This window comes from Hydrangea phyllody phytoplasma (genome assembly GCF_036985185.1).
Lineage (GTDB): Bacteria > Bacillota_I > Bacilli_A > Acholeplasmatales > Acholeplasmataceae > Phytoplasma > Phytoplasma asteris.
The window spans coordinates 1-57,671 of the sequence record NZ_BSDA01000004.1 but is presented as its reverse complement, the minus strand read 5'-3'; the positions used below and the strand labels follow the sequence as shown (position 1 = coordinate 57,671).

Annotated in this window: 56 protein-coding genes and 1 pseudogene (1 of these 57 running past the window's edge); 19 read left to right on the top strand and 38 right to left on the bottom strand. The window is 27.0% G+C overall.

Translation table 11 applies throughout. The features are described 5' to 3' along the window. Positions 1-1,838, top strand: partial view of a cation-translocating P-type ATPase gene (locus AACP42_RS02310; protein ID WP_212775590.1) — the 3' portion only. The gene continues 910 nt to the left of window position 1, outside the view; the window shows 1,838 of its 2,748 coding nt (coding positions 911-2,748); the start codon falls outside the window, past its left edge; its stop codon occupies positions 1,836-1,838. Between the two features lie 225 nt (positions 1,839-2,063). After that, a complete protein-coding gene (locus AACP42_RS02305; RefSeq protein ID WP_212775591.1) occupies positions 2,064-2,381 on the top strand; it encodes a hypothetical protein in 318 nt (105 codons plus the stop codon). 268 nt (positions 2,382-2,649) lie between these two features. On the opposite strand, the gene AACP42_RS02300 is transcribed toward AACP42_RS02305, so the two are convergent. Then, a complete protein-coding gene (locus AACP42_RS02300; RefSeq protein ID WP_212775592.1) occupies positions 2,650-3,063 on the bottom strand; it encodes an Hsp20/alpha crystallin family protein in 414 nt (137 codons plus the stop codon). A 477-nt stretch (positions 3,064-3,540) separates the two neighbouring features. Here AACP42_RS02300 and AACP42_RS02295 point away from each other — a divergent pair, with 477 nt between their 5' ends. Continuing rightward, a complete protein-coding gene (locus tag AACP42_RS02295; RefSeq protein WP_249402829.1) occupies positions 3,541-6,531 on the top strand; it encodes a S1 family peptidase in 2,991 nt (996 codons plus the stop codon). A gap of 91 nt (positions 6,532-6,622) precedes the next feature. Here AACP42_RS02295 and AACP42_RS02290 read toward each other — a convergent pair whose 3' ends face one another. The 26 genes and pseudogenes from AACP42_RS02290 to AACP42_RS02165 form a co-directional block, all read right to left on the bottom strand. Further along, positions 6,623-6,967 carry an ATP-binding cassette domain-containing protein gene (locus AACP42_RS02290; RefSeq protein ID WP_249402830.1) on the bottom strand — a complete coding sequence of 115 codons (345 nt, stop codon included), beginning with the start codon at positions 6,965-6,967 and terminating at the stop codon, positions 6,623-6,625. Positions 6,968-6,976: 9 nt separating this feature from the next. Further along, on the bottom strand, positions 6,977-7,123 hold the full coding sequence (locus AACP42_RS02285; protein WP_249402831.1) for a hypothetical protein: 147 nt from the start codon (positions 7,121-7,123) through the stop codon (positions 6,977-6,979). A 916-nt stretch (positions 7,124-8,039) separates the two neighbouring features. Then, positions 8,040-8,465 carry a hypothetical protein gene (locus tag AACP42_RS02280; RefSeq protein WP_212775576.1) on the bottom strand — a complete coding sequence of 142 codons (426 nt, stop codon included), beginning with the start codon at positions 8,463-8,465 and terminating at the stop codon, positions 8,040-8,042. Next, positions 8,458-9,006: a DNA methyltransferase gene (locus AACP42_RS02275; RefSeq protein WP_212775577.1), complete on the bottom strand. Its 549-nt coding sequence runs from the start codon at positions 9,004-9,006 to the stop codon at positions 8,458-8,460. The genes AACP42_RS02280 and AACP42_RS02275 overlap by 8 nt, the downstream gene beginning before the upstream one ends. Next, positions 8,889-9,566 (bottom strand): DNA methyltransferase, encoded by a 678-nt coding sequence (locus AACP42_RS02270; protein ID WP_212775578.1) that lies wholly within the window; start codon positions 9,564-9,566, stop codon positions 8,889-8,891. The genes AACP42_RS02275 and AACP42_RS02270 overlap by 118 nt, the downstream gene beginning before the upstream one ends. Before the next feature lie 994 nt (positions 9,567-10,560). Then, positions 10,561-11,235, bottom strand: a complete 675-nt coding sequence (locus tag AACP42_RS02265) for a hypothetical protein (RefSeq protein WP_212775579.1) — start codon at positions 11,233-11,235, stop codon at positions 10,561-10,563. After that, positions 11,216-12,280: a hypothetical protein gene (locus AACP42_RS02260; protein ID WP_212775580.1), complete on the bottom strand. Its 1,065-nt coding sequence runs from the start codon at positions 12,278-12,280 to the stop codon at positions 11,216-11,218. Before AACP42_RS02260 ends, AACP42_RS02265 begins: the two co-directional genes overlap by 20 nt. A gap of 409 nt (positions 12,281-12,689) precedes the next feature. Beyond that, positions 12,690-12,965 carry a hypothetical protein gene (locus AACP42_RS02255; protein ID WP_212775581.1) on the bottom strand — a complete coding sequence of 92 codons (276 nt, stop codon included), beginning with the start codon at positions 12,963-12,965 and terminating at the stop codon, positions 12,690-12,692. A gap of 460 nt (positions 12,966-13,425) precedes the next feature. After that, positions 13,426-14,982 (bottom strand): HsdM family class I SAM-dependent methyltransferase, encoded by a 1,557-nt coding sequence (locus tag AACP42_RS02250; RefSeq protein ID WP_212775582.1) that lies wholly within the window; start codon positions 14,980-14,982, stop codon positions 13,426-13,428. Between the two features lie 328 nt (positions 14,983-15,310). Next, positions 15,311-16,456: a hypothetical protein gene (locus tag AACP42_RS02245; RefSeq protein WP_339332568.1), complete on the bottom strand. Its 1,146-nt coding sequence runs from the start codon at positions 16,454-16,456 to the stop codon at positions 15,311-15,313. 273 nt (positions 16,457-16,729) lie between these two features. Continuing rightward, on the bottom strand, positions 16,730-17,005 hold the full coding sequence (locus AACP42_RS02240; protein ID WP_249402823.1) for a hypothetical protein: 276 nt from the start codon (positions 17,003-17,005) through the stop codon (positions 16,730-16,732). Position 17,006: 1 nt separating this feature from the next. Further along, a complete protein-coding gene (locus AACP42_RS02235; protein ID WP_249402824.1) occupies positions 17,007-17,489 on the bottom strand; it encodes a Panacea domain-containing protein in 483 nt (160 codons plus the stop codon). Between the two features lie 287 nt (positions 17,490-17,776). Next, complete coding sequence (locus AACP42_RS02230; RefSeq protein ID WP_121463809.1) at positions 17,777-18,145, bottom strand: SVM family protein; 369 nt, start codon at positions 18,143-18,145, stop codon at positions 17,777-17,779. Between the two features lie 70 nt (positions 18,146-18,215). Continuing rightward, entirely contained in the window at positions 18,216-18,701 is a 486-nt protein-coding gene (locus AACP42_RS02225) for an SVM family protein (RefSeq protein ID WP_339332290.1), read from the bottom strand. A gap of 280 nt (positions 18,702-18,981) precedes the next feature. Beyond that, positions 18,982-19,254 carry an SVM family protein gene (locus AACP42_RS02220; protein WP_339332567.1) on the bottom strand — a complete coding sequence of 91 codons (273 nt, stop codon included), beginning with the start codon at positions 19,252-19,254 and terminating at the stop codon, positions 18,982-18,984. A 25-nt stretch (positions 19,255-19,279) separates the two neighbouring features. Then, positions 19,280-20,089, bottom strand: a complete 810-nt coding sequence (locus tag AACP42_RS02215) for a hypothetical protein (protein ID WP_339332566.1) — start codon at positions 20,087-20,089, stop codon at positions 19,280-19,282. A gap of 121 nt (positions 20,090-20,210) precedes the next feature. Next, the gene (locus AACP42_RS02210) at positions 20,211-20,732 is read right to left on the bottom strand and encodes a hypothetical protein (protein ID WP_339332287.1); all 522 of its coding nucleotides are present in this window, start codon (positions 20,730-20,732) and stop codon (positions 20,211-20,213) included. A 59-nt stretch (positions 20,733-20,791) separates the two neighbouring features. After that, a complete protein-coding gene (locus tag AACP42_RS02205) occupies positions 20,792-21,829 on the bottom strand; it encodes a DNA double-strand break repair rad50 ATPase (protein WP_339332286.1) in 1,038 nt (345 codons plus the stop codon). Positions 21,830-21,831: 2 nt separating this feature from the next. Continuing rightward, positions 21,832-23,028, bottom strand: coding sequence for an AAA family ATPase (locus tag AACP42_RS02200; RefSeq protein WP_249402835.1), 1,197 nt, complete (start codon positions 23,026-23,028; stop codon positions 21,832-21,834). A 54-nt stretch (positions 23,029-23,082) separates the two neighbouring features. Then, positions 23,083-23,703, bottom strand: a complete 621-nt coding sequence (locus AACP42_RS02195) for a hypothetical protein (protein ID WP_339332284.1) — start codon at positions 23,701-23,703, stop codon at positions 23,083-23,085. 2 nt (positions 23,704-23,705) lie between these two features. Continuing rightward, positions 23,706-24,026, bottom strand: a complete 321-nt coding sequence (locus AACP42_RS02190) for a hypothetical protein (protein ID WP_212775623.1) — start codon at positions 24,024-24,026, stop codon at positions 23,706-23,708. 17 nt (positions 24,027-24,043) lie between these two features. Next, positions 24,044-24,277: a hypothetical protein gene (locus AACP42_RS02185; protein WP_339332283.1), complete on the bottom strand. Its 234-nt coding sequence runs from the start codon at positions 24,275-24,277 to the stop codon at positions 24,044-24,046. Continuing rightward, positions 24,270-24,710 (bottom strand): hypothetical protein, encoded by a 441-nt coding sequence (locus AACP42_RS02180; RefSeq protein ID WP_339332282.1) that lies wholly within the window; start codon positions 24,708-24,710, stop codon positions 24,270-24,272. The genes AACP42_RS02185 and AACP42_RS02180 overlap by 8 nt, the downstream gene beginning before the upstream one ends. 15 nt (positions 24,711-24,725) lie before the next feature. Next, complete coding sequence (locus AACP42_RS02175; RefSeq protein ID WP_212775640.1) at positions 24,726-24,917, bottom strand: hypothetical protein; 192 nt, start codon at positions 24,915-24,917, stop codon at positions 24,726-24,728. Positions 24,918-24,932: 15 nt separating this feature from the next. Beyond that, positions 24,933-25,223, bottom strand: a complete 291-nt coding sequence (locus AACP42_RS02170; RefSeq protein ID WP_212775639.1) for an HU family DNA-binding protein — start codon at positions 25,221-25,223, stop codon at positions 24,933-24,935. A gap of 19 nt (positions 25,224-25,242) precedes the next feature. Further along, a pseudogene (locus tag AACP42_RS02165) lies at positions 25,243-25,506 on the bottom strand (dTMP kinase); the annotation flags it as partial. On the opposite strand from AACP42_RS02165, the gene AACP42_RS02160 reads away from it, so the two are divergent. Next, positions 25,507-25,647, top strand: a complete 141-nt coding sequence (locus AACP42_RS02160) for a hypothetical protein (RefSeq protein WP_339332565.1) — start codon at positions 25,507-25,509, stop codon at positions 25,645-25,647. A gap of 653 nt (positions 25,648-26,300) precedes the next feature. Here AACP42_RS02160 and AACP42_RS02155 read toward each other — a convergent pair. The 3 genes from AACP42_RS02155 to AACP42_RS02145 all read right to left on the bottom strand — a co-directional run bounded on the left by AACP42_RS02155 (position 26,301) and on the right by AACP42_RS02145 (position 28,158). Beyond that, complete coding sequence (locus AACP42_RS02155; RefSeq protein WP_339332564.1) at positions 26,301-27,077, bottom strand: replicative DNA helicase; 777 nt, start codon at positions 27,075-27,077, stop codon at positions 26,301-26,303. Between the two features lie 71 nt (positions 27,078-27,148). Next, positions 27,149-27,523: a DUF2963 domain-containing protein gene (locus AACP42_RS02150; RefSeq protein WP_212775634.1), complete on the bottom strand. Its 375-nt coding sequence runs from the start codon at positions 27,521-27,523 to the stop codon at positions 27,149-27,151. Between the two features lie 5 nt (positions 27,524-27,528). Beyond that, a complete protein-coding gene (locus AACP42_RS02145) occupies positions 27,529-28,158 on the bottom strand; it encodes a sigma-70 family RNA polymerase sigma factor (protein WP_339332563.1) in 630 nt (209 codons plus the stop codon). Positions 28,159-28,367: 209 nt separating this feature from the next. Between AACP42_RS02145 and AACP42_RS02140 the strand changes: the two genes are divergently transcribed. From AACP42_RS02140 to AACP42_RS02125, 4 genes are all read left to right on the top strand, one after another. Beyond that, positions 28,368-29,420, top strand: coding sequence for a DpnII family type II restriction endonuclease (locus AACP42_RS02140; RefSeq protein ID WP_339332327.1), 1,053 nt, complete (start codon positions 28,368-28,370; stop codon positions 29,418-29,420). A 219-nt stretch (positions 29,421-29,639) separates the two neighbouring features. Next, positions 29,640-30,110 carry a Panacea domain-containing protein gene (locus tag AACP42_RS02135; RefSeq protein WP_212775626.1) on the top strand — a complete coding sequence of 157 codons (471 nt, stop codon included), beginning with the start codon at positions 29,640-29,642 and terminating at the stop codon, positions 30,108-30,110. A gap of 169 nt (positions 30,111-30,279) precedes the next feature. Further along, positions 30,280-30,732 (top strand): hypothetical protein, encoded by a 453-nt coding sequence (locus tag AACP42_RS02130; protein WP_212775627.1) that lies wholly within the window; start codon positions 30,280-30,282, stop codon positions 30,730-30,732. A 1,176-nt stretch (positions 30,733-31,908) separates the two neighbouring features. After that, a complete protein-coding gene (locus tag AACP42_RS02125) occupies positions 31,909-32,850 on the top strand; it encodes an IS3 family transposase (RefSeq protein WP_425342245.1) in 942 nt (313 codons plus the stop codon). A 309-nt stretch (positions 32,851-33,159) separates the two neighbouring features. Here AACP42_RS02125 and AACP42_RS02120 read toward each other — a convergent pair whose 3' ends face one another. Next, positions 33,160-33,330, bottom strand: a complete 171-nt coding sequence (locus tag AACP42_RS02120) for a hypothetical protein (RefSeq protein ID WP_339332275.1) — start codon at positions 33,328-33,330, stop codon at positions 33,160-33,162. Between the two features lie 12 nt (positions 33,331-33,342). Next, positions 33,343-33,513 carry a hypothetical protein gene (locus tag AACP42_RS02115; protein ID WP_212775571.1) on the bottom strand — a complete coding sequence of 57 codons (171 nt, stop codon included), beginning with the start codon at positions 33,511-33,513 and terminating at the stop codon, positions 33,343-33,345. Positions 33,514-33,874: 361 nt separating this feature from the next. Between AACP42_RS02115 and nrdE the strand changes: the two genes are divergently transcribed. Next, entirely contained in the window at positions 33,875-36,418 is a 2,544-nt protein-coding gene (gene nrdE / locus AACP42_RS02110) for a class 1b ribonucleoside-diphosphate reductase subunit alpha (protein ID WP_212775572.1), read from the top strand. 164 nt (positions 36,419-36,582) lie between these two features. Here nrdE and AACP42_RS02105 read toward each other — a convergent pair whose 3' ends face one another. Then, positions 36,583-36,711 carry a hypothetical protein gene (locus AACP42_RS02105; protein ID WP_283241828.1) on the bottom strand — a complete coding sequence of 43 codons (129 nt, stop codon included), beginning with the start codon at positions 36,709-36,711 and terminating at the stop codon, positions 36,583-36,585. A 92-nt stretch (positions 36,712-36,803) separates the two neighbouring features. Here AACP42_RS02105 and nrdF point away from each other — a divergent pair, with 92 nt between their 5' ends. From nrdF to AACP42_RS02065, 8 genes are all read left to right on the top strand, one after another. Then, a complete protein-coding gene (gene nrdF, locus AACP42_RS02100) occupies positions 36,804-37,856 on the top strand; it encodes a class 1b ribonucleoside-diphosphate reductase subunit beta (RefSeq protein ID WP_212509255.1) in 1,053 nt (350 codons plus the stop codon). A 531-nt stretch (positions 37,857-38,387) separates the two neighbouring features. Beyond that, positions 38,388-38,531, top strand: a complete 144-nt coding sequence (locus AACP42_RS02095) for a hypothetical protein (RefSeq protein WP_156956343.1) — start codon at positions 38,388-38,390, stop codon at positions 38,529-38,531. A 1,291-nt stretch (positions 38,532-39,822) separates the two neighbouring features. Further along, positions 39,823-39,966, top strand: a complete 144-nt coding sequence (locus AACP42_RS02090; protein WP_172642355.1) for a hypothetical protein — start codon at positions 39,823-39,825, stop codon at positions 39,964-39,966. Between the two features lie 540 nt (positions 39,967-40,506). After that, complete coding sequence (gene mscL / locus AACP42_RS02085; protein ID WP_212775573.1) at positions 40,507-40,944, top strand: large conductance mechanosensitive channel protein MscL; 438 nt, start codon at positions 40,507-40,509, stop codon at positions 40,942-40,944. A 205-nt stretch (positions 40,945-41,149) separates the two neighbouring features. Continuing rightward, complete coding sequence (locus AACP42_RS02080) at positions 41,150-42,874, top strand: ABC transporter ATP-binding protein (protein WP_212775574.1); 1,725 nt, start codon at positions 41,150-41,152, stop codon at positions 42,872-42,874. Further along, positions 42,871-44,664 carry an ABC transporter ATP-binding protein gene (locus AACP42_RS02075; protein ID WP_212775575.1) on the top strand — a complete coding sequence of 598 codons (1,794 nt, stop codon included), beginning with the start codon at positions 42,871-42,873 and terminating at the stop codon, positions 44,662-44,664. The genes AACP42_RS02080 and AACP42_RS02075 overlap by 4 nt, the downstream gene beginning before the upstream one ends. Positions 44,665-45,329: 665 nt before the next feature. Beyond that, the gene (locus AACP42_RS02070) at positions 45,330-45,932 is read left to right on the top strand and encodes a hypothetical protein (protein WP_339332561.1); all 603 of its coding nucleotides are present in this window, start codon (positions 45,330-45,332) and stop codon (positions 45,930-45,932) included. A gap of 358 nt (positions 45,933-46,290) precedes the next feature. After that, on the top strand, positions 46,291-46,515 hold the full coding sequence (locus tag AACP42_RS02065) for a hypothetical protein (RefSeq protein ID WP_339332560.1): 225 nt from the start codon (positions 46,291-46,293) through the stop codon (positions 46,513-46,515). 115 nt (positions 46,516-46,630) lie between these two features. Here the strand turns inward: AACP42_RS02065 and ltrA are convergent, their stop codons facing one another. Next, positions 46,631-48,262 (bottom strand): group II intron reverse transcriptase/maturase, encoded by a 1,632-nt coding sequence (ltrA, locus tag AACP42_RS02060; RefSeq protein ID WP_339332557.1) that lies wholly within the window; start codon positions 48,260-48,262, stop codon positions 46,631-46,633. A gap of 1,283 nt (positions 48,263-49,545) precedes the next feature. Here ltrA and AACP42_RS02055 point away from each other — a divergent pair. Beyond that, the gene (locus AACP42_RS02055; protein WP_339332319.1) at positions 49,546-49,854 is read left to right on the top strand and encodes a hypothetical protein; all 309 of its coding nucleotides are present in this window, start codon (positions 49,546-49,548) and stop codon (positions 49,852-49,854) included. Positions 49,855-50,480: 626 nt separating this feature from the next. After that, on the top strand, positions 50,481-52,139 hold the full coding sequence (locus AACP42_RS02050; protein ID WP_212775607.1) for a DEAD/DEAH box helicase: 1,659 nt from the start codon (positions 50,481-50,483) through the stop codon (positions 52,137-52,139). A 131-nt stretch (positions 52,140-52,270) separates the two neighbouring features. Here the strand turns inward: AACP42_RS02050 and recA are convergent, their stop codons facing one another. From recA to AACP42_RS02030, 4 genes are all read right to left on the bottom strand, one after another. After that, complete coding sequence (gene recA, locus AACP42_RS02045; RefSeq protein ID WP_212775606.1) at positions 52,271-53,266, bottom strand: recombinase RecA; 996 nt, start codon at positions 53,264-53,266, stop codon at positions 52,271-52,273. A 258-nt stretch (positions 53,267-53,524) separates the two neighbouring features. Next, a complete protein-coding gene (pgsA, locus tag AACP42_RS02040) occupies positions 53,525-54,184 on the bottom strand; it encodes a CDP-diacylglycerol--glycerol-3-phosphate 3-phosphatidyltransferase (protein WP_212775605.1) in 660 nt (219 codons plus the stop codon). Between the two features lie 617 nt (positions 54,185-54,801). Continuing rightward, positions 54,802-56,337 carry a 2-hydroxycarboxylate transporter family protein gene (locus AACP42_RS02035; protein WP_212775604.1) on the bottom strand — a complete coding sequence of 512 codons (1,536 nt, stop codon included), beginning with the start codon at positions 56,335-56,337 and terminating at the stop codon, positions 54,802-54,804. Next, positions 56,334-57,506, bottom strand: coding sequence for an NAD(P)-dependent malic enzyme (locus AACP42_RS02030; protein WP_212775603.1), 1,173 nt, complete (start codon positions 57,504-57,506; stop codon positions 56,334-56,336). Before AACP42_RS02030 ends, AACP42_RS02035 begins: the two co-directional genes overlap by 4 nt. Positions 57,507-57,671 lie beyond the last annotated feature (165 nt).

Sequence of the window (57,671 nt, the reverse complement as noted above, 5' to 3'; positions counted from 1 at the left end):
ATCTAAGTTTAGCAGTTGGTTCTCAAAGAATGGCTAAACAAAACGCTTTAGTTAAAAAAATCTCTTCCCTAGAAACCCTCAGTTCTACTACTGTTATTTGTACTGATAAAACAGGAACTCTAACTCAAAACCAACTTACAGTAAGAAAAATTGTAACTCCTGATGGCACTATCAAATTAAAAGGTTCTGGCTATAACGACGAACAAACATTTAGTGTTTGCCCAAACAATACTGCCTCCAAAAAGGGAATTGAAAAATTCTTAATTGCATCAGTTCTATGCTCTGAGGCTAAATTAATTCCTACGCCAACTAAACCCCACCAATTTGAATTAATCGGTAATCCTACTGAAGGAGCTTTATTAATTGCGGCTAAAAAATACGGTTACAACATTGAAGAAGTAAAAAACAACTTAGAAATCATCCAATTAAACCCATTTACTTCCGAACGTAAAAAAATGAGTGTCTTAGTTAAAAACAACCAAGAACCTGCATATGACACAAATTCACAATATCTCTTTATTAAAGGAGCTCCTAATATTGTCCTTGAACAATGTCAAATGCAATACAAAGGTTCTCAAGTAAGTCCTTTTAGCCCTCATGAAAAAGAATCTTTCCTTAAACAAAACGACCAATTTGCAAGCCAAGGATACCGCGTTCTTGCTCTTGCTTACAAAAAAATTGAACAAAATCCTCCCCTAGAAGAAGATATGGTTTTCTTAGGTTTTGCAGTTAATTACGACCCACCAAGAGAAGAAGTTAAAGAAGCAGTTAAAAACTTAACTCAAGCAGGACTAAAAATTACTATTATTACAGGAGATTACAGTCTTACTGCTGCTGCCATTGGTAAACAAGTAGGAATCATCCAAGACAAGTTCGTTGGTTTAGACGGCTGTGACCTTGACAAAATGTCTTTAGAACAATTACAAGAAGTCCTCAAAAGCCCTCATCCAGTTGTCTTTTCACGCACTACTCCCAAACATAAATTAAAAATTGTTCAAGCATACCGCAACAATGGAGAAGTAGTAGGAGTTACTGGCGACGGAGTTAATGACATTTTAGCCCTTAAAGCAGCTCACATAGGAATTGCTATGGGAAAAGCAGGCACTGATGTTGCTCGTAATGCTGCTGATATGATTTTATTAGATGATAATTTTGCAACTATTTCCAAAGCTGTTTTAGAAGGACGTTGTATTTATGAAAACATCAAAAAATTCATGACTTATGTCTTTGCTTCTAATATCCCTCAAATCTTTCCTTTCATCGCTATTGCTTTTTTAGGAGTTACAGAACCTTACTTATATGTTTTACAAATTTTAGCAATTGATCTTTTAACTGACTTAATTCCTGCTATTGCTCTAGGAGCTGAAGAAACTGACCCAAGTTTATTAGTCCAAAAACCACGTACTAAAAACGACCATCTAATGGACACTAAAGTATTAAAACGTAGTTATGGCTTTTTAGGAATAGTTGAAGGTTTAATGTCTTTAGCATTTTTTTGTGCAGTTTACAATTTTAATACAAAAGACAACTTCTTCCTAGCTTCTACTATGGCATTTGGAGCTGTTATCTTTGCTCAAGTAGGAAACGCATTTGCTTGTCGTTCTAACAAACTTTACTTTTGGCAAACTATCAAAAAACCTAATAAAATATTGTACTATGGTATTATAATTGAAGTATTATTCTTTGTATTAATTACTAAATTTAGTTCTTTAAGTGATATATTCCATACTAAGGATATTAATATATCTCATTATTTATGTTTATTATTATGTCCTTTAGTTATGTTATTATTTGATACTATCTGGAAAAAAGTATTTGCATTTAAGAATCAAAAATAATCAAAAATAAACTAATACTTACAATTAAATAATTTATAAAAGACCTCTTTTTTAGAGGTCTTTTTTTGTTTATTAATATAATTATTAAGTCTCCTAAACTCATAAAACTACTTTTTTAACTATTATTGAGCGTTCTTTACGCAAAAAAAAGAGTAAAATAAAAGTAAGGGAAATGTTTTTTGTTCCCTATAAAACTAAAAGGAAATGATAAAGGAGACAAAAAATATGCAACAACCACAAAAAGACAATAAAAATTTTATTGTACTTACAATATCATTTACAGTATTAATGTTAGGATTAATTTTATGTGTTTGTTGGGTTTTAAAATCTAAACAAGAACCAACAAAAGAAGAAACATTTAAGCCGCCCACACAAACTTACAAACCTAATTATAGTAATAACGAAGGAACTTATACAGGAAGTCAAGTCAATCAAAATCCTTACTTGCCTTCTCAAACATTTATAACCACATCACAACCACATCACAACCACAAACAACAAACTCTCAACCAACTCAAACCCAAACTCCACAAGGAAAACTAATCAAAAAACAAGAATATAAATCCAATGGCACAAAAACTGATTATTGTACCTACGAATACAACTCCAAAGGACAATCAACCAAAAAAAATTATGATTTTGATGGCACAAAAGATAATTACATCACCTACGAATACAACTACCAATGATTATTTTCATAATTGAAGCATTTCACAATAACCTCTTATAAATAAGAGGTTATTTCTTTTAATAATATTAATCATATATATAATAAAAACAAGTTAATTACTTAACTTGTTTTTATTATATCTTAATTTAATTTTATATAATGTTTTTCTTTGGGTTTAACTTCTTTTTTAGGAACACTTAATTTTAATAAACCTTGTTCCAAAGAACCTTTAATATCTTCTAAAAGAAAATCATCACCTAAATAAAAACTACGTCTCAAAAATCCTTGAAATCTTTCTTTACGTATAAAATTAGCTTCTTTAATTTCATTTTTTTTAGAATTTTTAGCCTCAACTACTAAATAACCTTCTTCCAAAGCAACTTTAACATCTTCTTTTTTAAAACCTGGTAATTCAATAGTAATAAGGTATTGATTATCTTGTTCTTGAATATCAGTTTTCATAATATTGTTGTTGTTAGTTAAAGAATTTGTTTTAAAATCTTCAAATAAATTTTCTAATAAATCTTGATTTTGATTAATTAAACTAAATAGCATTTTTATCACTCCTTTTTTCTTCTTTCTAACTTAAAAAATGAAAAAACGATTTTCTATAATTTGTTCATTTGAACTTAAAGCGATTTTAGATGAAAATATAAATCTTTACTGTCTTTTTTGATAATCTCTTATGTTTATTTTATTTTTTATAATATGTATAAAACATTTAATCCTTTAAGCTCAATTTTATTTTAACAAAAATTTTTGGCACTGTCAATACATTATTGCTATTTTTTTTACAAACTAATAAATAAATTTTAGGGTAAAATAATAATGAAGGGTGTTTTACATTTTAAATAAATCCCAAAAGAAAAAAAATACTTTTATTTATATTTTATTTAACATAGCTCATAATTAGAAAAAAGTTTTATGAAAAGAATTAATTTTTATCGTAAATTTATCTTATTTTTTAACATATCTATTCTCTTTTGGCTAAGTTTTATTCAATTACAAAATTACTCTTATACTAGTCAATTTATGAATAATTCCTTATATTTTGATAAACTACATGAAAATAACCAAACTAAAACTATTAAACAAACTATTAAAGCTTTGGAACAAGAAAAAGACATTTTAAAAGAAAACATTAAAAAAGATATTAAGGAAGAACAAATTAAAAATACTAATCAAATACAAACCAACAAAGACCAAATTTGGCAAATACATACAAATGATAAAACTGCTTTGGGAATTATTTTTTATAGTTTCAAAATTACAAACAATAGTGACCATGAAAATGAAAAAACACCATCAATTAACAATTCAGAACAAAAAATATATTTTGCTCTTACTCCTAAAAATATCATACAACCAAACAACATTATAAAATTATCAAATCCCCAAGGAGAAGAACGGGGCACTATTCAAAATCAAGTATTAACTAAATATAATATTTTTACTCCCTTATTAAAAGATTTTGATATTATCACTTTTAAATCTCATAAACAATATATAATTACTCCTTTACAAAGACAAAACAAATATCACCAAGGACAACCAATTCATTCTTTTTCTACAACTATACCACAAGCAATTGCCTTTCAACAAAGTCATATAAGTGAAGATATTGAAGTTAACAATGAATTAGATGAAATATTTATTGCTATTTCTAGTCGTTGTAATTCCAACAATAAACAAACTATGTTTTGGACTGAAAAAGGCAATTTAATTGGTTTTTTAATAACTCCTGAAATAAAAAAAGAAAAAGGAATTAAATATATTAAAGCGATTCCTTCCATAAATTTTAATAAAACTATAATAAATGACGAACCTTCAATAATAAAACTTATCAATGCAATTATCAACCCCAATAATATAAATAATATAGTAGATAAAGATACAGAAACAAAGACAAAGACAAAGGAAAAAGAACCGCCCAACAACCAAATACTAAAAGACATCAATTTAATTACTTTATTTATCAATACTGGTTATAGCCTAGGAACAGGAATAATTGTTTACAAAGAACAAATAAATAACCACACCATATATTATGCACTAACCAATCGTCATGTAATTGAAAGTTTTTATCATACATCAAATCACCAAAAACAAATAACAATCAAAAACAATCAAGGATTAAACAAGCAAGCAAAACTATATGCTTTTATTAATAACAATCGTGAATACGACGATATAGCTATCATAACTTTTACTATTCCTAACTCCGATACTACTAAAAAATTAGATGAAGTTCTTGCCAAATACATTAATTTTGATAAAGATATACAAATACCTATCCATCAAGGAGAACAAGTTTGGGTATTAGGTTGCCAAAAAGGCTTACAAACTAACCAATTCCAAAAACCAACAAAACTAAAATGGAAACAATGGTATTTTAACCTAATGCCTCACCAAAGACCTCAATTTAGACAAAATTTATTTAAAACAGGAGTTATTTCTTTTCTCAATGAAAAAGAAATTAACTCTGATATGACCCTAGATTCAGGCAATAGCGGAGGACCTCTTTTTAATGCTGAAGGAAAATTAATAGGCATAAATAGGAGTTATCATAAAATTTTGCGCATTTCTCAATCAATTAACATTAACTACATCAAACAACAATTCTATACTTTACTCAAATCCAAAAAAGAAAACATAGCAAATAACAAACCAAATAATATTGCATTCCAAACGACTAACACTAATACAAATCATATTGCAAACGAACTTAACATCTTACAAAATGAAAAACTAAACGAACAAAAGCCCCACATCCAAACCAACATCTTTTTAGAAGACCTCCATACTTATATAAAAGAACAGCCCGAACAAAAAATAATTTTTCAAAATAAAGACAACCAAGAAACTCTACTTACAATAAATTGTCATGGTTTAGAAACAATACAATTAGTTAATTTTGATACTCACAAATACAAGCAATTAGAAATTAGTTTAGCAAATACTAATCAATTTAGTATCTCTTTACAAATTCAAATTTTTGATTATAACAATAAAAAAAGTTATGAAGAAACAATTCAAATCCCTAAAATTGACATAGATAAAATGTTTTTATCATTTACTAAACAAACTTTTTCTTATAACAACATTTTAGAAAACCAAAAAAAGATTTTAGAAACTAATATCAAATTGGCAAAAACCACCTTCCAAAGCCCCACAAAACCAAATACTTTTTATAATCTTTTTGATAACAAAGAACAAATAATTAAAGAAGATATGTTAAAAACTATAGTTTTATGCCAAGATTATTACAATTCCCAAAATATTAACTTAGGAGTTATTATTGACAAAAAAACTGTAAATAATTCCGATAATACTTTTATATATACTGTCATTTTACAAAAAAATAGAACAAACCTAGACACTTCTTATCTCTTAGATGCTTTCCAAAATATTTGTAATGAAAACGTTAAAATAACTATCCAAACACCTTTTGGCTTACAAGATGAAAAAGGAAAATACAAAACCATAGCCACCCATAATAATCCTTTTAGCTACATAACTTTTGAATCTAGAACAAATTATCCTGTTTGTACCTTTGTTCCTGATAAAAAACTTTTATTAGGAGAAAAAATATATTTAATTAGTAATCATAATAACATCTCTGATAAAGCCTTAGCGCCTCATATTTTTCAAAGCCATTTAGCATTACTAGATAACCCAAACAGCCAAGTAATTACAATAGATAGTACTTTTTTAGAAAATTATTTTAACTTAGAAGAAAGCCTTTATTATAATAATTGGTTTGCCTTTGATTCTCAAGGAAATCTAATTAATATTTGCTCTCAACAAGATATTTATCATCTACACAAAAGTCAATTTCCTTTTATTACATTTCCCAAAAATAATATTTTTCCAAATAAAATACTAAACATTACTAATGCCAAAATAGCAATATTTTTAATATGGACTTTTATTTGCATTATAGTTTTTGTAATAATAGATATCAAAAGTTTTAAAGATAAATACAGTATTGTATATAAATTACAATATTTTTTGTCTTTTTAGAACTAAATAAACAAAAAAAGAGACTTAAAAAGTCTCTTTTTATCTTAATATCTTGTTTTTAGTATATTGATTTATTTTCCCACACTTCAACTTAACTTAAATTAGCATCTTTCAATAAAGTTTTAGTATATTGATGTTGAGGAAAGACAAAAATATCTTTAACATTTGCTATTTCTACTACATTACCATGATACATTACAGCACATCTACCACAAAAATACTTAACTATGGATAAATCATGAGAAATAAAGACAATAGTAAGTTTTAATTTTTCTTTCAATTCATTTAAAAGATTAAGAATTTGTGCCTGAATGGAAACATCCAAAGCAGAAACAGGTTCATCAGCAATAATTAAAGTAGGTTTTACAATTAAGGCTCTAGCAATTACAATTCTTTGTTTTTGTCCTCCTGAAAATTCATGAGTATAACGCGCCAAATCACTTTCTTACAATCCTACTAATTTAATCATTTCCAAAACTTGTACTTTTCTTTGATTTTTATCTTTAATTCCTTGATAAATCAAACCTTCTTCTACTAAATCTCTTACAATCATTCTTGGATTAAGAGATTGATCAGGATCTTGAAATATCATTTGAATCTCTTTTAATTTTTGTTTATCTTTAAGATTTTGGGGATTTTTTAAAACCTTGTTGAACTAAATATGTTTTTTTATCCACGCTACCACTGAATTGTTCCATTTTTTTAGACATTTTTTTATTTCAAAATTACTCTTTAAGACTTAAAATTAAATAGATAATTTCATATCTTTTCAAACTAACAAATAATTTCATTAAACTTAAAAAGTGTCTAATGTTTTTTCATAATTTGCTAGTTTCAAAAGATATTTTTTTTAAATATTTTATCCCTACACTATATATATAGGCCGAAAAAACGAAAAACTCACCTATAAAACGACATGGATTAAATTTTTTACGAGATTATGCGGAGTTTTTGATTTTAGGTCGGTTATGCCAGATAATAACAGGGTTAAAGGGCAAATTGCTTACCATAAACACTAGCGAATTTGATGGGAAGAGACAAAAAAACCAAAAAAAGTAGTCAAAAAAAATAGTCCTAAAAGTAAAAAAATGACCCCTCAAATGAGGGGGTCTAAATTAGTTTAAAAAATGATTCTTTTAAATTTATGCCAAAATTGTAAAAAAATTTTTGATTGTTTATTTAAGAAGATATCACATTTCATTTAAATTAATTAAAAAGACCAACTTAAAAGTTGGTCTTAATATTATTTTATCCTATTGCTCTTTATTTTGATGATTCTTCATCATTTTTAGTATTAAATTTATTCGTATAAAGGGCAATGTATTGTTTGACTGGATTGATAAAGATTAAACTTTTAAAATTTCAATTTTTTCTTGAATTAATTTTAAAGGAATAGTCCACCATATTTGCCAACTCATACTAGGTGCAATTTTAAATTCTACTCCTTTATTGTTAATTAAAAAATAATCTTTTTTTCTTTTTTCCCAAATATTTAGTTTGCTTATTTTTCAAATGTCTTTCGGTAAATAGCAAATCTGATAAATATGCCTTTTATCTGTTTGTTCTTCGTTTTTATGATATGGAATAGTAATTGTAAAAGAATTATTTTGGTTAATAAACTTTGTGATTTGTTCTAAATTCTCTTTAAATCTTCCCAATCGATAACCAGAAAGAATTAAATTTATTCCTGATTTATCTATTTTACCTGATTTAATTTGTAGCTGTATTTTATTATTAATTAAAATATCACAATCTATTTTATGATTATTACCACTCCATTTAACAACATCAGTATTTGAAAGATCTTTTTTAATACTTTTAACAATTAATTCTTCTAACTGCCAACTACTGCATCTACCACAATCAAAAAGTTCATGATATTTTTCTAAATATTTTTTAAAATGATTTACCATAGTTTGGTTTAATTTATACACTTTTTAATACTTCCTTAATTAACATCACATAATCAGGGTTTATTTCAATACCAATATAATTTAGATTTTTCTTTTTAGCAACTAAACATTCTGAACCTGAACCAGCAAAAGGAATTAAAACATTACCTTTTTGATTTTTCATAATCACTGAATCAATTAATTTAGTAGTTAACATTTGGGGTTTTTGAGTAGGATGAATAATAGTTTGATGAGGTTTTTGATGATTTTTTAGTTCTTTAGAATTAAAAATTTTACAATCACAAGTTTTACATAAAAAGAACCGTTCTTTTAATCCTGCACCACCTGCTAAAGCGGGAACTTTAATGATATCACGTGGGAGAGCTCCTTTTTCGTTTACGCGATACAAAGTTTCAGAATTACCAAAACGTCCTAAAGTACCAATTCTTTTTTTTCCATCACACTTCAAAAAATTGGAGGTATAAGGTTCTCTAATTTGATCGATATTAATTTCAGGTTTTTTGTTATTCCAAAGACATAAAATTGATTCATAAGAACGTTGCCAAAAATTACAAGAAGGCATGTTTTATTAGTATAATGCCAAGCTAAAATTCTTTGTTTTTCGTAAGGAAATTGAGCCGCAACCCGAGCTAAAATTTCGGGATAACCATACATATAAAAAATACCATCTGGAGTCAATAATTTAAGGCATTGTTGAATCCAATCCAAAGACCATTTTAAATACCCATCTATTTCTAACAAATCGCGGTTATTACCAAAATTTTTACCAATATTATAAGGTGGGTCAGCGATAACAATATTGAATTTAATATTTTGAAGTTGTGGTAAAAACTCACAAACATCGCCTAAAATAATATGAGAAAAAGAATCAATTTTATCAATAAAATTCGTTTTATTTGTTAAAATATTATTTTGAAATTTTACTATATCGATATGTGGATATTCAATTTCAAGTTGAGTAATTATTTTTTTTAAGTCTGTATCATAATTTTTAGGAACAGATTTTTGTTTTTCCCAACGTTTGATAGTACCTTTATGAACTTGGAAATAATTTAACATAAAATCTATTCCTTTGATTTTTTTGATACTGAAAAATGCATCAAAAGAAGTCATATTTTTCATTTTTTTACCCTTCTTTCTTCTTAAATGTTGTATCATAGTTTGTTTCTATTTCTGATTTGAATTATATTAGTTTAAAAAATGATTCGTTTAAATTTATATCAAAATTGTTAAAAAAAATTTTGATTGTTTATTTAAGAAAATATCACATTTCATTTAAATTAATTAAAAAGACCAACTTAAAAGTCGGTCTTAATATTATTTTATTCTATTGCTCTTTATTTTGATGATTCTTCATCATTTTTAGTATTAAATTTCTTCGTATAAAGGGTAATGTATTGTTTGACTGGATTGATAAAGATTAAACTTTTAAAATTTCACTTTTTTCTTGAATTAATTTTAAAGGAATAGTCCACCATATTTGCCAACTCATACTAGGTGCAATTTTAAATTCTACTCCTTTATTGTTAATTAAAAAATAATCTTTTTTCTTTTTTTTCCAAATATTTAGTTTGCTTATTTTAAAAATGTCTTTCGGTAAATAGCAAATCTGATAAATATGTCTTTTATTTGTTTGTTCTTCGTTTTTATGATATGGAATAGTAATTATAAAAGAATTATTTTGGTTAATAAACTTTGTGATTTGTTATTTTAACTCCTTAATAAATTTTATTATTATTGTTCATAAACAAAAGAAAAACTGAAAGCATAAGGGTTCATTTGAATATAAAAAAAAGACCTTCAATTTTGAAGGTCTTATAATATAAAAATAAAATTTAAAATTATAGAATTATTTACAATTTTTTTCTAAAACTATATTTATTTTTTATTTCTAATTCTTTTTTATCTTTAAAAGAATATTTTTTATTAAATTGTTATTTCTTTTTTTAATTAAAATTTGAATATAAAAAAACCTTCAAATTAAAGGCATTAATTATATTTATTTTATCATAATTATTTTTTTGACAATTAAATTAAATTTAGCAAATAATATTAATAAAAACCAAATTCAATTAAATTAGTTTAACATTTTTGTTTTTTTATTTCAAACTTATTTTTAATTTAAAAAGTTTTTGTTTTTTATTTGTGAATAAAATTGATCCAAAAAAAATTGTAGTTCGTTGGAACTCAGAACTTTAAGATTTTGTTGATTTGCTACTTTTTTTAATTCTTTCATTTTATATTCACTATAATAATCGCCATCACAAATGAATAAAATCATTATATTTTTATTATATTTTTGGGTGTCAGTTTTGGCTTTTTCAATAGATATTTTTACATCATTTTTTTGATTATCTTGCGAGCCGCCAGATTCTTTGGTATATTTGTGAAAAACATAAAAAATAATTTCTAAATCTTTATATTTAAAAGAAAAATCAATTGACTTACCTTTTGATGAGATATACTGATTTATTTCTTTTTTTTGAACTATTTCTTGTTTTTTTATAAAAATACTTTTAGGTTTACACACTTCGGATATATTATTTATATCATTTTTTAAAAATTCAGCAAATACTTTTTCATAAAAGTTTTGTTTTAAAGGTTCTAAAATAAACCAAGCTTTTAAAAAATTATTATGTTTAATTGATGTTTCTACTTCTTCTTGAATAAAATTAAATTTTTCACAAAATTTTTTAATTTTATTTAAAGTTTTTTTATCTTTAATATTGAAATTTTCCAAATTTTGTTTTAATTGTTCTTTATATTTTGTTTTATAATTTATCTTTTTCATAAATACTATCCTCATTTATATTATTACAACAATCAATAAAAGCCTTTGTTAAAATATTTCTAGCTAAATGAAAATCTAACCTACGTCTACGTTGATTATCTTTGTTATTTCCTTTGAATGGAGACAACAAAACATCCTTAGTTTGTGTTCTAAATGTATTTAAAATTTGATTTGCGTTAATAATTATTTTTTCAATTTTTGAATCATCTAAATATTTAAATTCTTCACTGTTAACTATAGTAATCGCACGAGACGAAGTTTTTATATTTGAAATATTATATTTTAATTTATTTTTATGAATGAATTTAATTTTTTTTTCAGGATTTGTGGAATCTACACCCAACAACGCAATAAATCCATTAACATCGTTAAATCGTAATTTTTTTAAAAACTCACTTTTTTCTTTAACAAAAATTTTTAATTTTTTTAATTCTTGTAAAGAACCAATTTTATCGTCATTTTTATAAATAATTTGTTTTTCTAATTTGGTGCCATTAAAACAAACAATACAAATAGGTACGGTAGTATCTTCAAAAGGATTGGGTTCAATGATAATAATTCTGTTAACATTGGTTTTATCAAATTTTGAATTAATAAAAGTTTCTGGGACAATTGCAAAACCTGGTTGATTTGTGGATATCATCTTACTTAAAGCTAATAAATAAAGATCAGCAAAATTAGATGTTTTAAAATAGTCTTTATAAGTTTGTGTATATTTTTTACGATAACAACTATTCTTTGCTAAATACGGAGGATTTGTTGATATAAAATATTTATGTTTTTTTTCATAAGGTATATTTTTTAAAGAATCATTCATTTTATATTTAACAAATTTCTTATCAATGTCATACCCTATAAAATTTAAATTATTAATTTTATTTTTAAAATAATATTTTAAAAAATTTAAAATATCCCCTTCGCCAGCGAAGGGATCTAAGATAATATGATTTTCTTTTAAATTATCAAAAATAAATTCTTCTAATGGTTTTGTGAACCAATTTTGTTTTTTAGTAAAAAATTGACCGAATTGAATTTTATTTGTCATTTGAAAAACCTATCTTTCTTTTTTTAATTGTTTTTTTCCAATAAAAATAACTAACAATAACACAAGAAGAATTTTTTTTTAATTCATTATTATAAGTATAATAATTTAAGTATTGTATTTTATTGTGATTTAGTTCATATTTACATATTTATTTTATTTCTATTCTTTTTCATTATATATTTTAACACATTTTTTATGATTATTATTTTTTTAGAGTTGATTTAGTGTTATTTTATAATTTGTTTGGAATTATTTTTCATTTATTTTAACTCCTAGTTTTTTTGATTAATAATAAGTTTCTGTTTTATTAACATAACTTTATTTTTTTAAGCCTTGATTGTTAAAAAAACTGTTTTATCGGGTTTTATTAAAAAAACAACAATAAATTCTTTTTAAGAAGGTTTATTGTTTAAAGTTCATTCACAATCTTTTCTAATTCTTTTTTAAAGACGTTTACTTGTTTCTCTAAAGGTTTTATTTTTTGGGATATTTTTTTATATTTTTCGTTAAGAGCTTTTAATGTTAGTGTTGAATAAGGAATTTTAGTTGCTAAAAATTTTTCTAATTTGATAGATCGACGATTAGTTGTCCCTAAACTTTGTCCTTCAAAATAAGATTTCATTTGAGAAGAAGTAAGGATAGCTGTTAAAAAATCTAAGTCTAAATTTTTAAACTGATCTTTCAATTTAAAACAACAAAAAGTATTTGAATAAATAGCTCCTTTTAAATGAGAAGGAATTTTGCCAAAAGCACCATTACGAGCATCAATTTGAGAATAACAAAATTGTTCGTCTGTAATGATATTGCGGTTAGATTTTATATTTTTTCCTTTGATAAAGATATTTCCTTGGGATTTTTTTTGCCATCTCGGAATAATTCCTTGACCGTTGCTTTGAACTGTTATTTGGAAATATTTTTTTTCAGGATCTAAATTAATTTTAGTTCTCGAAAAAGTAAAAAGATCACTTAATAAAAGACCTTCTTTTTGAATTATTTGGGGTTTAAATGAAAAATCATTGGTAGCTATTTCATCATAATTAAACTTTTTATAATTGGGATGATGAGGATTTTTTAAATAATCAGATAAATCATTTTTTTCTATGGGTGTTTTGTTTTTATCTAAAGTAAAACCAACATTTTGAATATCAATAAATTCTAAATTCCCTTTTTTGACCTTTATATTCTAAATAAAGAATACATGTTTTAACATTTGTATATGGTTCAAATACTCCTTGGGGCAAAGAAAAGATTTTAACATCATATTGTTCAATAATATATTTTCTGGTTTCTTTGAAAGATTTATGAAAAATAAATTGTTCAGGAACAATAATACATGCTCGCGGAGAGGAATTTTTCTTTAATGAGTCTAGACAATGTTGAACACAAATAGCATTACCATTCTCACTAAAAACATCATATAAAGCATGAACATTGTTTTTGTAGCGATTAATGGAAAGATTAAAAGGAATATTAGTCATGACAATATCATAATGGGCTGTTCTTTTATTAATTAATGAACCATCTTGTTGTTGGGTAATATTGGCATGTCCGTCGCCTACTAAAATCATATTCATCTTCGCTACATAAGCAATATTATTAATATCAGTTCCGTAAATAGAATCTTTTTTCAGTATTTTTAATTGTTCATCATCTTGAGGATCAATTTGTTTTTTGATATATTCAAAAGCATTAATTAAAATGCCGCCTGAACCACAAAAAGGGTCATATATTTTTTCTCCTGGTTTGGGTTCAGTTAAATCACACATAAAACGAATAATATTACGAGGAGTAAAATATTGTGCTAAATCATCACTAGTACCGCGATATCCTAAAAAAAATTCAAAGGCATTTCCTTTAACATCTAAAGAAGTATTTTTAAAATCAATTTGATTCAATCTAGTAATAATTTCACTGACTACATGATAATGATATTCAGGGTTTAATTTTAAAGCTTCTCCGTATTTACCCATTTTATATTTTTGATTTAAATCTTTTAAATGGCCATTTATGATGTGAATTTTTTGTTTATCATCATGACTGTTGACAATAGAATTCCAACTAGTATGAGGTTCTTTTTCTTCAATTAATCGTAGAAATAAAATTTTACAAAATTCGGTAAATCTTTCATCGCCTTTTCTTAAACCTGTAGTCCAAAGTAAATCTTCTATATTCTTTAGTTCTTTAATAAAACTATTTTCTGAATGGATTTTTTTACCAAAATTAAAATCAATTTTATAATTATTAATAAATTCCTTTAAAGTTTTTTTATTAACAAAATCTTTTAAAGGAGTATTACCATATTTCAATTCTTGGTTATAAGTGAGGTGTTTAGAAAATAAACGGTATCCATCAAAAGTAAAAATAATTTTAACATTTAAATTTTTAGCATAAGCTTCTGCTTGTTTTTCTGCTAATTTTAAATTTGAGTTTGGTTTTTTAGTTTCAATAATAGCGATAGGAGTGTTGTTATCATAAATAATAAAATCTGGTTTGTGATTTTTTAATTTTTTAAATTCTTCATGAGATTTGGGTTTTTGGGTAAAAACATCTTGATTAGGATTATTCATTTCTGTAATATATCCTAATAATTCTAATTTTTTGAAAACTTTATTTTCTATAGCGCGTTCAGTAATATTTGAATAAAAAGATAACATTTTTTTACCCTTCTTTCTTCTTAAAAATTGCATCATAGTTTGGTTCAATTTTAACTTATAACTCCTTATTTTTATTTATCCCTCAGTTGGTGTGATTTCATAGAGGGAGTTTAGTTTAGAAATAATTTAATTTTTGCATCATTAACACCAATTATCTTAATATTTTTTTGATTTTAACAAAAAACCCCCAAAATGAAAAAAGACCTTCATTATAAGGTCTTAATACCAATTAATATTTATTCCTTGAGGTTTTTTGGGTGGTGGTGTAGTATCTAAAAAATGGTAATATGTGCGAGCGCATTCATTGCCGTCAATATACCAATTATCAAAGAAAAATCCCTCAACATATTGATAATAATGGGTGTTACCATTTTCATCATAAATGGTTTGGCAAAAAACGTCCAAATTTATCTCGGACTTCGTCGCCTGTATAATAACTGCCAGGTTTAATGTAACATTGCCTTAACCAATTAATATATTCAGAACTATAATTATTGAAAATACGCAATTTTACTTTTTCATCTTTACAAGAAATAATAAATTTTTCCTTTTCGGTTTCAAAAATATTTTTAAGTTGGAGAAGTTCACACGATATAGTCTCTTTTCTATTTGTAAATGCTGACAATACCACTTTCATGCTATCAGTTTGGCGTATAAATTCACCTTCATAATCAAATAAATTATTATCTCTTTTCCATGTTCGAATGGCTTGGTAAGGATCAATAGCATCAGGTAATTCGATGCTTTTAATTCTTTTTTGGGTGCTAAAAGTGAAAAGATAAACATTTTTAGCACCATTTGATAATTTCAGCAAATCTTCAATGGTATAAGTTAGTTGGGGGAGGAGGCGGATTCCATCATCGAAATAAATAGCCTCAAATTCAAAACTTAGAAATCCACCTAAAGGGAAAGGAACAACCAAACCAGTGTTAGGAGTGGGGTTATAAAAACCTAATTTAATTAGTTTGGGTTTTTGGATGATTTTCTGTTGGATTAAGTAATTATTAATCGCTTCTTCTTTACTTTGATCAACAAAGAGATTGATGTTGATTAATTGCACATTGCACTTTTCTTCCTGAGTTTTTTGTTGAGCATCCCAAAATACGAAAGCTTCTTCGATAGCGATTTCGTATTTTAAGAGATCTTCTAAAGTGTATTTATTATCAAAAGAAGGATATTTAATATTAAAGGGATTAGAGCGGGGTTTAAAATAGACACCCATGAGTCCTTCTGGCGGATCTTTTAGGAACCACCAGAAGTAAGTATTGGCATAAGGATTGTAGGTAGGTTTTAGCAAATCACGATTATCAATTTCAATGTTGAAATATTTTAGGATTTCAGGGATACTTTCTTTGGATAAAACAGGAATGTCATATCTTTTCATTTTGGGTTGGGTCGCTAACCATTCTTGTTGGAGGGTTTGGTAATCCGCTAATTTAATTTTGGTTTCGTTTTGATTATGAAAAAAAGAAGAATGAGCATTGATGGAAAGGACAAAATTGAAATTAATAATTAATAACATAATTATTAATTTTTTAGATACAGGGAATTTTAATTACTTTAGACATTATTTAATAACCTCCTAATTCTTTTTTAATTTTTTTTGCCTGACAAATGGTAAAAAGGGATAAAAAAAAGACTCTCATAGAGAGAGTCTATTAAAATTTAATTGTATTTTGAATTTTATATTAATGCAATAATTTATTTTTTCTTTGTATTTCCTTTATGGTTTGGATCATAGGCGATAATAACAAAATATTTACCAACAGTTATACCATAAACGCGTTCTTGCAAATTAAGAGATATTTGAAAAAATAGGTTCATCTTCAGAAAGGTTAACGGCACGAGCAAACCCTTTTCGAGAAAGGGTTCTAGGTTGGACTACATGATATCTAGGACCTTTATTATGCGATTTTTTGATTTGATGCCATGTATACTCAATATATTTATTTAAAGGTGCGATAACTTTTTCTAAAACTTCTTTAAAACCTTTTATTGTTTTAAAACTTGAAATATCTGTTAAATTTTGATCGAATCGATAACGAAAAAGATTATTAACTGTTTGTTCCATATTAACAAATGTGTTTAGTGTTTTTAGAAAAATATTCTAAAATATCTTTGTTTTTAATAATGTTTTTAGACCAATCGGAATTGATATAATATGTATTTTCCCATGGGTCTTCTTCGTGAGTTTGTTGAGATAAAAAATTGGCTTCTTTGTTGCCGTATAATGAAATAATATCATCAAGGATTTGTTTTTGAGCGGCATTTATTTTAGTTGCATCTCCCATTGATAAAGAATCGGGATTTAACGGTTTATAAGTAAATTCTTTTAGTTGTGCGCACAATTCAGGAAAAACAGGACCATAAATCCAAGCTTGAATTTGTTCTTTTACAAGAGGTTTTTTAGTTTGCACTAAATGTTTTGCGTGAGCGTAATAAATCATTTTATTTAGTTTCATTTTAGTAGTTGGATGAGGATTATTTTCAACAATGTAAAGTGCAACATCAAAAACGTTAATTTGGTTTTTGTTGGGGATGATGGATGTTTTCATATTTATTCCCTTCCTATTTTTTATATTGTATATTTTAACATATTTTTTGATGATTTTTAATTGTTTAATTAATTTTTTTGGTTTTTGATTATTCTTTTTTTTTGATTTGCTCCTTCTTTTTTTGGTTTTTTGCTCTTTTTGTTTGATTTGGATGAATTTGGGTATAAAAAAAAGACTCTTGTTTAAAGAAGTCTTGTTATTTGGATAAGTAAGTATGGTTAAATAAAAAAACCCCTTTTGGAAAGGGGTTTTTTATAAAAAAGATAATTTTTATGTTGATAATATTTTTAGTTATTTTCATCATTTAAATTGTTTAAAAGGTTTTTATAAGTTTTTAATTGTTCTTTTTGATTATCAATTAATTGTTTGTAATTTTCTTTTAATTTTAAGAGATTTTCTTTTTGATTATCAGTGATACTTCCTTGTAATTCTTTATCTATGTTTGTTATTTTGGTTGCATTATCATAAATTTTCTGTTTTAAATTAATTATGTTTTCTTCAATAGTAAAGTTCTGATTAACAGGTTGCCTGCTACTAGTTTCTGGAAGTTTTGGATCCGTTGCCATAACTGGATTAATATTGATGAAAGCGAATAATCCTAAAAAACTCATTAAAAATAATGGTAAAAGATGTAATTTATTTTTTATTTGCATCATTTTAACTTATAACTCCTTATTTATTTATTCTTCTAATTGCTTTTTTTTGTAAAATTATTATTTATAATATTTATTTAATTGAAAAAAATTGTTTATCTAAGTCATGGAATTTAACGCGTTTTTCTTCTTCTTGTTTTAATAAATCTTGTGGATTTTGTCTTATGTTTATTGAGGTTATAATTTTTTTTCTAATTTCTTTTAATTCATAAATTAATTTGCCTTGTTGTTCTGTAATTTGAATTAACGAACCTAATTTCATGGATAATGAAAATAATTTTTGATAGGATTCTGGATTTATATTTTTATTCATATTTTGAATCTTTAAAACTACATTTTTCCATGTTTCAGCGAGTTGCCAATTTCGTTCATTAATAAAAACTGATTGCGTTTCTAAAAAAAAATCACAAGAATTATTTAAAATGTAATTATTATTTTGCGACGAAGAACTATTATCATCCATTGCCATGACTTGATTATTATTAGTAATTAAAAATAATCCTAAACAAATGAATAAAACTATTTTAAATAAAAGTAAATGTTTTTTTAATTTAAACATTGATAAATAATCTCCTTTAATTTTTTTATCCCTCAGCTGAGGTGAAGTCGTAGTGGGAGTTGAGGGAGGATAATAAGGGGGTTGATTTGGTTTCTTGTAAATAATCTCTATTCAATCCTTCAAATAAACCTTGTTTTTAACCCTTCGGGTACCTTCAAGTTTATTTTCTATTAAATTAGCTTATAATAAACCATATCTTCTTATCATTTTAATTTGATTGCTATGAAAACCAATAAAGTGTGTACAATTTATAATCTCTTTCTCCAAATTGGCTATTTCTTTATTTGTTTTTTTGTTTTTTTGGTTGTGATTTTAATTCTTCTATTTGTTTTTCTAATTGTTCTCTTTTTTCAAGATTTTCGTTTATAATAATGATTTTATTTTGAATTAATTCGTGATTTTTTCTTATTCTTTCTTCCTTTTGTTCTTGTATAGTTTTACTATTTTCCATCGCCATAACTTGATTATTATTGTTGTTAATAACAAATAATAATCCCAAAACCAAAAACAAAACTATTTTAAATAAAAGTAAATGTTTTTTTAATTTAAACATTGATAAATAATCTCCTTTAATTTTTTTATCCCTCAGCTGAGGTGATGTCGTAGTGGGATTGGAGAACAGAGATAGTTAAGCCTTTAAATTCTTCTGATAAATAGTTGCGATCTCGAATTAAACTTTCTTTTAATAAGTTGGCGTTAGATAACATTTCTTCGTACATTTTTTGGTCAGCTTCTAAGTCGACGATTTCCCTTTGGACATCTGAAATTTGTCTGACTATTTCAAGTCTTTCGTCTTTTAATTTAGATATTTCAGCTTGCAATCTAGTTTTATCATCTTTCGATGCTGTTTTTTCTTCTTCTTGTTTTTGTTTAATTGCTTTTTCTTTAGCTTCTAAGTCTTGTTCTAACTTGGTTTTTTGTTGTTCTAATGAAGGGAATTTATCTTGAATTTGTTTAATTTCATGATTATAATTATCACATTTTTGTTGGTATTCATTGATCTGTGGGTTGTTTTGTTGTTTCATATTTTTTAAACTATTAATGAATTTTTCTTTTGCGTTTTCGATTTCTGATTCTTCTTCTGGGGAAAGGTTTTTGGGTAATAAAGATTTGTCATCGGTTTCTGAAAGAACATAAGCTTTAATTTTGTCGAAATGAGATTGAGTTGTTTTAAATTTAAGTTTTGAAGGCTCAGTTTCGGGGCGACTTGAATGTAATGATGGTGTTTGGTCTGATTTTTGTCCTAATGGTGGCAATTTACCCTTTGGTGCCTCTTTTTTTAATATCGTCTTTTTTTGAAAAATACCAATTAGAACAACAATTGCTAAAAAAGCGATAACACTAATAGTTATTAAATGTTTTTGAAAAAAATTATTATTATTATTCATAAATTTCATTTCCTTTCCGATAATAGTGATAATTATCAAATATTGAAATATGAATACATCACTATTATATAATTTTATATTTTAAAATGTGTAATAAAAAGTTATATGTTAAATTTAATGATTATTTATTAATAATTGGTTGATAAAATTTAGCATATCGTTTTTCTTTTGAGCGTTGTTGAGCGCGAGCATAACTAGGATTTTTTTGTTTTAATTCTTCTTTTGCGTTTTCGATTTCTTCGTTTTTTTGTTCTAGTTGTTGTTCTAAATCGGTTTGTTTATAAACTAAATTTCCTGGTTTAGTTGCGTTGTGTGCACGTGTTAATTCTTTTGTGATTTTGGAAAATTCGTTGATATCTGCCAATGCTGTTTTTTTTGCATTCTTTTCGCCTTCTTGGATTTGCCTGTTTCCTTCTTGTAATTTTATAGTTTCTTTTTGTAAATTTTCAGGTTGTTGGGACGCTTTATATTCTTCTCGTTTCTTTACATGGGCGTTGTAGTCTTCGGCAAGTTTGGTTTTTTCGCGATCAATATGAGAACAAATAGAGTCATAAGTTTCTTTTGACATCATTTTAGGTGTTCCGTCTTCATTGTGGAACAAATCTTTTGCCATATCAATTATTCGATGAGTTTCATGGACCACTAAACCCGCTTTGGCAATAGTTCCAGCGGTTTTTTCAGGAATTCCACCTGCTACTGCTTTTAGATAACCGCGCCCCCAAAAGAATCCAGATATAAATCGGCGCCTTTAAAGAGTGCGTCGGCAAGGTTACCAAAACTAAATTCGTGTTTTTTATCATAATCATCTAAGGCAGTTTTAGATGCAATTGCACCTTGGCGTAAAATTTCTAATTGTTCTTTTTCTTTTCCGATAGTTTTTAATTTGTCATCAATTTTATCGATTTCTTTTTGAATTTCAGCTTTACGTTGTTCCTCGTTTTTGATATCGGTTAAAAGTTGTTGTTCGTCTGATGTTAACTTTTGGAAATCACGCGTTAAACTTTCTTTTAATAAGTTGGCGTTAGATAACATTTCTTCGTACATTTTTTGGTCAGCTTCTAAGTCGGCGATTTCCCTTTTGACATCTGAAATTTGTCTGACTATTTCAAGTCTTTCGTCTTTTAATTTAGATATTTCAGCTTGTAATCTAATCTTATCATCAGGAGAAGCTAAATTTTGTTCTTCTTGTTTTTGTTTAATTTCTTTTTCTTTGGCTTCTTTTTCTTTTTCTAATTGAATTAATTTCCCTTTTAAGATAGTGATATTTTCGGTATTTTCACTTAATTTTTCTTTTATTTCTTTAATTTTTGTTTCATTGTTATCCAATAACTCTTTGATTTTATCTTTGGCTTCTTGGGTTATTTCTTTTTGTTCGTAAAGGTCTTTGAGTTCTTTTTCACATTTTTCTAATTCTTTTTCCCAATCTTTTTTTAAACCATGATAATTATTAATGGTTTCATCGTATTTTTTAATTGCTTCACCAATTTTGCCAATTAATTGACCTGTATATTTACTTGATGGTTCAGTTTTATGAAAGAAAGATAAGTAAAGAAAACTGAATAAGGCAAGAATAATTAAAAAGGAAATTAAATAACTTTTTAGGGTTGTGGTGTTTTGATTGTGAGAAAATTTGTTTTTGATGAAACAAAAAAGGCCAAAAACAGTGGTAGCAATCAAAAACCACGTTAAATAAGATTTTAAGTTAATAAAACCTTTCAGAACGTCTAATGGTGATATCATATTTATTCACCTCCTTTTGGTTTTAATTGATTTTCAATTTGGTCTAATAAAGTAGTATCTGGTGAAATAATCAATTGATAAGCCTGTTTTAAATCTTCTTTGTTAATTTCATTTCTTTTGTTTTCACCTTTACCACGGTTTTTGGCAAAAATACTAACAGTAGTTTTTAATAAGTTTTCTAAGGTACGATTAGCTTTTAAGAATTGTTTATTTTGTGGTAAGTTTTCTAAAGCTTCGTTAATAACTTCAAATAAATACTGTTTTGTTTCTTCACTGTAAGGATTTTTTCTTTTCTTAATTAAGAATTCTAGCATTTGTTGTCGTTCAGTTTTATTTCCTGGTTTTAATTCGATATTGTAGGCAAAACGGGATTTAATCGCTTCATCAATCAGATGGTATTGGTTTGTTGCCCCGATAATGAAAATTGGTTTTTCAGGATTATTATCCTGGGAAGTCATTTCCATTTTGAATTGGTTTACAACATTTGCGATTTCTGAACCTGCTTCTAACATACTTAAATCAGTGAAAATAGTTTCACATTCATCTAAAAAGATGATAGCACCATTACACTCTTCTGCAGCAATTCTTGCATCAGTGAATAAATCTTTTACCATTTGCGGCGCTACCCCTTTATACTTTTGGGAAAAAAGGGAACTATTAACTTCAAAGAATGGTAAATTGGTTTCTTTGGCAAGTGCTCTTGCTAATAATGTTTTACCTGTTCCTGGACAACCATACATTAAAATTCCCAACGGTGATTCTACTTCGCCAATACCTTGGTAGTTTTCAGGGTTTTTTAAATAATCAATAAATCCTTGAACTGCTTTTAATTCTTCTTTAAACCCAATTAATTTGTCAAAACCTATAAATTTTTGAGAGTCAGCAGGTTGAAAAACAACTCCTTCTGCTTTTAATTGTTTTGGGTTTGTTGAAGAATTATTATCAATTTCTTCAGTTTGTTCTTTCTTTTTGGTTTCTGCTTGTTGTAATTCTTGCTTTAATATATTTTTTTCTTCTTCACTTAAAGTTTGGGTGGCTTCTAATTTTTTTTTAAAAGAAATAATTTCTTTTTCGGTTTGACTTAAAGTTTGGTGATGAATCCAGACATAAGTTGCTAACCAAAATAAAAGAAACAAAATGATTATTGTCATTGTTTTTAAGAAAAGTGGTTGGGTGGAAGTTTGTTTTTTGTTTTTCATAATTTATTTCCTTTCTAAAATAAGACTAAGTTTTCTTAACTTAGTCTTATTTTTTTATTCAGCTAAATTTGTAATTTTGTTTTTTAGAGTGGTGCCACTACCGTTAAATGTGTTTCCATTTTTATCCACTAATTCATAGTCAAGAACTAAGGTTAATTGTGGATTTGTTGCTTGAACAAAGTCGTTTTGTTCTAATTTAATTTGAATATTGATATTGCATTTGCCATCATTATCGATAACCATTTGTTTGCGATTGGTGTCATCATAGAGTGTGTTGTTATTTTTAACTTCTAAGTTAAAGAGTGGTTCAGGATTTAAAAAAGTGTTATGAGTGTCATATTTTGGAGTTATTTTTAGATATAAAGGAACACTAATGTCAAATCCATTTGTTTTCAAAATGGCTTGATGATTGATAGTAACTGTGTGATGAAATTTATTTGGATTTAAATTAGGCATAGGTAAAGGGATAAGGGTTTTATCTTCATTATTACCGCTTACTCTATTTACTTCAAATAAAGGGGCATCATTTTTACTCATTAATTTAATGTTTTCTTGTCTTTGGCGTGAGAAATAATTATTAAGAGCCACGCAAGAACTAATTGCAAAACAAGAACAAATTAAAATTGTCAGGACAATTATAATTTTGTTATTTTGATTTTGGTTTGTTTTTTTCATGATTATTTACCTCCTAAGGTTGATTTAATGATATCAATTAAATTATTTATACCTGTGGTTAACCAAGGGATTTGGTTTTGGTAATAAATAACGTTGACATGTAAAATAAAATATAAAACGATAGTTAAATATTGAAATGTTTTTAATAAATTGCCTTTGTTGTTATTGGAAGTTGTTTGAGTTGGTTGTTTTTCTGGGGTGGTTGGTACTTTTACTACCATTGTTTTGCTTGGTGGACTTGATTTTGAATTTATTACTTTTTTATTTTTTAATTCGGTTGATTTTTTATTTGTTTTTTTGGTTTTTATTATTTTTTTGATCATGTTTTTTCTCCTTTGTATTAATTATTTATTTCTTTGTTACTTTCTAAATTGTTTTTTTCTTTTGATTCGTTATTTGGATTTGGAATAATTGAAAATGATTTTTTGGGTTTACTTTCTTTTTGTGTTTCATTTTTTTGATTGATTTCTGGCAATGGTACAAAATTAAAAAATATTTTTTTAATGATAAACATTAAAGCAGTTGTAAATAGAGCGCCAACTATAAAACCGATTGCGAAATTTAGATCATTCATTTTCTTCCTCCTTGTTTATAATTGAATTGGTGTTTTTTGATTTAAGTTGTTTTTTTCTTCTTTTTTTCTCTTTCCAATTAGCAACTTTGACTTTTTGTACTTCTATTTGGGATTGGAGTTTTTCTTGGGTTTCATTGATTTTATCTATTTTTTGTAATAATTTTTGCTCTAAATATTCTTGTCTGGCATTTTGGATTTCTAAGTTTTGTAGTTTTTTGTTGGGGAAAAAGATAGCCAAAATTATATCTTTGATGAAAATTAAAGTGTTTGTAATTAATTTAAAAATAGGTTTGAACCCAGAAACAATAAGAATAGTGAAAATTGTTGTTTGGATTCCATCCATTCTTCGTTCAAGTATTTCGGTAGTGCTAAATCCTTTGGTATAATTTAGAATAAAATTGCTAATTGTTGTAACTATTGAAAATAACCACATATTTTTTTACCTTTCTTAATAATTTTTAAGAATTTTAATTCGTTTTTTAAACGATTTCTTTTTGTTTTTAAAAGTTTTTCTGGGGTGGTCTAAATTAAGCCATTTGCCTTTTGGGCGGGCATGTTTGTTAATTTTTTTCTTGGTTATTGGTTTGCTACAGTCTTTGAAATAAGTCCCACGGTATACTTCTGTCATTCGATCACTCATGTTTTTATCTCCTTTTTATTCTAATTTAAGGGTTTTGACTTTATCTTTGAGGTTTTTTGATAATTTGAAAGTTACCACAGTTTTTGAAGGGATTTTGATTCTCTTACCTGTTTGGGGGTTTCGTCCCGCGCGTGCATTGCGGGATTTGAGGACGAACTTGCCGAGTTGAGGTGATAAAACTACCTCTTCGTTGGATGTGATTGATTCAATTAAGGTATTTTCAAATGAATTGTAAAATTCTTCGGTTTTGGCAACTGAAGTTTTTAGTTGCTTTGCAACTTCTTTGATTAATTCTTTCTTAGTCATTGTTTTGTTGTCTCCTTTTTTATAATATTTTTTTATTAATTAAAGTTTTAATTATTTGGGTTAAATTATCTTTTTGTGAGTTGGTTGCATTAATTAAAAAATACTTGCAATTTTGGTGTTTACAATTTACATCATTACAGTATTTATTTTGATTTAAATAATTTTGACGAACATTTTCAAAATAAATTAGTGGTTTTTGTTCGATTAAGTCTAATTTATGATTTGATTGGGTTTGTTTTCGGTGTAATTTTGTTTGGGGGTCAATATCTAGATAGAAAGTTAAATGATAGCGATAGATTACACGCGTGTTGGTTATTTACGTGCAGCCCCGCTCCAAACCGTACAAGCAAGTTTCCAAGCATACGGCTTTCCCATTCACAGCCTATTTCTAGGGTCTTCTAAATATCACTATTTAGTTGATTGATTATTCAGATGTTTTTTTCTGAATCCTATTCAGTAAGTTTGAAAGCTTAGAAGTTTTATCTGCTTCAGTTGGTTGCATTTGCATCAACCTCCTTTCTCCCGAACTGAATAATCCTGTGAATCTAACTTCTTCGCCTTGTACCTAGCTTTCCTAGGCTCCGTGTGAGGGCAATTATCTTGGTTATTCCAAACCAAGTTTTAATTCCTCCGACTACTAAAAGTCTCTTTTTCCTTGAACCCAGAGGCATTTTAATTTCCTCTGTTTGGTATGGTTTTTAGGAATCTCGAATTTCCGACATCATTATGCCTGATAGTTTTAGGTTCGCTTTCGTTGTTAAAGCTTGTGGCTAGACTAGAACACTTTGTTTCCGTCAACGATATCATGAAGGGTGCTACTTAAAGCGACATGTGATTATATATAAAGACTTAAATCATATCTTCATATCTTACCTTCATTCCAGGGTTTCAATAACTTGCCCTTGAAGTTCTTAAATTACGATAATTTCCGCGATTAGGGATTTGCACCTTTTCCATGACTATCTTAGTCTTGCGAAAGCATCTTGGCTAGTTATTTCACCTCACCTCGCTTTTACGGTCTGCTGTAATCCACCATTCTTTCGTTTGGTTGACCGACCGCATGACCTCACGGAATAATCAAGTCCGTGGCAATTGGCTAGGTTGCTGAAAGGTTGCGTTTATTCGCGCCCTTAAACGTTTAATTAGTTCTTCAGATGTCATTTCTAAACTAAAAATCAAAATATTATGTTTTTTAGGAATATTTTGAAAAACTTTAGCAATATTGATAGCCAAATTTAACATAAAAGCAGTTTTCCCCATTCCTGTTCTTGCGGCTAAAATATTTAATTGTCCTGGTTTAAAACCTCCAATTAAATCATCTATATTATTAAATCCTGTTTTAACTCCAACTAAGTTATTTTTATTGTGGTTTTCCAAAATGTCTTTGATTACTTTAGAAACACAACTTTTTAAATCTTTAAACTTGGGAGTGAGTTTTTTTCTTAATTTTGCAGTATTTGTTTCTATTAATTCTAAAATCTCTTGTGGAGCTATTTTGCTTCTTGCAATTTGGGATAATTTAGCAATAATACCGCCAATTTCTCTTTTTAAAGATGTTTCTTTAATTAAATCAATGTATGTTTCTAAGTGCCGAGGAGAAGGCATCAAATCAGATAATTCATTTAAATAATTAATTCCTCCTATTTGTTTTAATAATTTTTCATTTTCTAAAATAGCACTTACTGAAGAATAATCAATTTCTTTATTATTTTGATGTAATATTTTCATGGCTTTAAAAATATTTTTATGATGAGGACTGTAAAAGTCAGTTTCTGTAATTTCATTAAAAACTAAAGAAATTGTTTCGGGGTTTAAAAGTAAAACCCCCAACAAAGCACGTTCTGCTTCAATCATCTTTCTAACTCCTTTTTTTAATTTGGGTATAAAAAATACCCCTTAAAAAAGGGGTTTAGTTTCTATATTAATTAAAAAGTTTGTACCATTTTAATTGTTCCGTCATAATTGTACCAGGTCTTCTTGATTTGCTTACCTGTTCGGGGGTCGTACTCGTTGATTACCTTTGTACCGTCAGAGTTGTATAAGGTATGCTTGATTTGCTTACCTGTTTGGGGGTCGTACTCTCTGATGTAGCTGATTGTTTTACCATCAGAATTGTATACGGTATCTTTGGTTCTATTCTCTGTTTGGGGGTCGAACTCGGTGGTGAAGTCAATTGTACCGTCAGAATTGTACCAGGTTGTTTTAATAAAATTCCCTGTATCAAGGGCATGTTCGTGAATACCACAAATTTTTTTACCATCAACATTATAATAAGTAGTTGTATTTTTTTGATAATTCATATTATTTATTTCCTTTTTATTATTTTTTTTAATTTATTAATTGCTTTGCTTTTGGTGGTTTCTACTTGCCTTGAAGATAAATTCAACATTTTACCTATGTCTTTGTTGGAATACTCAATTTGAGGGTATTGGTTTTGGATTTTTAAAGGAATCCCAAAACTTAATCTAATAATCTCGAATTCTTGTTTATTTAAATTGGATTTGATTTTTTCAATAAACAATTCGTGATTAACTTGGTTTAACCAAATTTGATGAGGGTTTAGATTGTTGATATTAATAGTTTGAGGTTGTGTTTCTTCAAAAGGAATATTACTTACTTGTTTTTCTTTCCGAAAAACATGTATGGAAGTAGAAGTAGCTTGTAGACCTCTAATAAGTTCTGTGATTTTACCTTTAATTGTTGGGGTAGCATAGACAATAAAATCACATCCTAAATCTTGGTAATTATTTAAAGCTTTGATTAGACCTAAAATTCCTTCTTGGTATAAATCTTCTCTTTGAAGTACTTTAGGGAAATATTTGAATTTGTTAGCTATTTTTTTTACCAAGGGATAATGAAACTCGATTAATTGATCGCGAATTGCTAAATTGTTTTTATTTTTTAAAAAATCTTTAAATAATTTTTGTCTTAACATTTTATTCCTTTCTAAAAATATTTTTAGAAAAGATAAGAAATTATTTTTTTAGTCTTGAAAAGAAAAAAAGACTAACTATTAAGTTAGTCTTAAAAAATTTTTAAAAAGTAAAAAGTTGTCCAAAGTTTTGGAACACCTCATATGATTCAGATACTCAAACTTTTAACAGCTATAATGCATCCCCTTTTAATCAAACAAACCAAAAAGAATTGTTTGAATCTTTAAAAGCAGCTCATTTAAGAGGAGTTAAATGGGTTTTAACTAATCATGACACCCAATTAATTAACCACTTATACAAAGATTTTAATTTTATAAGAATTCCTGTTAATCGTTTTATCAATTCCCAAAGCTGCAATCGGAAAAATAACACCTACGAAACAATTATTACGAATTTTACATTAAGAGATGACCAAATTAAACAAATAAATAATTTATTGTTTTTCAAAGAGTTAAAATCTACATCTTATTTTTTAAAGGATTATGTTTCGTGGGGAAAAGTTAATCATTTTATAAACCAAAATGAAGAAATTATTAAAAAATGGAATAAACTTAAATCCAAAACTGAGCAAGAATTTTATGATAAATTTGAATTGCAATGGCAAGAATTATCAAATACTTTTGAATTTTTGCCAATATTATTAGCTAACAATCGTTTTGCGAAAAACGAAAAATTTATTTATTTTAACAACCAAAACCAAGAAATTACTTTTGACCACCAAGATAAAGAAGTTGTCATTAATTTTATTAAAGAATCAAAACTTCTAACTAATGTTTTTGTAAATTCAAATTTTAATCAAAATATTAAAGATTATATTTTTGGGGTTTTGGTGGGGTTGGATTCTAACTCAAGAAAAAATAAATCAGGAGTTTTGTTGCCTAATTTAATCAAAACTCTTTTAAAAACAAATAATTTCAATTTTCAAGAAGAAGTTCTTTTAACAGACATTTTAAAAGGTGTTGAATTAAAAGAAACAAAAAGAGTGGATTTTGTTTTTAAACATAATAATATAAATTATCTTTTAGAATGTAGTTTTTTTAACACTTCAGGCTCCAAAATTAATAGCGAATTAAAACGTTTGGTAGAATTTAGTAAAACTATCAATAAATTCAAAAATATTCAATTTATTTATGTGATAGAAGGTCCAGGTTTGAAAAAAAACGCATCTTTGTTGGAAAAAACCTTAACGGAAACCAATGTTTTATTCAATATCCATCGTTTTCAAGAATTTTTAAAAAAAATAAAACAAAATTGTATTTTTTAACTCATCGATCTAATAAATTAAACACACACCCATTAAGATTAATTTTTACAACAAACATTATAATTATATTTTGTAATTGAATAAAACTATTTTTAAAAAACACCAAACACATTTAATACCATAAAAAGGTTCCTTTAAGAGGAACCTTTTTTTATTTAATACCCAAAAAATTGATTACAACAAAAAAATTTCATCAAAAAATAAAGTAAGGAGAATGAAATGAAATATCAAATTAAAAAACTATTGAAGCAACTTAATAAATTAAAAAAAGAATTAGGGTTAATTAAACAATTGTGTTATAATACCAATATGCAAAATTATTATAAAAAGGGGCAAGCAATGCAAAAACAAATTCAAATTGATATCCTAGATGTAGCACAATATATTATTAATTATCAAAATAAAAGTGATTATACTAAAATGAAACTTCAAAAGTTGGTTTTTTTAGTTTATTGTAAGTATTATGTAGATTATAAAAAAGAATTATTTCCTAATGATTTCGAAGCATGGGAGTATGGTCCTGTTTCCCCAAAGTTATATTTAAAAACTTTATCTTATACTTCTGGATTTCAAAAAAGTGATCAAATAAAAGAAAATTTTAAAGAAGATTGTTTTACTTCTGAACAAAAAAAAAATAATAAATCATATATTAAAGCGATATGGAAGCCGAACTTCAAGTTTTTTAGTTAAATTAACTCATAAAGATCTATCACCATGGTGTAATTGTTTTATCTCAAAAGATTGGAATTTAAATTCTATTACGAATGAAGTTATTTTAAAATATTATTCTAAAAAGGGCAATGCAATTTAAATTATAATAAAAATCAAAGCAATTCAAGAAAATATTGAAAAAATCCAAATGATATATTTTGTTAACAAATGTTTTTGTTTAGATTTTGATAAATTAAAAAATAAACTTTTAAAATTTTTTAATAACAAAACGTTTGATGAAATTAAAAAAACCAAACATTGTAAATTGTTAAAAGAACCTTTAAGTAAAATAAAAAAATTTTGTAATTTAACAAACGATATTAAAGATCTTCTTTCTGAACAAAATATTTTTAAAATAAGTATTGATAAATGTCAACGAGTTATTGGTTATTTTATTAAACAACAAGATATTTGGTATTTTAATGTTTTTTTATATGATCCTTTTCATCAATATAATTTTTGTGAATCTAACAAAAATTTAAATCAAATTGCTTTGAAACATCTTTATAAGTTTTTGCAAATTAGTAATTTAACTTATGATACATTTCAAAAATTAGTTTATAAGCATCGTAAGCTAAGAAAGATTTTAAAAAAACAGTGAATTAAAAAAATATTTATATTATTAATATCAACTCCGAGATTGAAAAAACGACATCTACGGAACTATTATTACAAATTGGGAGCAAATACACGCTTAATTACAGCAGCCTAACCAACTGCCACGGACTTGATTATTCCGTGAGGTCATACGGTCGGTCAACCAAACGAAAGAATGGCGGATTAAGCAGAACCTAAAAGTGGTTAAAAAATGAAAGCTACAAAATCCCAAATGCCTCTTAAACGCATTATTTTGCCCCTCTCGCTTTGAGTTAAATCCAATTAGGGTAATAACCCTAGTCTTAATTTATGCCCCCTTTAAATTCAATTTAATGAAAAAGCAGTCCTCAAAACCCTAGGAAAACACTTACTTTTATTTTTTCCAATTTTGACATAAATTAAAACGAATCATTTTTTTAACCTAATTTAGACCCCCTCAAATGAGGGGTCATTTTTTTATTTTTAAGGGAGATTTTTTTGATCGTTTTTTGACAACTTTTTTTCATTTTTTTGTCTCTTCCAGACAAAATCGCTAGTGTTTATGGTGACGATATTGCCATTTAACCCTGTTATTATATGGCATAACCGACCCAAAATTAAAAACTCCGCATTATTGTGTAAAAAAATGAAACCCATGTCGTTTTATAGGTGAGTTTTTCATTTTTTCGGCCTATATATATAGTGTACATCTTTCTTATTAGGTTAAACCCGTGGGTAAACCTAAACACCAATTCAAAAAGCCCTCCAAGGCTGTTTTGAATTGGGTTGTGATAAATAATACTTAATTCGGGTTTAACCTAATATTAAAGATAATAATTAAATATAAAAACCTATCAAGGGTTTTTATATTTAATTATAAATAATAAATTTATTATATTATATCATGACATATAATGTTTAGATAAAATATATTATCTAACCATGTGCCCGTCAAATTAAAAAATTTAACGGTCAAATTAAAATACCCCCTAAATCCCCTAAAGGGGACTTCATAGGACAAGGGTAATAGTTAATTGTAGTGCACTTCGGCTGGCCGCCTAGTTCGCTACGCTCGTCTTAGAATACTAATCATATTATATGATAATTTAATAAATATATTTTAAAATTAATTTTTAATGCATTTTTTAGTTATAATTATTTTTGTAATGAATAAAAAATATTAAGATAATTGGGGTTAATGATGCAAAAATTAAAGAAAAAAATAAAATTATTACAAAATATGGTTTCTCACATTCAAACTATTAATAAAAAAATAGTTTTTAAACTGGTTAAACAATTTGCAAAAGACCTAAATTTAACTACCATTTTAAAAACAATTCGTATTAATCGAAGTACTTATTATTATTGGCTAAAAATTGAAAAAAAGTTAAAATTAAAAGAAACAAAACATTTTTTGCAACAACAACGTATTCAAACTTTATGTTTACAACATGAATATTTTTACGGTCATCGTAAAATTACTGATTTATACCAAGAAATTTTTAATGAATTTATTACTAAGAAAAAAGTTTATCTTATCATGAAAGAAAATAATATTTGTTGTAAGTTAAGGCCTAAAAAAAATAAATATTATTATAAAAATTTAGAATCTAACCTCAAAGTAGTCCCAAATTTAATTAATCAAAACTTTACTACCTCCCAACCCATGAAAAAACTATTTACCGATATTACTTATTTTCCCACTCCCCAAGGATTTATTTATTTTTCGTGTATTATTGATTCTTTTAATAATCAAATTATTGCCTCCCACACTTCAAACCGACAAAATAAAGAATTAATTTTAAATACAATCAAAAAAATTCCTACTTTAAAAACCCCTTGTATTATTCATTCTGACCAAGGTAAAGTTTATCAATCTCTAAAAGTACAAAAAGTTTTAACTAAAAAAGGGTTTTTAATTAGTATGTCTCGTAAAGCAACCCCACGTGATAACGCTGTCATTGAAAATCTTTTTGGCCAGATGAAAAGTATTTTATCCAACCAACATCCCTTTTTATTCCAAAAAACACCAAGTAAAATCAAAAAAATTATCAACCAATTCCCTTCTTTTTGGAATAATAAATGGTTATTAACTAAATTAAACAATTTATCTCCTTTGCAATACTTTCAAACTTTTAGATAAATATTTAATTATGGATATATAAAATTATAACCTTTGGAAAAAGGTTGTTTTGTTGTACATTTTTTTCTATAAAAATCAAAAATTCCGCATTATTGTGTAAAAAAATGAAACCCATGTTGTTTTTATAGCAACTTTTTCGTTTTTTCGACCTATATATATAGTGTAGGGATAAAATATTAAAAAAAAATATCTTTTGAAACTAGCAAATTATGAAAAAACATTAGACACTTTTTAAGTTTAATGAAATTATTTGTTAGTTTGAAAAGATATGAAATTATCTATTTAATTTTAAGTCTTAAAGAGTAATTTTTAAATAAAAAAATGTCTAAAAAAACGGAACAGTTCATTGTAATCGGTGATGTAGCTGATTGTACCGTTGGGGTGATATGAGATTTGCGCGGCGAAGGTTAAAGGAATAAAACTTAAAAGACCACACACCACCATCATAATGAGCTTTCTAATTTTGAGTTTTTTTAACATAATCGCGAATTCCTAATTGTATATATTTTTATTTTCGTTATTATATTCGCCGATGGGTTTTTTGGTGTTGGTTTTTAAAATCCGTCTAGCTGCATGGTATTTTTTCGCATTTCTAAAAGCCCATTTGCATGTTTTATCCCCTCCTACATTCATGTTTTTCTTACTTTGTTTTTCATTTTGCATCTTCTCAATTACCTAAATAGTTTGGTAGCTTAAATATTTATTCTATACTGGGACGAATTATTTTGACGAATAATCCTTTTCTAAAATATGTTTTTTAAGCCATTTAATGCCGCTATATTTTTTTCTTTTGATATAATATTAATATAAAATACATATTATTAGAATAATAATATAATGCATGCAAATTTAATTTATTATTTAAAATGCGTAATATATTTGACAGTAAGCTAACTTATTTCAAACAATTTTAACTTTTTCATGTATTAAATTAACTGAAATGCATTATTGAAATGCAAATATGAATTAAATCAAACTGCAAAAAAAATCACAAAAAAAGCTAAAGAAGCAAAAGGAGTTTTTAATGCCAGCCTTATTTCCCAAAAAAATTAAAGTTATTTATGATGGTCTCTTGCAAGGTCAAGTTTATGAAATGGCTCAAAGTCTAGACTTTTCCTTTCAACATATCCAAGATGCCCTTTCCAAATTAACCGATGAAAACGTTTTTTTACTTACTCGCAGTGTGAAATTTGGACAAGTATCTGATGATGCCAAAACTTTTTTAGACAAAAACGCTACCAAAGTAATAGGTGTTGCTGTGTCTGGCAATAAAAATTGGGGCAAAAACTATGGCAAAGCAGGCGACACCATCGCTTCTACTTACAATGTGCCTTTGGTTCTCAAATTCGAAGGTTCGGGCATGCCAGAAGAAAGAACTTTTTTAAAAAAATGGCTTGCTTGCTATTGTAACGACCAAAAATTGCCTTATTATCAATCCCAAACGCAAGCACAACTTCAAACACTCACCCCAAAAAAAACCGTCTTGCCACCTTGGATTACACTCAACAATCAAATTATTGACGAACAAGGAAACATCAAAGACCTCAATAAAGATAAAGAAGCTTTACAAAGTTTTTTGCAAGAAGGAGTTTTGCCCAAACTAAAACGTTTTGCCACTTTGCAAGAAAAATTAACTTTTTTACAAGAAAACGAATATTATGAAAGTGCTTTTTTGCAAAAATACACCCACTCGCAAATTAAAGAAATCTACCAAATTGCCTACCAAAAAAATTTCACTTTCCCAACTTTTATGGGAGCTTTCAAATTTTACCACGATTACGCCCTTAAAACTCGTGACAAACAACACTATTTAGAAACCTACGAAGACCGCTTGTCAGTAAACGCCCTTTATCATGCCAAAGGTGACTTTGAAATTGCCAAACGCCTCATTGTATCCTTAATCAACCAAGACTTTACTCCTGCAACTCCCACTTTGCTCAACACAGGCAAAAAACATCGTGGCGAATTTGTCTCTTGCTTTTTGTTAGAAGCTGGTGACTCTTTAAACGACATTGCCCGCATTAATGAATTTTCGATGCAACTTTCCAAAATTGGCGGTGGCGTTTCGATTAACATCACTAATTTGCGTGCCAAAGGTGAATCTATCAAAGGCATCAAAGGCGTGTGTAAAGGTGTTGTAGGTGTGTGCAAATTATTAGACCACAGTTTCCGTTATGCTGATCAAATGGGACAACGTACAGGTGCTGGCGCTGTTTATTTGAACGTTTTTCACTCCGATATCATTGATTTTTTAAGTACGAAAAAATTAAGCGCTGACGAGGATGTTCGTGTTAAAACTTTATCTTTGGGCGTTGTAGTTCCTAATAAAATGATTGAACTTGCCCGCAACAACGAAGTTATGTATACCTTTTCCCCGCACACTGTTTTTTTAGAATACGGCAAAAATTTTGCTGACATCGCAGTTGATATGGACTATTGGTACGATATTTTAGTTGCCAATCCCAAAGTGCAAAAAAAAGCCATCAATCCACGCCAACTCTTAGAACTTATTGCCCACATGCAAGGCGAATCAGGCTATCCTTACTTAATGTTTTGCGACAACACCAATCAAGCAAACACTTCCGATCTGAAAGTCAAGTTTTCTAATTTATGTACTGAAATCCTCCAACCCACTATCACTTCACATTACAAAGATTACCATCAAACCCAGCAAGACGAAATTGGTATGGACATTTCATGCAATCTAGCATCAGGACACATGGGAAACATGATTACTAACAATACCATTCAAGAAACTGTTTTTATGGCGATGGAAGTAATGAACTGTGTTTCTGAAAACACTAACATTAGTTATGTGCCAGCTGTTGCCAAAGCTAATTTTCTTAACCGCAGTGTAGGTTTTGGAATTATGGGTCATCACGGTTTTTTAGCTCAAAATTACATTGCTTTTGGAAGTGAAGAAAACAAAGATTTAATTGATGTTTTTTTCAATGCCGTTAATTTTTACAGCCTTCTTCATTCTTGCAATAAAGCTAAAACCACAGGTAAAAAGTTTTATCGTTTTGAACAATCCAAATACGCTGATGGTAGTTATTTTGACAATCGCGGTGAAATTTTACCCAAAACTGCCAAAATCAAAAAAATGTTCCAAAACATCACCTTGCCCACGCAAAACGATTGGCACCAACTCAAACAAGATGTTATGCAATTTGGGCTCTACAATTCTCATCGCCTCGCAGTGGCTCCAAACGGCTCAATTGGATACATTATGGGAGCAACTCCTTCTTTGACTCCTGTAAAACAATTAGTAGAGGAACGCACCTATGGCAACTCCAAAACTTACTGTCCAATGCCTGCCTTAAAACAAACTTCCTTTATGTACACCACTGCTTATAAAATGAACAAATACGACCTCATTGATGTTATTGCCATTGCCCAAAAGCACGTTGATCAAGGTATTTCGTTTGAACTTGGTATTACATCTGATATTACTACGCGTGAATTACAAAAATACTATCTTTATGCTCATCATAAAAAGATAAAAACCCTTTATTACACACGAACCCAAAAGCTAAAAATTGATGAATGTGAGGCTTGTGGTGTTTAAAAACACCCTATAAAACCGAATAAAAAATAATTAATGGAATAAAACTTTCATTAATACACTATATTTATAAATCTCAGGCAATTTTGATTGCTTCTCGTACTTGGTTTTTTGTAATTTTGTTTTTGCTAAAATAAGGCTATCAAATGGATAGTCTTTTTTTATTCTTAACAACGATTATTTCTTGCCTCAACCCCTTTTATATCAAAATAAACACCTTCATTATTTTCCAAAAATATAAATACTAACTTATCAAAATACAAATCAACCCCAATCAATCCTTCATTATTTTCCAAATTACAATCCCAAATCACAACCCTTTCAATTTTATCCCAATTAATTTATACTAAAAAATTCAAAAACCCTAAAAGAAAAAAGGAGTAAATCAATGAAAACTAAAAATTCCCAACCCCACCCAACTTCTAAAAGCCCTTTTCAAGGAGCTAACTGGAATGTGTTAGAAGACAAATATACCCATTTTTTTTATGAACAAAATTTAAGCCAATTTTGGCGTCCTGAAGATATCAGTTTGCAAGGTGATCTTGCTGCTTGGAGTGAACTTACCTTAGAAGAAAAAACTGCTTATTCCCGCAATCTTTTAGTTCTTACTTTTTTAGATACTTATCAAGGTGATTTGGGTATGCCTGTTATTGCTCGTTCGTTAGAAGAACATGAACACCAAAAAAAAGCTACCCTTAATTTTATGGGAGCTATGGAAAATGCAGTACATGCTAAAAGTTATTCTAATATTTTTATGAGCTATTTAACTAACAAAGAAATTAATCAACTTTTTTTGTGGGGCACCCAGCAAACAAGCCTTCAAACTATGATGCAAGTAATTGTAAAAGTTTATGAGGCTTTGGAAGACCAAATTTATTTGAAAAAACAATTCTCCTTACAATTTAGTGAATTGGAATTTAAAAAAACTCAGTGGCAAGCTATGGCAGTATCGGTTTTTTTAGAAACTTGGTTGTTTTACAGTGGGTTTTACTATTCTTTATATTTTTATGGTCAAGGTAAATTGATGCAATCAGGAGAAATTATTAATTTAATTATTCGTGATGAAAGTATTCATGGTGTTTATGTGGGGCGTCTTGCAACTGAAATTTATCAACTGTTTGATAAGCCTGCCCAACAAACTTTAAAAACATGGTTAGATGATTTGATGCAACAACTCTATCAAACCCAAACTTCCTTAGTTCATGCCATTTATCATAAACTAAATTTAGAAGATGATGTTAATAAATTTGTGCGTTATAATGCCAATAAAGCTTTAATGAATTTGGGATTTGATGCTTTTTTTCCATCCGAAAATGTAAATCCTGTTATCATTAATGGACTTAATACTGAGACTAAAACTATGGATAACTTTTCTATGAAGGGAAACGGTTATCAAAAAATGCGCTCTGAGGCGTTGCAAGATGAAGATTTTTATTTTTAAGACACAATCAACAATAAAAAAAAAGACTAGTTTTTAAACTAGCTTTTTTTGTTTTAAAAAACATTTAGTTTTATCATAATTCCTTTCTTTTTATACTAAAATAAGTATTTTTGTGTTGCAAACTTGCTTTTTAGTGGTAAAATAAAATTAATTCATTGGCGTTTTTTTGGGAAGAAAAAAACATATCAATGAGGGAAAGATTAAAAAGGAAGTTATAAAACATGTTACAAGAAAATAAAACATGCGAATGTAATAAATAATTTGCTGTTTTTTTTGTTTCTTGCGTGTTTTATAATTTTGCAACTTATCATTTCTAACAAAAAATTAATTCATAATTTATTATATTTATTGTTATAAATATTTATCATTATTCTTATCCTTTATTTTGTTGCACTAATCTATCCCAAAGAAAATAACTTATTTTATTCCAAATATATAACTTTCAAATCAAACCCAAACCTAAATCATTTTCGCCATAAATTTATTTTAGAAAATAAACAACTTATAAATTCTAAAAAAGAGGTATTTAATATGGGTTTTTTTGAATACTTAATTAATCCTTCTAAAAGAGTAAAAAAAATATTAAAACCACGTAATCCTGATGACGATATTACTTTTTTAGTACAAGAAAAAATTGAAGAAATTAAAAATCAAAAAAAATTACCAATTAAGTAAAAAAATCAAATTAGGAACTCATAATACTGTTTTTATTAAATTTTTTATTTTATCATGTGTTTTTGTATTTGGTGGCTTATCTGCTTATCTTTTTTTCAAAAACGAATCTAATATTTATAAATATTTAGAATTTATTAAATCTTTAAAATTAAAAATTTATATTATTGATATCTCTGCATTTTGTCAACTTGATATTGATGATTTATTAAAAGTAAATAATATAGATGCTAAAATAAAACTTTATTTTGGTATCTTAATGGTGCCCTGGGATTTGATTTTTAGCAATTTCATCATTTCTTGTAGGCATTGGGATTTATCTTTTCAATCCTTTATTAAAATTTGGGATTTTGTTATTTGCTTTAGTTTCAGGTTTTATTTTTATAGGTTTTGTCCCTACTCTCTTGGAATTAAATAATGATCCTTTTTTAAAATCTTTGTCTTTGGTTTTGATAATAATCCCTATTATAGCAACTTCCTTAATTGTTGCTTTTGCCACTTATTTATATAATATTAAAAAAACTCAATTTAGTCCTCAATTTCGTTTGCAAACCATGAACTGTTCCGTTTTTTGTATGCTACTTTATTTTGCTTTTACCGCTTTTATGGGAAACAATATTTGGACTTTCCCCCTTTTATTCAACATTTAATTCCTTTAATATCTTTGTTAATTACTATTTTGATTTTAGTTTTTATTACTGTTTTATATAAAATAAATAAAATTAAAGTTTATCCTGGATTCATTAAAGTTTTAAAAATATTTTTTCTTATTAGTTTTATTGGTGAAATTATTTGTTTTTTTTATACTGCTATCATAATTATTTTTCTAACTTCTTTTTTCTTATTATCCTTATATTTTTATCCTTAATAACTTTTATCATAGGTATTTTAAGGTGGGTTTATGTTTTACATCAATTAGATAACTTTGCTAAAAATAAAGTGCTTGCCAAAGAATGTGAATGGATTTTAGTGAATTTTTTATGGCTTTCTAGTATGGAAGTATTTTGCAGTATATTTGAACTTTTTATATATGTTATTACTTATTTAGGTAATATAAAAAATGATAAAAGATAAAAATTTAAGTATTTATATTAAATTGGAAAGAGGTATTTAATATTATTATAATTATTTTTCGTTTATTTAAGGGTAAAAAATAAATTCATTAACTACAAATAAAACATAATTCATAATTATAACCTCAAACTATTTACTTAGTTTGAGGTTTTTATATCTTACAATAATTATTAAAAAACAAACTTATGTTTTACAATCAATTAATAGTTTAAAGAAATGTTTGAAAGAAACCCAAAAACAAGAACAAAAGGAAAAAAGATTAATTGAAATTCAAATTTTTGAATGGTCTAGATTAGTTGGCAGCATTTCTTATTTGTTTGCTCTTTTTTTATTTTATTATGGTATAAATAAAGAATTAGGTTAATTATATAAAATATTTAATATTGTGTGTTTCTTTCCTTTTTTAATATCTAGTTTATTAATAGATTATAGAACTTTTAATATTTTTTTAATATGTTAGTTAATTTTGTTTATAATATAAAGAAAAAAAGAAAAAACCTCACTAATCCCCAAACACTTATAATTAAATATTTTTTAGATATTTTGCTATTTTTATAATTAAAAAATGTTATAATACAAATGTAAAAATCCCTTTTATTTAAAGTGTTAAAAGTTGGTTTTTTATTGGTTGGTCTTTTGACTTTAAAGTATTGTTTTGCGTTTTTCTTTTTGAGTTTTGCAATAATTGAATTTCAACCCATTTAAAAAAACATCCCATTTTTGATTTTTCAAATTATTTTTTCATATTTGTTATTTATTAAAATTGTTTTATAAAAATATTAAAATCTAAAATTTTAAAGAGTTTTGAATCCTTTTTTGACTTTTGTTATTTCTTTATTTTGATACAATAACTAAAATAATTACAAAATTTATCTTTAATTTTTTATTAAAAAGGAGTTTTGAAATGATAGAAAATTATAATTTTACCTCTAAATCTTTGCAATTTGCTAAAGGTTTTAAAGCTTTTATTGCTCGTGGTAATGTCATTAATTTAGCTGTTGCAGTTGTAATAGGACAACTTTTTGCCAAAATTGTAAGTTCTTTGGTAGCAGATATTATTATGCCTCTTTTTTCTTTGTTGTTTAATTATACTGGGGCTTTAAAAGATTTGAAATTGGAAATTAAAGCCAATACTTATCTTGGTTATGGTAATTTTTTGCAAACTATTTTAGAGTTTTTGTTGCTTTCTTTTATTATTTATACTATTTTAACTTTAATGTCATGGAAAAATCCTTTGCAAAAGGATAAAGTCGATAAGAATATGTTACTTTTACAACAAAGTCTTGATAAAGAAATTGCTTTATTAGAAGAAATTAAAGATATTTTGAAATCAAATAAGTAATTGCAAGTTAGTATTAACAATAAATATTATTTAGTTGTTATTAAAGCAATTATAAGGGACTATTTTTAATAGTCTTTTTTTATTACGTTTTATTATTTTAATTATATTTTCATCCTTTTTATCCTTATTTTTTACCATTATTACTTGAAAGAAATTGCAACAAAAAAATTAACCATATAAACAAAGGAATTGTGAGTTTAGACTAATGAAAATTATTTGGAAATATTTATTCAAATACAAAATGTTGCTGTTATTAAATTTAATTGCTGTTTTGTTTGTTTGTTGTGGTGAATTGGGAATTCCTTTTATAATTGGTAAATTTATTATTGATTATAATAAAAATCAAATTGATCCTTTCGCACTTTTAGGGCTTTTAGCTTTATGTGCTTGTTGTGGTTTTATAGGAAATCTAATTCTTAATTATTGTGCTTCCAAAGTATCATCCTTGCTTTTTCAAGATTTAAGCGTCGATATTTTTAAAAAAGTACAAACTTTTTCGCCCACTGAGATGAAACAATTAGGGATTTCTTCTATCCTTAACTATACTACTTTGGATGTTTTTCAAGTAATGAATTTCATTTCTGTTTTTTACCGTACTGCTGTTGTGTCTCCCATTATGCTTGTAGCTAGTGTTGTTGCTATTTTTTATGTAGCTTCTTTTTTGCTTTTAGGAATCCTTTTTGTTGCTCCTTTTTTAGTTTTAACCTTATTTATTATTCTTAAAAAATCTTATATTTTATCACAGCAACAACAAAAAAAATTAGATGAATTAAATGTTATTACTCGCGAAAATTTAATTGGGATTAAATCTATTCGTGCTTTTCGCCAAAGTCAATATGAAACTTCTCGTTTTTCTAAAGTAAATCGTAAATATAGTTTTTTTTCTATTAAATTATTTAATTTTATGGTTTCTATTGATCCTATCTTTTATTTGTTTTTAAATTGTTCTATTTTGATTAATGTTGGAGTAGGAGTATATTATTTAACTCAAAGTCATCCTGATTTTACTACGGGAAAACTTCTTTCATGTATTGATTATCAATTTCATGTTTTATTTGCTATTTTAGATTTTTTATTACTCTTTATGATGTTTCCTAAAACTTTGGTATCTGTTAGAAGAATTGAAAATGTTTTAAATATTACCCCTAAAATTAAAAATGTTTGTAAACCTTTAAAACCGCAAATGCCTTTTCAAACTTTGTCTTTTGAAAATGTCACTTTTACTTATCCTGATGCTACACAACCCATGTTAGAAAAGATTAATTTTAGTATGAAACAAGGACAAATTGTAGCTTTTGTAGGTGCTACTGGTTCAGGAAAATCAACCCTAATAGGGCTTATTCCTCGCCTTTATGATGTGTGCGAAGGTGCTATTAAAATTAATGATATTGATATTAAAGAATATGATCTTAATTATTTGCGTAATAAAATTAGTTTTATTTCTCAAAAAAATGTTTTATTTAAAGGAACTATTAGAAGTAATTTAGCTTTTGGCAAACAAAATCCTCAAGAAAATCAAATGACAGAAGCATTGCAACTTGCTCAAGCTTATCAAATTGTACAAAATAAAAATCATAAATTTAATGAAATAGTAAGTGAATTAGGTACTAATTTTTCAGGGGGACAAAAACAAAGGCTTTCTATGGCAAGAGGATTTCTTAAAAAACCTGATATCTATATTTTTGATGATTCTTTTTCAGCTCTTGATTATAAAACTGAATATGAAATTAGAAAAGCTTTTTTTGAAATGAAAGATCAAGCCTTAGTGTTAATTGTTGCTCAAAGACTTACTTCTGTTATTAATGCTGATAAAATTATTGTTTTAGAAGAAGGAAAAATGAAAGCTATAGGAACTCATCAAGAATTAATGAAAAATTGTCTTCTTTATCAAGAAATTGCCAAATCCCAAAATTTAGAGGTTGTTGTATGAAAAGAATTTTGAGATATTTAAAACCTTTTAAAAAACAAATTAATTTAGGGATTTTCTTAATTTTTGTAGCTTGCCTTTTTAATGTTTTTTTGTTTTATTTTGAAGGTAGATTTATTACTGATAAAATTCAAAATTATTATAAAGATAAAAATTCCTTTTCTGTTCCTTTTTTTGGCAATGATATTATGTCTTATATTATCTTTATTTTATGTATTAATTTATTTTTATATTTTGTTGTTGTTATGTGTCGTGTCTTTTTTAATAAAATGTTAATTTCATCTATTCATCAAGGGATGAGAGATTTGCGTCAAGATGTGCAAAAAAAAATTCATCGTTTACCTATTAAATACTTTGATTCTAATACTTTAGGAAATATTATGAGTCGGATGACAAATGATATTGAAGTTATTTCTAATGCCTTGCAACAATCTTTTTCTATTATGTTAGCTGCTTTTTTAATGATTGTAATGATTGTTTGTTTTATGTTTGTTTTACATCTTTTTTTAGGTATTATTGTCTTTATGATGATTCCTTTTTCCTTTTATGCTATTTATAAAGTGTTTACTAAATCACAGAAAATCTTTATTCAAAGGTTTGATGCATCAGGGAATCATCATGGTTTTTTACAAGAAAAATATACTGGATATAAAGAAATTATTTTATATAATCAACAAAATACAGTTATTGAAGAGTTTAGTTATCAAAGTAAGTATTTAGAAAAGTTAGTTTTTAAATCTAATTTTTTGTCTGGATTAACTTCGCCAATTGTATGTTTATTTACTCATTTTACTTTAATTGCAGTTAGTATGATGGGATTTTTTTTGATTGAAGGACATAATATACCTCTTTTTTTAACTAAATTAGGAGTAGGAGTTATTGGAATAGGACTTTTTAGATGTTTTTTACAATTTGTGTGGCGTTTAGGGAACCCCATTATTGAAATAGGTCATATGTCAGTTTTATTACAATCTGCTAATGCTGCTTCTAGAAGAGTATTTGCTTTTTTAAATGAAATTGAAGAAGCTCCTGAAGTGCTCAAACCTCAAGTTATTGCCAATCCTCAAGGAGAAGTTGTTTTTGAAAATGTTTCTTTTGGTTATAATAAAAGAGATATGTTATTAAGTAATATTAATTTTGTTGCCAAGCCAGGACAAACCATAGCTATTGTAGGTCCTACAGGTTCAGGTAAATCTACTTTAATTAATCTTTTAATGCGTTTTTATGATATTAATGCAGGGTCTATTAAAGTTGATGGAGTTGATATTCGCGAGTTAAAGAAAGATAATTTAAGAACTATTTTTGGAATGGTATTACAAGATACTTGGTTTTTTAAAGATACTATTTGGCAAAATATTAAATATGGTAAACAAGATGCAACTGATGAAGAAGTAATACAAGCAGCCAAGCAAGCTCAAGTTAATTATTTTATTAATACTAAGCCTAATGGTTATCAGATGCAAATTAATGAAGAAGCAGATAACTTATCACAAGGAGAAAAACAATTAATTACTATTGCAAGGACTATTTTAAGTAATCCTAAAATATTAATTTTGGATGAGGCTACTTCTAATGTAGATACTAGAATTGAAATTTTGTTACAACAAGCCATTCAAAAGTTAATTCAAAATAAAACTGCTTTTGTTATTGCTCATAGATTGTCTACTATTGTTAATGCTGATAAGATATTAGTGCTTCATAGAGGGGCTATTATTGAACAAGGAACACATCAAGAATTATTAAATTATAAAGGATTTTATTATAAACTATATCAAAGTCAATTTCAAAAATAAGATATAATATTAATATTAAATATAAAGATCAACTATAAAAATAGTTGGTCTTTTCCTTATTTGTAAGTTATTATTTTATTATTTAAAGATTGTTTATTGGTGTTGTTTGTTTTAGGTGATATGTTATAATAAGAATAATCAATTGCGATAATGTATAAAAAAATTATGGGAGATTATATTTGTGTTGTAAACTGGATAATTATTTGATTGATTTATTTTCAAAACTATAAATTATTATAGAGTGAATATTTTGAGATCATAATCGAATTTAAAAAGGAGTAAAAAAATGAAACAAATTAAATCTTCATATATTATATATACTTTTGTTATAATTATTTTTATTCCTTAATAAAAAAAGAATTAATTTCTGATGATTTTATAAAAGGATTAAATGATAAAATTTTTGATTTAGATTATTTAAAAATTTGTTTACCTAATTCAAAAGATATAGAAAATTATGATGAATTATCTACTACTATTAAAATTTATAATGAAAAAGTTAACCAATTAGAAAAACAACATAAATTTAATCAAATTACTGAATCTTATTATAAGAAATGTTATTTAAAATTATGTGTTTTATTTAAGGAAATTTCTAAAAATATTTATAAAGTAAAAAAAAAGATAATGGTTATGAGACTCGTTTAAAAGGGTTTAATTATTTTATGTTTGAACCTTTGGAACGAATTAAATATTATAAAAAACATTTAAAAGAAAAAAAAGAAGAAAGGTATTTGTCATTAAGTGATGATGATTTGAAATTTGATTATTCTTTAAAAAAGCAATTAAAAGAAAATAAATTGCAAGAAATTAAACCAAAATCAAAAATTTTAAGGCATTATCGAGATTCTTCACAAAATGCTAAGGATAAACTTTTATATAATTTCAAAGATTCTAAAAAAATATCTTTTATTACTTTGACAGCTCCTTATGATGATTTACAAGGTAAAACTATAAAATATACTCATGAACCTGATATTATGGGGCAAGTAAGGAAACGTTTTATTCGTTTAGTGAGAAAAAGTTATTTATCAAATTTATTTCAACAATTCTCTCAAAAAGAGCTGGTTTATTCTAAAATGCAAGATTTTCGATATTTTTGGTCTTTGGAAACTACTAAATTAGGAGTTATTCATTACCATATTATTTTTAATATTGATGTTTTAAATTCTTTTGGCGTATATTCTCGTTATTTGTGTACTGATAAAGATTATGCTTTGTGTTTGAAAAACCGACCTATTAAAGGGAATAAGAGTATTTTTTTATGATGATTATTTAATGCATAAAATAGATAAAAAAGGTAATATTAAAATACCTCAAAATTATTACGAGAAAAATAATTTTAAAGTGCCAAAAATTACTCTGCTTTGGGCTAATGCTTATGCATCTGTTATGAATAAAAATAATATAAAATATTATAAACATTTAAATCCCATTAGTCAAAATGTACAAATTTTTAGACCATCAAAAAAAATCTTTTATTTGAAAAAATTGAAATTAGTAAATGTAAAGTTTTTTATAAAGGTACTTTTGATAAAAAAGATTATGTTAATAAAATTGTTTCATATGTTAGTAAATATGTTTCTAAAAATGATAAACAAATTGAATCAAATTCTAATAAAGGAATTGATTTTTATAGTCGTCATTTGTTTGGATTTTCTCGTACATGTTTTTCTTGTCCTCAAAAATCTTTTTTGGCATTATTTCCTTATGATAGCGATAGATTACACGCGTGTTGGTTATTTACGTGCAGCCCCGCTCCAAACCGTACAAGCAAGTTTCCAAGCATACGGCTTTCCCATTCACAGCCTATTTCTAGGGTCTTCTAAATATCACTATTTAGTTGATTGATTATTCAGACGTTTATTATTTTCCTATTGTCATTGAAGCTTATTATTTGTTCGTTGGTTCTCCTTCTATGGCACTGTTTACATAGCACCATAGTTGCTTTATTCATCACGCTTTGCTAGTTGCGATTTCGCACTGTCTTAGTGTGGTGTATTTCCAACTTAACGTCATACCTTTGGCACATTTCACATTCTTCCGCTTTTAAACGGTCTGTGAGATGTGTACGACTTAGGTATATATTCGGATTAGGAATGATATCAAGGTTAATATCCTTATATCTTCTCATCCTTTTAATCCTATCCCAGGTGTACTTCGGCCAGGTTTCATATCTTGGTTTTGTTTTTATCGTGTACTTGACACCCCAAGTCCCCTGACCTCGGTTCAATTTCTTACGGACTCTGGCGATGGAAGTTTTGTATTTCCCCGCTATTGTCTTTAAACAAGAGTACTCTGCAATATAGGCCAACTTTGTTAACTGATTCAGGTTTCTTCCATATGCGAAGTATCTGATTATACCTTCAGCCACTCTTTTATATGACTTAATTATTTCTAATTCGTCTCTAAAATGTAGTTGTCTATCATGTATAATCTTTCTCTTCTTAGAGTCCGTCATCCATTTTTTGCATCTTTTGTCTATCTCATCCTTCGGAATTCCGATATCGGTTTCTCCGTTAAGCGTTTTCCTTGCAGATTTATTTTTAGACGATGCCGTTGGGTTGACTCTTATGAGGTATGAAAGAAATTTTGTTCCCTTTTGTGCTGGTACGATTTTGGATTTGTCATAAGATATTGACAATCCTAAATCCCGTACTAACCAGGATACCACCTTTTGTTGTAGTTCGTTGGCCTGTTCCATTGTTCCTGTACACCCGATGATGAAGTCGTCCGCATAGCGAATGTATTCTACTCTAATGTTTGGATTTATGTTAATGTCTCTCGCGACTTTAGCTTTTCTTACAAGTCCTAAACGTTGTAATTTTCTATATTTAGGATTGACTTTCCTTTTTGGTATTCCTTGTTCTATTAGTTTTTCCATCTTTTCGTCAATTTGATGAAGGTAGATGTTAGCTAATAAAGGAGATATAATTCCACCTTGGGGAGCGCCCGAGAAGGTCTTTTGAAAAACCCAGTTATCCATTATGCCTGCCTCCAACCATTGTTTTATGGTTTTGAGGGTTTTGGCTTTACGGATGTCTTTGCTGAGAAGTTTTAACAATATGTCATGATTAATTGTGTCAAAGAAGCCTTTGATATCAATTTTTATTAACCATTTTATTCCCTTAAATCTCTCCTTAATGCGTTTAATTGCATCATGTGGTGATTTGTTAGGTCTAAATCCATAGCTCCATTTTGAGAATTTTACTTCATAAAATGGATTGAGTAGTTGGTACATTGTCTGTTGGATTATTCTATCCTCCATTGTCGGGATACCTAATGGTCTTTTATCTCCGTTAGGTTTGGGGATATAAACTCTCCTGAGGGGCTTGGGTTGGTATTGATTGGTTCTGTATTTATCATTTAACCCGATAATGTAGTTCCAATCTTTTCCGTCAATAGTTTGACCGTCCGTCCCATGCGTCCCTGCACCGTCATTCCCTGCAACCTTGTTGAAGGCGAATGTGATGTTATCCAGGGAGTTCATATCTTGTTGCAGTTCCTTTTTCAAGGTTAACCTGTTTAATGATTTTGTCTGAACTCTATTCAGTAAGTTTGAAAGCTTAGAAGTTTTATCTGCTTCATTTGGTTGCATTTGCATCAACCTCCTTTCTCCCGAACTGAATAATTCACTGTGAATCTAACTTCTTCGCCTTGTACCTAGCTTTCCTAGGCTCCGTGTGAGGGCAATTATCTTGGTTATTCCAAACCAAGTTTTAATTCCTCCGACTACTAAAAGTCTCTTTTTCCTTGAACCCAGAGGCATTTTAATTTCCTCTGTTTGGTATGGTTTTTAGGAATCTCGAATTTCCGACATCATTATGCCTGATAGTTTTAGGTTCGCTTTCGTTGTTAAAGCTTGTGGCTAGACTAGAACACTTTGTTTCCGTCAACGATATCATGAAGGGTGCTACTTAAAGCGACATGTGATTATATATAAAGACTTAAATCATATCTTCATATCTTACCTTCATTCCAGGGTTTCAATAACTTGCCCTTGAAGTTCTTAAATTACGATAATTTCCGCGATTAGGGATTTGCACCTTTTCCATGACTATCTTAGTCTTGCGAAAGCATCTTGGCTAGTTATTTCACCTCACTCCGCTTTTACGGTCTGCTGTAATCCACCATTCTTTCGTTTGGCTGACCGACCGCATGACCTCACGGAATAATCAAATCCGTGGCAACTGGCTAGATTACTATAATGATGCGTTTATTCGCGCCCATATAATTAAAGAAATAGAATTAAGTTCATTTCCAATTGTTAATTTTAACTTTTCTAATATATTTGAATGGAATATTAAACAAAGAGTTAATGAAAGAAATATTAAAATTCCACATAATTTAACTTTGTTGTTTAAATCTTATATGAATTCAAATCAATTTCAAAATTCTAATTATTTTAGTTTAAATTTATCTAGTATTCAACCAAAAAATTATTTTCTTAATAAGAATTTTAAAAAATATTTTAAGTTACAAAAACTTAAATTAAAAAAAATCTTAAAAAAGATTATGAAAAAAAAGATATTAAAATATTAAATAAAGTTGAATGTCAATATTGGTATAGATATCTTGAAAATAATTATATTCAAAGTTTACAACTTTTTTCTTAATTTAATTTGATTAAATTAGTTTAAATTAAATATTTTTAATTAATTTTGCTGTCCTAATATTGGACGGCTTTTGTTGTTGTAAAAAAATAAATAAAATTATTTATAAATTATAAAAACTTAAAAAAACTTTAAATTATTGAAATTATTAATGTTATAATATAGGTAATAAGAAAAAGATTTTTTTTAAAAGAAACAATATTTTGAAAAAACTCAGTAATCGCCTACAAAAATCCCTTGAGGCTCTTCTGGTGGCTATAATTTAATAATGCCAGAAAAAGAAACTTTTTTTACTTCTGATAAAAAAATGCTAGCTCAAATTACATCTTATTTGGGCGGGCGTGTAGCTGAAGAAATAATTTTTAATGAAGTTTCTAATGGGGCTTATGATGATTTTAGACAAGTAACAAAAATAGCTCGTTTAATGGTTACTAAATATGGTATGAGTAGTTTAGGAGTGAGCCAGGATTCTGAGTTTTCCGATAAAACAGCAATAGATTTAGAAATCAAAAAAATTATTGCAAAATGTTTTATACTAAAGCAAAAGAAATTATTTCACAAAATAAAGACTTATTAGAACAAGAAACAATCACTAAAGAAGAAATAGATAAACTTTTATAATCAAATATACTAAATAAGACTCTCATTTATTGAGAGTCTTATTTTTATTTATTACCTCCAATATTTCAACAAATACATAATAAAAGCAACAAAAAGACACTTTTAATTCCAACATAGTTGTTTTTTTATTAATTTACAAGTATAATAAAGTATAATATTAAAGATGCAGTAAAAAATTATTAAATGTTACAAATCAAAAAACTATTATAAATTAGTGTAACTTTTTACTTTTGAACAATTATTTAACTTTGTTTCACAAATAAAATTATTACTCCAACCATAATTGTTATAAAAACAAAATACCAAAATACTTTTTATTAGGGTCTTAACTAAAAATATTAAGTCTTACAACTTTTTTTACTGAAAGTAAAAATGACAGCAAATACACAGTTGATAGTTTTTAAAATGATGCCTTTTTTCAAGATTATTAATTATTTAGCAACTCCAAACAATAACTTGAAATCATAAAAGGTTTAAAAATATCTTATAAAAAGGGTTTAGTGTTTTTGTGCACTTAGCAAACATTTTATATTTATATCTGTATAATTTAATTTTTAAATTAAAAAGAAAGATGAGGAATTTATGAATACTTTATTCGAACAATTACCTATTTTAGAGCAAACTAAAAAAGCTTTAAAAGAACTCAATTTTATTGATGCTACTCCAATTCAGGCCTTAGTAATTCCAGAAATTATAAAAGGACACGACGTAATTGGACAAGCTCAAACAGGAACAGGAAAAACTTTTGCTTTTGGTATTCCCATTATCGAAAAAATTGAACCAAAAATCCAAAAAACTCAAAGTTTAATTTTATGCCCTACTAGAGAATTAACTCTCCAAGTATACGAAGAATTAAAAAAATTACTAAGATTTTATCAAGAAATAAAAATCGCTGTTGTTTATGGTGGTGAATCTTACACCAAACAATTTAGAGACCTAGAAGCTAAACCTCATTTAATTATTGCTACTCCTGGACGTGCAATTGACCATCTAGAAAGAGGTAAAATCGACATCTCAGCACTAAAAATTCTAACTCTTGACGAAGCAGATGAAATGTTAAAAATGGGATTCCAAGAAGCCTTAGAAACAATCTTAAAAAAGATTCCAGAAGAAAGACAAACTGTTTTATTCTCAGCAACTCTACCTCCATTTATTAAAAAAATAGCAAGCAAATACCAAAAAGACACTAAAATCCTACAAGTTCCTGTTAAAAACATTGCAGTTAATGCAATCGAACAAAATTACTTTTTAGTAAAAGAAGTTGACAAAGCTAAATTATTAGTACGTTTACTAGACTTAAAAAAAGACTATTCAGCTATCTTATTTGCAAACACTAAAAAAGATGTTGACGAAATTACAGCTTACCTTCAAGACAAAGGCTTTTTAGCTGATGCAGTTCACGGCGATTTAAAACAAAATCAAAGACAATATGTAATGAATAATTTCCGTAAAGGCAAAATCAAAATCTTAATTGCAACTGATGTAGCTGCAAGAGGACTTGACATTTCTGACATCAAAATGGTAATTAACTATGACTTACCACACGAAGACGAAGTTTATGTTCACCGTATCGGAAGAACTGGAAGAGCTGGCAAAAAAGGTTTAGCTTACAGTTTAATTAGCCCAAGAAAAGCAAGCCAACTTAAAAAATTAGAATACTACTTAAAAGAAAAAATTACTTTACTAGATATTCCTTCTGTTCAAAGCATCAAATTACAAAATGCCAAAGATTTAGAAAAAAAGCTATTAAACATCATTGAAAAAAACAAGGAAGACGCTACTCCAAATCCATTAGCACAAAAGTTATTAGAAACTTTTTCTTCTGAACAAATTATCCAAGGATTATTGAAAAACTTTTTACCAAAAGAAAGAAATTACACTGACATCCTTCCTCCAAAAATGACTACTAACAATTCTTTTACCAGATCACGTTTTGGTGGCGAATCTAGATTTGGTTCTTATGGTTCTAACAACTCTTACGGCAATAACTCTTACCAAAGAGCAAATAGCAACTTTATAGAAGTAGTTATTAATTTAGGCAAAAAAGACAATATTAATCCTCCAATATTATTAAAATTATTAAAAGATCATTTCCAAATTTATGGCAAAAATATTGGCAATATCAAACACTTAACTCACGAAACTATTTTTGAAGTAGCAAGTCGTTTTTGGAATCAAATGAAAAACAAAACTAATATTCGTTTCCAAAACAAAACTTTAATTCTTAACAAAAAAGATTAAAAACTAATAAATTAACAAAATAATAATTTAATAATAACAAAAAAGCTAGCTTCAACAAGCTAGCTTTTTCTTATATTTGCATAATTTAAAATAAAAATAAAAAATCAATTAATTTCAATTAATAATTTAGATTAATTGCTAATATTATATCTTTTTTTAATTTCAGCAACCAAATGATTATAAATTTTAGGATTATTAGTTAAATATTTTTTAACACTTTCTGTTCCTTGACCAATTTTTTCATCTTTAAAACTATACCAAGAACCACTTTTTTGAATCAAATTAAGGTTAGTTGCTAAATCAATTACTTCTATCATTTTAGCAATACCTTTACCATAAATAATATCAATAGTAGCAGTTTTAAGAGGAGATGAAAGTTTGGATTTAACTACTTTTACTTTGGAACGAATCCCTACAACTTGGTCCCCTTGTTTAAGGGTTTCTGCTCTTCTAATGTCTAAACGCAAAGAAGCAAAAAATTTTAAGGCTTTACCACCTGGAGTTACTTCAGGATTACCAAAAACCATCCCTGTTTTTTCTCTAAGTTGATTAATATAGATAACAACTGTATCAGTTTTATTAATGATTCCTGACTGTTTACGCATGGCTTGCCCCATCATTCGTGCTTGCAAACCCATAGCCATATTACCCATATCACCTACTAATTCTGCCTCAGGAACTAATGCTGCTACAGAATCAACTACCAAAAGACTAATTTTGCCACTTGCAATTAATCTACAAGCAATATCTAAAGCTTTTTCACCTGAATCAGGTTGTGAGATTAAAAGTTTATCAAGATTTACTCCAATAGCCTTTGCATAACCTGGGTCTAAGGCATGTTCTGCATCAATAAAAGCAACATTACCTCCCTTTTTTTGAGCCTCTGAAATGGCATGCAAAGTTAAAGTAGTTTTGCCTGAACTTTCAGGACCATAAATTTCAATAATTCTTCCTTTATCATAACCACCAATTTCTAAGGCAATATCCAACGACAAAGAACCAGTAGAAATGGATTCAATTCCTTTATGAGTTTTGGAGTTGAATTGCATAATGCTACCTTTACCAAACTTTTTTTCAATATCCTTAATAGTGTCTTCTAAATCGTTTTTGTTTTGTGTATTTTGCATAAATAATTTTCCTTTGGTTTTTTATTTTAGTTTTGATGAAATATAATTTTTAAATATTGTAAGTAAAATAATAAAGATAAAATAGTAAGATGAAAATAATTATTAAAGATAAATTTAAAAATTTAGAAACATATATAAAAGACAGATTTTAAAATATAATAAAAACAGCAGTAACAAAATAAAGATCTCGCTGAACCCCAAAAACTAGACAATAAATATTTTAAAAAAATAGGGTACAGTGAGGATCAAAAAAATGAATTACTCAGGAGCAAAATTTTTACGAATAATTTTATAATTTTTAAAAAAATAATCAAAACCAGAAACAATAGTTAAAACAACTGAAACAAGCAGGCAAATATCACCTATATTACTTAGATATCCAAACCATTTTTTTAAATTTGCATCACAAGCAAAAGTAGAAGAAGTATACAACCCAAAAAAAAGGCAAATGATGGCAACGAATGTAAAAACGGTTTTGGCTTTGCCCCAAAAAGATGCACTAATAACAACTCCTTCTTTATTAGAAACTACCAATCTTATTCCTGTTACTAAAAATTCTCTAATCACTATAATCATAATAACAGCAGTAAAAAAATTTTTAGGCATTTGAGTATCTGCAAATAAAAAAGTTCCTTGCGTAGCAGACAAACGACATTGACAAATATAAAAAAGTGTTATAATAACTAATAATTTATCGGCAATAGGATCAAAAAACTTACCAAAAACAGTTTGTTGTTGATATTTTTTAGCTATATAACCATCCAAATAATCAGTAATAGCAGCCACTATAAAGATAATTTGAAAAGCCAAAACATTAGCAAATTCAGGCTCACTTTCACTTACACACATCAAAGGCAAAAGCACAAACACTAAAACAATCCTAAAAACAGTAATTAAATTAGCCAACAAAGGAAACATACATTACTCCTTTAGTAATTTTGTAAAAAAACTCATATTTTTGTTTAATTAAATATGGTTCAAAAAGACAAATCATTTCTTTGAATATCAAAAAATAAAAATAGTAAATGTTTAAGGACAAAAATAAGATTTTCAAAACCTCTTATATACTATTATTATAACATTATTGATAAATGTTTTTAGTAAGTGTTTTTATATACATAACATAATTGTTATTATTTTGAGTAATTATTACAATTAAAAGATAAATTATAAAAACTCTACATTTATCTACATTTAAAAAGTAAATTAAATTTTTTCTACATTTATAAATAAATTTTGTATAAAGAAAACATATTTAACTTAATTTTTAAATGTTTATAATACAAATAAATTAGCAAAATGTTTTTTATAGTTTTTTGTGTTTAAAAATCTCACGGAACCCAACTATTAGCATAAACAAATCGAAGGGCACCGCAATAGTTAAAAATGTTTTATAATTTTGATATAAATATGTTAGCTATTTTGCATTGCAATAATTTCAATCAAATCAACTAATAATAAAATACTAAAATAATATTAAATAATCATAAATACTTATGATAAATATTTTTCATATTTATATATATAAAATATAATTAATATAACAAAGGATAAGCAATACTAACTACTACTACTACTAAAGCTCCACCAATACGAGTAGCTATTTGAGCAAAAGGCATTAATCCCATCAAATCAGAAGCTGATAAAATAGCAACATTACCAGCACCTCCAATACTATTGGTACAAAGCCCTGCAGTAATTGATGATTCTACTGGATAATAACCTAACTTTTTGCCTAAATACCCCGCTACTAAAGCAACTGATAATACACACATTATACATGTAAAGACAAATTTAACATTTAATTGTTTTAACATATCTTCCATTGGAATACTAGAACCTAAAATTACTAAAAAAGCAGATGTAAAATTAGTAGTAACAAATTTAGAAGCTTGATTAATACAACTATTATAATAATCAGATACTACATTAAATAATTTCATCAAAACAACTACAAACACTAAAAAAACAATATATTCTGGTAGGTATTTTTTAATATTTGGTAATAATAAAATTAAGGATTCTTTTATTAAAACACTCAATAAATATAAAGTAAAAATAGCAATTAAACCTGTAGTTATTTGAGAATAACTTAATTTTTTAGGAACTGATTTAGAAGTATTTTTATCTGAATTTTTTGGAGTTTCTTTAACTTCCAATTTACCATAACCACTATATTTAGTAGTTTTCAAAAATTTCTTAATAAGCCCAGAAGCAAAAATACTAAAGATTCCTCCTACTAATAAAGCAGGAGTCATATGAGACATAAAAGTTTCTTGCCAATCTAGATTCTGCCCAGCATAAGCATTTTTTAAAGGAGTAACTCCAGATGACATACCACCACTTGCTAAAGGAGCAAAAATATAAAAGACAGCATCTAAAAAGCCCCCTTTAGAAGTTTGAGAGGCATTTTCTAACCCTCCAATAGGATTTAATAAAGCCCCCAAAGTTCCTACAACTAAAGCACCAGTAAGCAAAGATACTAATATTAAAGGAATAAATTTTTTAAAAGAACTTTTTAATAACTTTTTATCCATACTTAAAAAACTACCAATAATTAAAGCAGAAACAAAAAAACTAGCAAAACCAATAGCTTTATAAGTATATTGAGTTTCTTTTACTGTTATAGACTCAGCATTTAAATGTTTCATAATACTTTGCATAAACTTTTGCATTTGCAAAAAGATAGAATCATCTTTAAAAAAAGGATAAGTAAACAAAATAGAAGGTACTAAAATACATAAAATAGAACCACCTCCAATATCTTTTAAGAGGGGAGTTTTAGCACCTATTTTTTGTAAAACAGCAGCTAAAAGCATAGCTATTAATAAAGGGGTAATTAATGGATGAAATGCAGGATTAAATTTCTTAGTAGTTTGAAAACTTACAAATCCCAAAACAAAAACTTGCACAAAAACTACTAAACTCATCAAACAAAAAAGAGGCACACTAAACCCTAAAATAGTTTTTTGAGGAGCAAAAATACTATTAACTTTTTTAGAGTCTTTATTATCTTTATTATTATTGTTTTCTTTATTATCTGGGGAACTTTGTTCCTGTTCTATACTCATTTTCTTACTACTCCAGTTTCTTTAGCTACTTTACAAACTGCCAAAGCAATTTGTTTAACTACTTCTTTATTAAAGAGAGTTGGTAAAATATTATTTTCATTTAAATCTTTTTCTTTAATGATGTTTTTTAGAGCATAAATAGCAGCTTTTTTCATCTCTTCGGTAATTTTAGTTGCTTTAGCATCTAATGCCCCACGGAAAACACCTGGAAAAGCAAGACAATTATTTACTTGATTAGGAAAATCAGATCTCCCAGTAGCAACAATTCTAGCCCCACCTTTTTTAGCTTCATCTGGCATAATTTCTGGTACTGGATTAGCTAGAGCAAAAACAATTGCATCTTTTGCCATAGTAGATACCATTTCAGCTGTAACAATACCAGGAGCAGATACACCAACAAAAATATCTTTTCCTTTAAGTACTTCTTTCAAAGTTCCTTTTTCTTGATATTTATTAGTTACTTCAACTAATTTTTTTTGCGGCTCATTAAGATTGGCTACTCCTTTATATAAAGCTCCTGTTTTATCAACTAAAACAATATTGTTAACTTTTAATAACAACAACATTTTAGCAATTGCCATCCCTGCAGAACCTGCTCCATTAATAACTACTTGAACATCTTCAATAGATTTTTTAACTACTTTTAAAGCATTTAGAATTCCTGCAGCAACTACAATAACAGTACCATGTTGATCATCATGAAAAACAGGAATATCAAGTTTAGCTTTAAGAGCATCTTCAACTTCAATACATTGAGGCGACTTAATATCTTCTAAATTAATTGCTCCAAAAACAGTTGAAATTTTAGAAACAATATTTACTATTTCTTGAGAATCAGTAGAATCAATACAAATAGGAAAAGAATCAATCCCTGCTAATTCCTTAAACAAAATAGCTTTTCCTTCCATCACTGGCAAAGAAGCTTTCGGACCAATATTACCCAATCCTAAAACTGCAGTCCCATTTGTAACAACACCTACCATATTACCTTTCATAGTATAACGATAAACATCACTAGGATTTTCCTTAATTTTTAAACAAGGCTCTGCTACTCCTGGAGTATAAGCTAATGCTAAATCATCTAAGTTTTGTACTTTTACTTTACTTACAATACCTACTTTACCTTTATTTTTCTCATGTATTTCTAATGCTTTTTCTTTGATGTTCATTTAACTGAAGATCTCCTTTTATATTTCTTTATGTATTTTATATATATTTGAAGGGTGATTTGATCTTGAAATTATTACCAAAAAACAATCATCCGTCTATATTTTATACCTTATTTAATAAAATAATTAATATTTTTTTTACTTTTTTAACATTTATTTAAATAT

Excerpts from the sequence above, each read along its gene's own strand:
- AACP42_RS02305 (WP_212775591.1), top strand. The coding sequence starts at position 2,064 with ATGCAACAACCACAAAAAGACAATAAAAATTTTATTGTACTTACAATA.
- AACP42_RS02300 (WP_212775592.1), bottom strand. The coding sequence starts at position 3,063 with ATGCTATTTAGTTTAATTAATCAAAATCAAGATTTATTAGAAAATTTA.
- AACP42_RS02295 (WP_249402829.1), top strand. The coding sequence starts at position 3,541 with ATGAATAATTCCTTATATTTTGATAAACTACATGAAAATAACCAAACT.
- AACP42_RS02285 (WP_249402831.1), bottom strand. The coding sequence starts at position 7,123 with ATGATATTTCAAGATCCTGATCAATCTCTTAATCCAAGAATGATTGTA.
- AACP42_RS02275 (WP_212775577.1), bottom strand. The coding sequence starts at position 9,006 with ATGCCTTCTTGTAATTTTTGGCAACGTTCTTATGAATCAATTTTATGT.
- AACP42_RS02270 (WP_212775578.1), bottom strand. The coding sequence starts at position 9,566 with ATGAAAAATATGACTTCTTTTGATGCATTTTTCAGTATCAAAAAAATC.
- AACP42_RS02265 (WP_212775579.1), bottom strand. The coding sequence starts at position 11,235 with ATGAAAAAGATAAATTATAAAACAAAATATAAAGAACAATTAAAACAA.
- AACP42_RS02260 (WP_212775580.1), bottom strand. The coding sequence starts at position 12,280 with ATGACAAATAAAATTCAATTCGGTCAATTTTTTACTAAAAAACAAAAT.
- AACP42_RS02245 (WP_339332568.1), bottom strand. The coding sequence starts at position 16,456 with ATGTTATTAATTATTAATTTCAATTTTGTCCTTTCCATCAATGCTCAT.
- AACP42_RS02240 (WP_249402823.1), bottom strand. The coding sequence starts at position 17,005 with ATGGAACAAACAGTTAATAATCTTTTTCGTTATCGATTCGATCAAAAT.
- AACP42_RS02235 (WP_249402824.1), bottom strand. The coding sequence starts at position 17,489 with ATGAAAACATCCATCATCCCCAACAAAAACCAAATTAACGTTTTTGAT.
- AACP42_RS02230 (WP_121463809.1), bottom strand. The coding sequence starts at position 18,145 with ATGATGCAAATAAAAAATAAATTACATCTTTTACCATTATTTTTAATG.
- AACP42_RS02225 (WP_339332290.1), bottom strand. The coding sequence starts at position 18,701 with ATGTTTAAATTAAAAAAACATTTACTTTTATTTAAAATAGTTTTATTC.
- AACP42_RS02220 (WP_339332567.1), bottom strand. The coding sequence starts at position 19,254 with ATGTTTAAATTAAAAAAACATTTACTTTTATTTAAAATAGTTTTGTTT.
- AACP42_RS02215 (WP_339332566.1), bottom strand. The coding sequence starts at position 20,089 with ATGAATAATAATAATAATTTTTTTCAAAAACATTTAATAACTATTAGT.
- AACP42_RS02205 (WP_339332286.1), bottom strand. The coding sequence starts at position 21,829 with ATGATATCACCATTAGACGTTCTGAAAGGTTTTATTAACTTAAAATCT.
- AACP42_RS02200 (WP_249402835.1), bottom strand. The coding sequence starts at position 23,028 with ATGAAAAACAAAAAACAAACTTCCACCCAACCACTTTTCTTAAAAACA.
- AACP42_RS02195 (WP_339332284.1), bottom strand. The coding sequence starts at position 23,703 with ATGAAAAAAACAAACCAAAATCAAAATAACAAAATTATAATTGTCCTG.
- AACP42_RS02190 (WP_212775623.1), bottom strand. The coding sequence starts at position 24,026 with ATGATCAAAAAAATAATAAAAACCAAAAAAACAAATAAAAAATCAACC.
- AACP42_RS02185 (WP_339332283.1), bottom strand. The coding sequence starts at position 24,277 with ATGAATGATCTAAATTTCGCAATCGGTTTTATAGTTGGCGCTCTATTT.
- AACP42_RS02180 (WP_339332282.1), bottom strand. The coding sequence starts at position 24,710 with ATGTGGTTATTTTCAATAGTTACAACAATTAGCAATTTTATTCTAAAT.
- AACP42_RS02175 (WP_212775640.1), bottom strand. The coding sequence starts at position 24,917 with ATGAGTGATCGAATGACAGAAGTATACCGTGGGACTTATTTCAAAGAC.
- AACP42_RS02170 (WP_212775639.1), bottom strand. The coding sequence starts at position 25,223 with ATGACTAAGAAAGAATTAATCAAAGAAGTTGCAAAGCAACTAAAAACT.
- AACP42_RS02160 (WP_339332565.1), top strand. The coding sequence starts at position 25,507 with ATGATAGCGATAGATTACACGCGTGTTGGTTATTTACGTGCAGCCCCG.
- AACP42_RS02155 (WP_339332564.1), bottom strand. The coding sequence starts at position 27,077 with ATGATTGAAGCAGAACGTGCTTTGTTGGGGGTTTTACTTTTAAACCCC.
- AACP42_RS02150 (WP_212775634.1), bottom strand. The coding sequence starts at position 27,523 with ATGAATTATCAAAAAAATACAACTACTTATTATAATGTTGATGGTAAA.
- AACP42_RS02145 (WP_339332563.1), bottom strand. The coding sequence starts at position 28,158 with ATGTTAAGACAAAAATTATTTAAAGATTTTTTAAAAAATAAAAACAAT.
- AACP42_RS02135 (WP_212775626.1), top strand. The coding sequence starts at position 29,640 with ATGAAATATCAAATTAAAAAACTATTGAAGCAACTTAATAAATTAAAA.
- AACP42_RS02130 (WP_212775627.1), top strand. The coding sequence starts at position 30,280 with ATGATATATTTTGTTAACAAATGTTTTTGTTTAGATTTTGATAAATTA.
- AACP42_RS02125 (WP_425342245.1), top strand. The coding sequence starts at position 31,909 with ATGCAAAAATTAAAGAAAAAAATAAAATTATTACAAAATATGGTTTCT.
- AACP42_RS02120 (WP_339332275.1), bottom strand. The coding sequence starts at position 33,330 with ATGTTAAAAAAACTCAAAATTAGAAAGCTCATTATGATGGTGGTGTGT.
- AACP42_RS02115 (WP_212775571.1), bottom strand. The coding sequence starts at position 33,513 with ATGCAAAATGAAAAACAAAGTAAGAAAAACATGAATGTAGGAGGGGAT.
- nrdE (WP_212775572.1), top strand. The coding sequence starts at position 33,875 with ATGCCAGCCTTATTTCCCAAAAAAATTAAAGTTATTTATGATGGTCTC.
- nrdF (WP_212509255.1), top strand. The coding sequence starts at position 36,804 with ATGAAAACTAAAAATTCCCAACCCCACCCAACTTCTAAAAGCCCTTTT.
- AACP42_RS02095 (WP_156956343.1), top strand. The coding sequence starts at position 38,388 with ATGGGTTTTTTTGAATACTTAATTAATCCTTCTAAAAGAGTAAAAAAA.
- mscL (WP_212775573.1), top strand. The coding sequence starts at position 40,507 with ATGATAGAAAATTATAATTTTACCTCTAAATCTTTGCAATTTGCTAAA.
- AACP42_RS02080 (WP_212775574.1), top strand. The coding sequence starts at position 41,150 with ATGAAAATTATTTGGAAATATTTATTCAAATACAAAATGTTGCTGTTA.
- AACP42_RS02075 (WP_212775575.1), top strand. The coding sequence starts at position 42,871 with ATGAAAAGAATTTTGAGATATTTAAAACCTTTTAAAAAACAAATTAAT.
- AACP42_RS02070 (WP_339332561.1), top strand. The coding sequence starts at position 45,330 with ATGTTTGAACCTTTGGAACGAATTAAATATTATAAAAAACATTTAAAA.
- ltrA (WP_339332557.1), bottom strand. The coding sequence starts at position 48,262 with ATGCAACCAAATGAAGCAGATAAAACTTCTAAGCTTTCAAACTTACTG.
- AACP42_RS02055 (WP_339332319.1), top strand. The coding sequence starts at position 49,546 with ATGCCAGAAAAAGAAACTTTTTTTACTTCTGATAAAAAAATGCTAGCT.
- AACP42_RS02050 (WP_212775607.1), top strand. The coding sequence starts at position 50,481 with ATGAATACTTTATTCGAACAATTACCTATTTTAGAGCAAACTAAAAAA.
- recA (WP_212775606.1), bottom strand. The coding sequence starts at position 53,266 with ATGCAAAATACACAAAACAAAAACGATTTAGAAGACACTATTAAGGAT.
- pgsA (WP_212775605.1), bottom strand. The coding sequence starts at position 54,184 with ATGTTTCCTTTGTTGGCTAATTTAATTACTGTTTTTAGGATTGTTTTA.
- AACP42_RS02035 (WP_212775604.1), bottom strand. The coding sequence starts at position 56,337 with ATGAGTATAGAACAGGAACAAAGTTCCCCAGATAATAAAGAAAACAAT.
- AACP42_RS02030 (WP_212775603.1), bottom strand. The coding sequence starts at position 57,506 with ATGAACATCAAAGAAAAAGCATTAGAAATACATGAGAAAAATAAAGGT.